This is a genomic window from Rhodococcus sp. UFZ-B548, assembly GCF_903819475.1.
In the GTDB taxonomy this organism is placed as follows: Bacteria; Actinomycetota; Actinomycetes; order Mycobacteriales; family Mycobacteriaceae; genus Rhodococcus_F; species Rhodococcus_F erythropolis.
Map to the genome: position 1 here is coordinate 56,864 of NZ_CAIJDS010000018.1, position 56,462 is coordinate 113,325.

Genomic DNA, 56,462 nt, shown 5'->3' on the forward strand with positions numbered 1-56,462 from the left:
TGCCCGCGAGACTCTCAGCTTTGGCTGCGATGTCCTCGAGATCCTTTGCCATGAATTTCCGGTCACTCGCGCGCCCAATCGACCGAATACCGCTGTGAAGATCTTCGAGATACGTGAAGTGGATTCGGATTCCCCGGAGAAGTACATCTCGAGGATCGTGCCCGTGGCGTCAGGCTTCAGAGTGAACCCGCTCGTGTAGTTCATGCCGTGGGAGTTGGCTTTGAGGGTGTCGTGAAAATCCCGTTTCTAGGCGGTCGCGCGCTTTGCGGCTTCACTCAACGTCGGTGTGATCTGGCCGAGGACCCAAGGCGTGCTCAGGACGTTGACGTTGCTCAGTCCGCCGATGACGCGGGTGTCGCTGAGGAATGCGGTGGATCCGCGTTTGACCGCGTCGAGTCCACCGACTGCGGGTATGCCGGACGGATCACCGGAGCCGTCGGTGAAGCCGACGATCACGTCGGCGTCGATGTCGGCGATGTTCTCGTAGGAGATCGTCTTGAAGAACGATCCACCTGCATTGTCCGCGGCGAGCTTCTCGACGCCCGGCGCGTTGACGAATCCGAGTTCCGTCAGCACCTGGACCCGCGGGTCGGTGGGCAGATAGACGTTGATGTTGCTCGAATCGGTATCGAAGTTGACCACTGCCAATGTCTTTCCGGCGAACTCCGGGTGGGCTGCGGCGGTATCGGCGAGAGTCGCGTCGAGGCCGTCGACGAGCTTCTCGGCCTCTTCGCTCTTGCCGACTGCCTTGCCGACGATGCGGGTCTGGTCCTGCCAGGACGTCTGCCACGCTGCGCCGGGATAAGCGGCCGTCGGTGCGATCTTGCTCAGTTGGTTGTAGACGGATTCCTCGAAGCCCTCGTACGGCGCCAGGATGACGTCGGGGGTCAACGACGCGATGGACTCGATCGGCGGTTCTCCGCTGGCCGGCATGTCGAAGAGCGTTGTCTTGTCCGCGTCGAAGTAGTCCTGGGCCCAGGGCATGACGCCGTTGTCGTCCGCACCGTAGGTGTACTTGGGCTGTCCGACCGGAGTCAGATCGAGTGCGTACAGGATGTCCTGCGCGTTCCATCCGAGGGTGACGAGGCGCTCGGGCTTCGAGTCGATGGTCGTGGTGCCGAAGGTGTTCTCGATGCTGACGGGGAATCCGTCCGTACCTTGGGATGTCGTGGATGTGCCTGAATCCGAGGAGCACGAGACAAGTGCGGTGACCGCGATTGCAGCCGCACCGAGGGCAGTGAAGCCCCGAACAGATGTTTTCATGAAGGGCAGCCTAACCTACTGAATTTCGGCAGCCAAACGAAACCGATCGTGCCGTTTATGCAGGTGGGAGTCGGATCTCGACCGCGCTTCTCAGGGCGCCGTTTCGGTGGGCGATACTTTCCTCGTGCGATCACAGCAGAAGATTCTCGGCGCCGCCCTCGGGCTGATCGAAGGTGGCGGATTCGAGGCTGTGAACATTGCCGCAGTTGCCACCGCGGCCGGTGTCTCGCGCCAGACGGTGTACTCGATTTTCGGTACACGTGAAGAGGTCGTCTCCCAGGCGATGGGCGGTCTCGCTGTCGAGGTTCTCGGGGAGATCACGGCACAGGTGGAGTCGGTTGACACGGCGTGCGACTACGTCGTCGAATTCATCGTTGCCGCGCGAACTGCCGTGCGTGCTCACCCGGTGCTCGCGACTCTGCTCCTCGCCGAGCGGGGAAACCCTGTCTTCGATCTCGAAATGATGAGTCGAGCAATACCTTTCGCTGGTCAGATGCTCGCCCCTATGGTCGAACGTGGCCTCGCCACGGAGGCGGAGTTGGATGAGATAGTGGAAATTGCCGTGCGACTGGGGCTTTCGGTTGTTGCATTCGACAGTGACCTCGTCCATTCCGAAGACTCCTTGCGGGCCTTTCTCTCGAGGTGGCTCGGGCCCGCAATCCGGTCGACCTCGTAGTTCCTCGCCTGCTCCGCCAAAACCTTGACACTCGAGCGTCAGAGTGTCTAGTTTTGGCGTGCCCGGAATTCTCTGGCGACATTCTTCGAGGGAGCACCAGTCATGTCCGGAGTGAAACGTAGATCGTTCTTGGCCGGTACGGCCGCCGTGGGAGTCGCGATGATGGCGCCACGCACTGCCAAGGCTGCAACAGGGATTCCGCTGACACGTGAAGTGCACCGTGTCGTGGTTATCGGTTCGGGGTTCGGCGGAGGGGTGACGGCACTTCGCTTGGCCGAGGCCGGGGTTCCGGTCACCCTGCTGGAGAGAGGGATTCGGTGGCAGACCGGGCCGAATGCCGAAACTTTTCCGCATCCCGCCAGTCCGGACAAGCGTATTCTCTGGCATCAGTCCAACCCGACTCTGTTCGGCAGGCCGGCGATCTTCGAGCCATACGCGGGTTTGTTGGAGACGGTGACCGGTGAGAACATGACCGCGATCTGCGCAGCCGGGGTGGGCGGCGGATCGCTTGTGTACCAAGGGATGACGCTGCAACCGGAAGAAGCGGTCTTCAACACGCACTTTCCGGAGGAACTCGATTACGCACGAATGGACCGCGTCCATTACCCGCGGGTGGCGCGAATGCTGCAAGTGGAAACTGCACCCGACGAACTGATTTCCAGCCCGAACTACGAGGCGGCACGTGTATTCGCGCGTAACGCAACGCGTTCCGGTCTACCCGTGTCGAAGATTCCGATGCCGATCGACTGGAACTACGCGTTGGCCGAACTGAGGGGTGAGATGAAGCCGTCGTACACCAACGGTGACGGCGCGCTCGGTGTCAACAACGGGGGCAAGCATTCGGTGGATGTCACCTACATTGCGGCAGCGGAAGCGACCGGATTGGTGAATGTGGAGACTCTGCACCAGGTCACCGATGTCGAGCGGGCGGCCGACGGACGGTGGCGTGTGTACGTGGACCGGACCGACATTTCCGGCAAGATTCTCGAGAACAAGATTTTGACGACGGATGCGCTCGTGATGGCTGCCGGCAGCATGAACACCACCAAACTCCTGGTCCGCGCCGCAGCAAAGGGGCGGATCACGGATCTGCCCGACGAACTCGGCGCGGGGTGGGGGACCAATGCCGACCGGATCTACATCTGGTCGGATCTCGCGGAGAATTTCGGTGCGACGCAGGGCGGTCCGGTCGTCTACGGCAGCCGGAACTGGGACGACCCGCATAACGCGTTCACCGTCATTCAGGCGTCGTTCCCGCCGGTGGCGTTCGACGCTCACAGCACGGTGATGGTCGGATTCGGGGTCAGCAGCGACCGAGGTCGGTTCGTGTACGACTCAGCGCGAGGCGAGGCGGTGCTCCGTTGGCCGAGGGATGGCGACTCTGCGATCCAGCAAGGCCACATCGGACCTGCGGCCCAGCAGATCGCGGCAGGAGGACTGCTCACCGACACCAACGCGTTACTGCCGTCCACCTGGCATCCCCTCGGCGGTGCCTGCATGAACTCGGTGTGCGATCTTGATGGTCGGGTTCTGGGCCAGCGGGGGTTGTACGTGCTCGACGGCGCTCTGCTGCCGGGCAACTCCGCTGCGTGCAATCCGTCGATGACTATCGCCGCCGTCGCGGAGCGTGCGCTCGAGAATATCGTGAAAGACGATGTGGGAAAACTATTCTGAACCTGCGCAAACGCCACGGACGGCGTACCCGAAGGCGCGCCGTCCGTGACGGGTCGATCGACTGACTCAGACGCTGGCAACACCAGGCGCGAGGAAGCGCTTGCCGTTGACAGCCTCGGAGGTACCGGTCCGGTCCAGGTACGGCGTGATGCCGCCGTTCCAGAATCCGAACCCGCCGCCGAGCAGCAGGCAGAGGTCGATGTCCTCGGCTGCCGCTACGACGCCCTCGTCGAGCATGATCTGAATTTCCTCGGCAAACGCACGACGTGTGCGCTCGAGGACCTCTTCCGAAGTGGACACCTTGTCACCCTGCGGCCACAGTGCGGCGACCTCGGGATCGACGGCCTGACCGTTCTCGCCCCAGGTCCACACGCCGGGCTTGCGAGCCTCGACGAGTGCTTCGAGTCCAGGTGAGCTCTTGAACCGGTCCGGGTAGGACTCCTGCAGGGTCTCACCGGTGTGCAGAGCCACTGCGGGTCCGACGAGGGCCAGCAAGGTGAACGGCGACATGGGCATGCCGAGTTCGGCGATGGCATTGTCCGCGACGTCGAAGGGGGTGCCTTCGTCGACGGCGGACATGACCTCACCCAAGGTGCGGGTGACGAGGCGGTTGAAGACGAAGCCTGCCTTGTCGCCGCAGAGGACGGCGGACTTCTTCAGCGACTTCGCGGTGGCGAAAGCCGTTGCGAGAGTGGCCTCGTCGGTCTTGCTGCCCTTGATGATCTCGAGGAGGGGAAGAACGGCAACCGGGTTGAAGAAGTGGAAGCCGACCACACGCTCGGGATGCTCGAGGCCGGACGCCATCTCCGTGATGGAGAGTGAAGACGTGTTGGTGGCGAGGATGGTTTCGGGAGCGATGAACTGCTCGAGTTCCGCGAAGACCTTCTTCTTGACGTCCATGTTCTCGAAGACGGCTTCGATGACGAAGTCGGTCTTGGCGAACGCGGCCTTGTCGAGGGAACCGGAGACGAGCGCCTTGAGGCGGTTCGCAGCGTCGGGGGACAGGCGCCCCTTGCCCTGGAGCTTCTCGATTTCGGTGTGGACGTAACCGACACCCTTGTCGATGCGCTCCTGGTCGATGTCGGTCAGGATGACCGGCACCTTGAGCTGGCGGACGAAGAGCAGCGCGAGCTGGCTGGCCATGAGACCGGCACCGACGATGCCGACGCCGCTGACCTTGCGGGCGAGCGAGCGGTCGGGTGCTCCGGCGGGGCGCTTGGCGCGCTTGTTCACCAGATCGAAGGCGTACAGACCTGCACGGAGTTCGTCGGTCAGGAGGAGGTCGGCAAGAGCCTCGTCCTCGGCCGCGAAGCCCTTGTCGAGCGAAGCGGCATCGGTGATGTCGGTACTGCGAGCCAGTTCGAGCAGCTCGACGGCCTTGACGGCGCCGGGAGCGTTGCCCTTGGTCTTGCCGTCGACGATCGCCTTCGCACGAGCGATCGCGTCGTCCCAGCCCTGGCCACGATCGATCTCGGGGCGAGCGGGGGTCACTGTGCCGGCGAGGACCTGCGACGCCCAGGCGAGGGACTGCTCGATGAAGTCGGCAGAATCGAGAACGACGTCGACGACGCCGAGTTCGAGTGCCTTCTTGGGGGAGAGCACCTTGTTCTGGTTCAGCGAGTTCTCGATCACCACGGTGACGGCGTTCGACGGGCCGACGAGGTTGGGGAGCAACTGCGTTCCGCCCCAACCGGGGACCAGACCGAGGAATGCTTCCGGAAGACCCAGTGCGCCCGCATTGGCGGCAACCGTGCGGTAGTGGCTGTGCAGGCCGACCTCGAGGCCGCCGCCCAGAGCGACACCGTTGATGAAGGCGAACGTGGGAACGGACGACTCACGCAGGCGTCGGAACACCTTGTGACCCAAGCGGCCCAGCTCGAGTCCCTGCTCGCGAGAGGTGATCGCGGGAACACCCTTGAGGTCCGCGCCGGCGGCGAAGATGAACGGCTTGCCGGTGACGGCGATGGCAACCGGGTTGGCTGCAAAGGCTTCGTCGAGGGCGGCGTCGAATGCTGCGAGTCCGCCGGGACCGAATGACGACGGCTTGGTGTGGTCGAAGCCGTTGTCGAGGGTGATCAGTGCAAACGGGCCCTCGATGCCGGGGACCGAGATGATCTTCGTGTAGGCGTTCGTCACGACCTCGTCGGCGAATGCTGTTGCAATATCAGACATTTAGTTAACCCCTGCCTGGTAGTCAGCGTGGTTCGGGTTCTCCCAGATGACGGTGCCGCCCATGCCGAGGCCGATGCACATGGTGGTCAAGCCGTAGCGCACGTCGGGACGCGTCGCGAACTGGCGGGAGAGCTGCGTCATCAGGCGAACGCCCGAGGAAGCGAGGGGGTGGCCACACGCGATGGCGCCGCCCCACTGGTTGACGCGCGGGTCGTCGTCGGCGATTCCGTAGTGCTCGAGGAACGCGAGGACCTGAACGGCGAACGCCTCGTTGATCTCGAAGAGTCCGATGTCCTCGATCTTCAGGCCGGTGCGTGCCAGGAGCTTCTCGGTGGCGGGAACCGGGCCGATACCCATGACGGCGGGGTCGACGCCCTGGTAGGCGAAGCCCACCATGCGCATGCCGACCGGCAGGCCGAGCTCGGCTGCGGTGTCCTCACCGGCGAGCAGTGCTGCGGTGGCGCCGTCGTTGAGTCCGGCGGCGTTACCGGCGGTGATGCGTCCGGCCGGGCGGAACGGCGTCTTGAGCTTCGCGAGATCTTCGACGGTGGTTCCGGGGCGCGGCGGCTCGTCTTCGGTGGCCAGACCCCAGCCCGCGGAACTGCGGGTGGCGACGGGGACCAAAGTGTCGGCGATGAAGCCGGCCTTCTTGGCAGCGTCGTACTTGTTCTGGCTGTTGACGGCGTAGGCGTCCGTGCGGTCCTTGGTGATGGTCGGGAACCGGTCGTGCAGGTTCTCGGCGGTGTTACCCATCACGAGGGCGCTCGGGTCGACCAGGCGGTCGGCGAGGAAGCGCGGGTTGGGGTCTGCGCCCTCACCCATCGGGTGGTGGCCCATGTGCTCGACGCCACCGGCGATCACGACGTCGTACTGGCCGAAGCCGATGCCCGACGCGGTGGTGGTGACGGCGGTCATCGCGCCGGCGCACATGCGGTCGATGGCGAATCCGGGAACGGTTTCGGGGAGACCGGCGAGGATCGCAGCGGTGCGGCCGATGGTCAGGCCCTGGTCACCGGTCTGCGTGGTGGCTGCGACAGCCACTTCGTCGATCCGTGCGGGATCGAGCTGCGGGTTACGGCGAAGCAGCTCACGAATCGCCTTGACGACGAGATCGTCTGCGCGCGTGTCGGCGTACATGCCTTTCGGGCCGGCCTTGCCGAACGGGGTGCGAATGCCGTCGACGAAGACGACGTTGCGTTGGTTGTTTGTGGATGGAGCCACGCGAATTCCTCCTGATGGAGCTGCCCACCACTCCGAAGTGCGGTGAGACGTTGGTTCGGCGATCACGGCCAGGCGTCCGGCCTCGTATCGAGCGTACTACTGCCCATTACTGACCGGTAACTTAACGTGCCGAATTGCTCCAACCTCACACCGGGGTCAGGTCAGGATTCAGGCTCTTCTACTTCGGGCTCGGCCGGGACCACGGAGTTCAGTGCCTCGGCGAGGACGGGAACCGTCAAAGTGCGTTGCCAGCCACGTGCGCCACCGGAAGTGAGCTTGGTCTCGATTGCGGTCTCGACCTCGGCGATGTCGGAGTCGGGTTCCAACTTCCAGTCCCAGCACAGGCGCCTGACCAGGTCGGGTTGGAGCAGATTCTCCACGGGCACCGACACTTCCTTGCTCAGGTCCGACAGTGCGGCCCGAGCCGCCGTCAGTCGGTCGGCCGCCGCCGGGTCCTGGCGAGCCCAGCGGCCGGCGGCAGGGGGTCCGACGATCGGCGGGGTCTTCGGCGGAAGCTCGCTGTCCGGGAGCCTGCGCGCAGCTTCCAGTGCGTCCATCCAGACACGCGAATACCGGCGTTGACGTGGTCCGCCGAACACGGGAAGCGAACGGAGCGCATCCAGCGACTGAGGATCTTTGAGGGCGGCATCGATGATGGCGGAGTCAGGGAGAACCCGGCTCGGCGACACGTCGCGCTTGCGTGCGAGATCCTCACGCGCCTGCCACAGCGCCCGTACTGCCGCCAACTGCCGAGTGGTCTTGAGCGAGGTGATGTGCGATGTACGACGCCAACGGTCGGGCTTGGGCTTGGGCGGGCCGGCCAGACGGATGTACTCGAACTCCTCCTTCGCCCACTCGAGCTTGCCCTGGGATTCGAGTTCGGCTTCCATGGCGTCGCGCAGTTCGAGAAGCACTTCGACGTCGAGGGCGGCGTAGTTCAACCAGGCGTCCGGCAGCGGACGTGTCGACCAGTCCGCGGCCCCGTGACCCTTGCGAAGTTCCACCCGCAGGGTTCGTTCCACTATCGCGGCGAGTCCGACTCGTTCGAACCCGGCCAGTCGACCGGCCAGTTCGGTGTCGAACAGCTCGGCCGGTGTCAGGCCCAGTTCGGCGAGGCCGGGGAGATCCTGATCGGCCGAGTGCAGCACCCATTGCAACGGATTGATCGCCTCGGCCAACGGCTGCAGGTCCTGCGCTGTCGGGATCGGGTCGAGCAGGAACGATCCCGCTCCTTCGCGTCGGAGCTGGATCAGGTACGCCCGTGCCGAATAACGGAATCCGGATGCTCGCTCGGCGTCCACGGCGAGCGGGCCGTGGCCGGAGGCCAGCGCGGCCGCGGCGTCGGCGACACCGGCGGCAGTGGTGATGACGTCCGGAACTCCGTCACGCGGAACGAGCAGCGGAACTACGTCGGAGGTGGGCTCGGTTGCATCATCGGTGACTTCGGACATGGTCACTGACTCTACGTCGCAGTCGGGGCCGGGGTTGTCACCTCAGCGTCGAACAGTTCGTCGAGTGCGGCTCCGAAACCTTGCGCGAGCTGGTCCAATTCGGGCGCCAGATCGGAGCAACTGACGATGCCGACGTCGAGTTTTCCGTCGAGTGACATCACCGTCACGTTGAGTCCTGCCCCGTGAAAGATCGGGCCGAGCGGGAACATTCCCTTGATCTGGGCGCCGAGGAAGTAGAGCGGGACCGGCGGCCCGGGCACGTTCGAGACGACCAGGTTGGACACGACGGGGTGACGCTCGGCGAGTTTGAGCGACGAGTACACCCGCATGGCGGCGCCGAACACCGCCGGCGATGCGAACTGGGACCAGTCCTGGAGCATGTTCGCGCCCAGAGCCTCGTTGTGGTTCTTCGAGGTGGCGTTGTAATCGCTGATCGCGTGCAGACGCTCGACCGGATCGCCGATCTGGGTGCCCAGCTGCGTGAACATGCCCGAGATCTGGTTTGTGCCCGGCCGATCGGATTTACCGTGGACCGATACGGGGACCATCGCGACGAGTGAGTCCTCCGGCAGTTCGTCGCGGTCCTCGAGGTAGGTACGCAAAGCACCCGCGCACAGCGCGAGAACCACATCGTTGACCTTCACGCCGTGACGGTCTTTGACGGCTTTGACCTTCGCGAGATCGAGCTGGCTGAAGGCGACGTTGCGGTGGCCGGTGATCGCGCCGTTGAACGAGGTCCGCGGCGCGGTGAACGGAGCAGGCATCGCTTCACCCTTGCGTGCACGCGTCACCCACTTGGGGAGCATCGCGATTCCGCCGGGGACCAGACGGGCAATTCTTGCGGGTCGGGCGATGACGGCCATGAGTCCGCCGATCGCGATGTCCAGCGTTCCCGCGTCGCCCGCACCCTGTGCGGTGGGATCCACGAGCGCCGGTGAATCCGGTTCGAGACTGCACAGCTGAGCGAGGATGTTCGCGCCGGTGACGCCGTCGGCAGCGCTGTGATGAATCTTCGACATGACGGCGATCTGTCCGTCGGCAAGTCCCTCGATGACCCACATCTCCCACAGTGGGCGGGAACGATCCAGCGGTTGGCTCGCGATGTGTCCGGCGAGTTCTGCCAGTTCCGCGTGTGTGCCCGGAGCAGGTACCGCGGTCCGGTGGCAGTGCCGCTCGATGTCGAAATCGTGATCGTCGACCCATACCGGGTAGTCGAGATTGAGGCGGGAATCTTTGAGTTTGCGCCGGAAGGTCGGCATCGTGGCCATCCGCGAGTCCAACTCGCGAAGCAGCTTCCGGTAGTCGTAACCGCCCGGAATGGTCGAGGGGTCGAGCAGTACGAGTCCACAAACGTGCAATAGCTGGGTCGGTGTTTCCAAGTAGAGGAAGGTCGCGTCGAGTCCGCTGAGACGTTGCATGACTCATTTTAGAACAGGTTCTAGTATTTTTCCGGGGGAATGCGTAAACGAGTAGTGGAGTTAGTCGCCCTGCCGCGACAGCGTGGTTATCCCGGCAGGCGGAAGTCCTGCCGCGTACGCGAGAACTTCACAGAAAGCCTCGACGTGGTGAGCCAATTCCGATGACGTTGCAGTCCAGGATGCTCGTAACTCGAGTTGGTGGGCTCGCGGCGGGCCCGCGATGTCGCCGTATCGCACGGAAGTTGTGGCTGTGACCGTACCGCCCAGGGCCACAAAAGGTTCCGGTCCGGCTTCGAGTGCGTCCACCAGCCAACTCCAGGCTACTTCGGGAAGTAGTGGATCCGCGGCGACGGCTTCGTCGAGGTCGGCCTGTATGTAGGCCACCAACCGCATGGTGCCGTTCCACGCCTCGTCGCCGTCCGGATCGAACAACAGGATCAGGCGGCCGAAAGCGTCGCCTTCGGACTGCTCGGCCACGACGTCGGAGTCCGGGTGCAGAACCTCGGCTCCCACTGCGTGGCTGTACGGAGCGAGACGCTGCGGCGGACGGATGGGACCGACCTCTATCTCGGGCCGAACCCGCGCAGCGGTCATCGCCTCCACGGCGGCACGGAACTCGGCCGGGTCGGCTGTCGATCCGGATGTCGTCACAGGTCAGGACGTTAGTCGGGGATAAGGGCGGGTAGGTGGAGGCGCGCCGACCGAGTGTGGTTCGGGTGTGTGGCCGCTCACGAACCGCTCGGGTGTCCGATCCCGAGTGTGGGACATGGCAGCATTGAGTCGATCGAAGACACACGTTGGCGGAGAGCGCGAGGACTGATGAGCGGGTTGGACAACATGAATTCAGGCATGACCGGGTCGGCGGAATACAGCGCTCGGCGAGTTTTGCCCGACGCACCGTTGCTCGCCGCGGCGACCGGACGCACTCCGAGTCGACGGCCGGTGTGGTTCATGCGCCAGGCCGGACGTTCGTTGCCGGAGTATCGCGAGATCCGCGCGGGGATCGGCATGTTGGAGTCGTGTTTCGATCCGGCGCTGGTCTGTGAGATCACGATGCAGCCGGTGCGCCGTCACGACGTGGACGCGGCAATCCTGTTCTCGGACATCGTTGTTCCGCTCAAGGCTGCGGGAATCGATCTCGACATCGTTGCCGGCGTCGGACCGGTGGTTGCCAATCCGATTCGCTCCATCGCCGACGTCGCAGCCCTCCCGCGGTTGGTCCCCGAAGAGGTCGGGGCGATCGCGCAGGCCGTTCGACTTCTCACTACCGAGTTGGGCTCGACTCCGCTGATCGGCTTTGCCGGAGCGCCGTTCACCTTGGCGTCGTATCTGGTCGAGGGTGGTCCGAGCCGGAACCACGAGAAGACCAAGGCGCTCATGCACTCCGATCCGAAGACCTGGCACGCGTTGCTCGGAAGCCTGGCAGACACCACGATCTGCTTCCTGCAGACGCAGCTCAAGGCGGGTGTCGACGCGGTTCAGCTGTTCGACTCGTGGGCCGGCGCGCTCTCGCTGGCCGATTACCGGGAATTTGTTCTCCCGCATTCCGAACGGGTGTTTGCCGAGGTTGCCGCTGCCGGCGTTCCGCGCATCCACTTCGGTGTCGGAACCGGTGAACTTCTCGGCGCGATGGGGGAGGCAGGTGCCGACGTCGTGGGTGTCGACTGGCGGATTCCGCTCGACGTCGCGGCCGGTCGTGTCGGTCCGGGCAAGGCGCTGCAAGGCAATCTCGATCCCGCTGTACTGTTCGCGGGCCCCGAGGTGATCGATCGTGAGGTGCGCCGGATCGCCGCCGAAGGTGACCGCGCGATCGAGGCCGGTGCCATCGGCCACATCTTCAACCTCGGCCATGGAGTTCTTCCTGACACCGATCCCACGGCGATCACCTCGGCGGTGGAGCTGGTGCACTCGCTGTGACAACCACTCGGCCGTCGGTCGCGGTGATCGGAGGCGGAATCTCCGGTCTGGTTGCCGCGTACCGGCTTCGGCGCAGTCTGGGCTCCGTTGCCGACATCACGGTCGTCGACGACTCTCCGCGACTGGGCGGGAAGCTGCGAACGATTGATCTGGGTGGTGGCCCGATCGACATCGGCGCCGAGGCGTTCATCGCCCGTCGTCCCGAAGTCCCTGCGCTTCTCGCCGAGCTGGGACTGACCGATCAGATCGTTTATCCCGCGGGGTTGAGCCCGTTGATCTGGTCCCAGGGCTCACTGAATCGACTTCCTGCCGGAACCCTGATGGGAATCCCGGCATCGTCCGAGTCGGTGAGAGATCTAGTCGACGAGCAGACGCTGTCGCGCATAGCTGCCGAACCAGGCGCTCCGTTCGAGTGGACCCGCGGTTCCGATTGCAGTGTTGCCGAACTGGTTTCACAGCGATTCGGTGATCAGGTGGTCAGCCGATCGGTGGATCCGCTTCTCGGCGGGGTGTACTCGGGCCTGGCAGAGACCATCGGAGTGCGTGCAGCTTTGCCGACACTCGCTGCGGCGCTCGATGCGGGCGCTCAGAGCCTCACGGATGCAGTTGCAGCCGCAGTGCCGACACCTACACCCGGACCAGTGTTCGGAGCGCTCAGGGACGGTTACGGCATCTTGCTCGATGCGCTGCGGCAGGCCGCCGACGCGACGTTCGTCCGCGGCGAGGCTTCCGGGTTACGCAGGGACGGGAAAGGTTGGAACGTCGATCCGCTCGGCAGCGTCGACGCGGTGATTCTGGCCGTTCCGGCGCCGCGCGCAGCGGTGCTGTTGGCCGGTGTCGATGCGGATATTGCGCGTATCGCGTCGCGGATCGAACTGGCGTCGTCCGCGGTGGTGGCGCTCCGCTTGCCCGGTCAGGTCGACCTTCCGCAGAATTCGGGGATCCTGGTTGCCACCGACGCCGACCTGACCGCCAAGGCGTTCACGCTGTCGAGCCGAAAGTGGACGCACCTCGCTGATCGCGGCGAGCATCTCGTTCGGGTGTCGTTCGGTCGATTCGGCGCATCGGAGATCGTCGACCGGCCGGATGGTGAACTGATCGAACTTGCGCGCGCCGATCTCGAGACCGTGACCGGAATCACCGAGGAGTCAGGAGCGAGCTTCGTACAGCGGTGGCACGGCGGTCTTCCCCAGTACTCCCCAGGTCACACGGAAATCGTGGCTGAAATCGAGTCCGGGATGACGCAGTTCGACGGCCTCGAAGTAGCCGGGTCGTGGCTGCACGGCGTCGGGGTTCCGGCGTGTGTCGCAGTCGGCACGACGGCGGCTACACGGATATTCGAGCGAGTGGCACGATAGACCCATGGCACGCCTTGATTTCGACAAACTGAACTCTGAAATCCGTTACCTCATGTTCTCCGTGTTCCAGGTGGAACCCGGTGTGCTGGGCGATGATCGGGAAGCTGCGGTCAAGGACGCCCGCTTGTTCTTCGAGGGTCTCGAAGACAAGGGCGTCGTGGTTCGCGGCATCTACGACGTCGCCGGCTTGCGCGCCGACGCGGACTTCATGATCTGGACCCACGCGGCCAGCATCGAGGAACTGCAGGCCGCGTACGCGGATTTCCGCCGCACCACCGTCCTCGGACAGGCCAGTGCTCCCATCTGGAGCAACTCGGCGGTGCACCGCCCCGCGGAGTTCAACAAGAGCCACGTGCCCTCGTTCATCGCGGGTGAGGATCCGGGCGACTACATCTGCGTTTACCCGTTCGTCCGCTCGTACGAGTGGTACCTGCTCCCCGACGAGGAGCGTCGCAAGATGCTCGCCGATCACGGTATGGCTGCTCGTTCGTACAAGGACGTTCGCGCCAACACGGTCCCGGCCTTCGCTCTGGGGGACTACGAGTGGATTCTCGCGTTCGAAGCGCCTGAGCTCATCCGTATCGTCGATCTGATGCGCGATCTGCGTGCCACCGAAGCTCGCTTGCACGTTCGCGAAGAGGTGCCGTTCTTCACCGGGCCGCGCGTGGACATCGAGAAGCTGGTCCTTTCCCTACCCTGATCTACTTCGAAAGTAGTTTCTGTGACAACTGCACCGAACCGGCGTCGTCAACACATGTCCCATTGGGGAATGTTCACCGCCGAATCGGTCGCCGGCGAGGTGACCGCCGTGCATCCGTACGAGGGTGATTCGAATCCCTCGCCGATGCTCGGGAACCTCGCCGGTTCGGTGCGCAGTCGGGCTCGCGTTTCGGGCCCGGCGGTGCGCCGCGGTTGGCTCGAGAACGGGCCTGGTCCCAGCGACCGACGTGGAGCGGACGAGTTCGTCTCGGTCTCGTGGGACGAACTGACCGAACTCCTCTCCCGCGAGTTGCGTCGCGTGGTCGACACGCACGGGAACAACGCGATCTTCGGTGGCTCGTACGGCTGGGCCAGCGCCGGTCGATTCCATCACGCGCAGAGCCAAGTTCACCGATTTCTGAATCAGCTGGGTGGATACACCAAGTCGGTCCACAGCTACTCGCTCGGTGCCACCGGTGTCATCATGCCGCGTGTGGTCGGAACACACTGGAAGTTGTTCGCGCGCTCCACGTCGTGGGACGTCATCGCCAAGCACTCCGATCTTCTCGTCTCGTTCGGGGGAGTACCGATCAAGAACACCGGCGTCAATGCCGGTGGTACGAGCGATCATCCGACGCGCGGGGCGCTCGACGCATTTCGTGCCCGCGGCGGAAAGATCGTCTCCTTCAGTCCGTTGCGCGACGACGTCGATGGCGACTGCGAGTGGATCGCACCCATTCCGGGAACCGACGTGGCAATCATGCTTGCCCTGGCGTTTGTCCTGGCGTCGGAGGACCTGCACGATCGCGATTTCCTGAACCGCTTCTGCGTCGGCTACGAACGCTTCGAGGATTACCTGCTCGGACGTGCCGACGGTGTACCGAAGGATCCGCGCTGGGCGCAGAAGATCTCCGGGGTGCCGGCGGAGTTCATCACCGACCTGGCTCGGAGAATGGCGTCCGGCCGGACGCTGGTGACCGTCACGTGGTCGTTGCAACGCATCAAACACGGTGAACAGGCGCCGTGGATGGGCGTGACACTCGCCGCGATGCTCGGCCAATTCGGGCTTGCGGGTGGCGGTTTCGGCCACGGCTACGGTTCGATGAACGAGCCGGGTCTGGCTCCGGTGCCGTATCCGTTGCCGACCTTCTCGCAAGGTGTGAATCCGGTGCCCGATTTCATTCCGGTGGCCGCGATCTCCGATCTCTTGCTCTCGCCCGGCGAGGAGTTCGACTACGACGGCAGGCGCCTGACCTATCCGGATATTCGGTTGGTCTACTGGGCCGGTGGCAATCCGTTTCACCACCACCAGGATCTCCCGAGGCTGCGACGGGCATTTGCGCGTCCGGACACGATCGTCGTTCACGATCCCTACTGGACGCCGATGGCCCGCAACGCCGACATCGTTGTCCCGTCGACAACGTCGCTCGAACGAAATGACCTGAGCTGCACACGAAATGATCCACTTCTGGTCGCGATGCAGCAAGTAGTTCCACCTTTCGCGAACTCGCGAGACGACTACGACACGTTTGCCGCTCTGGCTTCTGCGCTCGGATTCGGGGAGCAGTTCACCGAGGGGAGATCCTCACAGGAGTGGATCGAGCATCTCTACGGTCAATGGCGGCCGTTCGTCGATGCAGACGGCGGCAACACACCGACGTTCGAGGATTTCTGGTCGGATGGGCACTACCGGATGCGAACCGAAGACAACCTCGTGCTCTTCGGTGACTTCCGCGAGGACCCCGAGAAGTATCCGCTCTCGACTCCGAGTGGGAAGATCGAGATCTTCTCCGAGACCATCGAGTCTTTCGGCTACGACGACTGCGCCGGCCATCCGCGCTGGTACGAGCCCGACGAGTGGCTGGGTGGACCACGGGCCACGCAATTCCCGCTTCACTTGATCGCCAACCAGCCCAAGACGCGGCTGCACAGCCAACTCGATCACGGCGCTGCGAGCCAGGCATCGAAGATTCAGGGACGCGAGCCGATTCGTATGCACCCCGATGCAGCGGCCCAGCGCGGCGTGTCGGCTGGGGACGTGGTGCGCGTATTCAACGATCGCGGGGCGTGCCTGGCTGGTGTGATCGTCGATTCGGATTTGCGGAGCGACGTCGTCCAGTTGTCGACCGGGGCGTGGTACGACCCGCTCGATCCTGCCGATCCCGATTCGCTGTGTGTTCACGGAAATCCCAACGTTCTGACGCCGGACGTCGGCACGTCTTCGCTTTCGCACGGGTGCACCGGCCAGCACGTTCTGGTGCAGATCGAGAAATTCGAAGGTGTTCTGCCGCCGGTCAAGGCGTTCGATCCGCCCGTGCTTCGTTCGCGCTGACGGAACCGATCGGCCACCTCCCGCGTCGAACCTCGTGAGCGCCTGAATCAGGTGTCACGATCTATCGGAGGTGGGGGCCATCGTGAGTGGGGCGGATGTTGGTTCGATGAGGGGACAGGTCGAAGTTCTTCGGGCTCAGATCGATTCGATGCAGGTTGATCTGTTGGAGCGAACGCGATCGCTGGCGGATATGCAGGAGAAGATCGCACGAGCAACGGCGAGCGCGCGCTCGAGTGATGGCAGTGTGGAAGTCGTCGTAGACGCTTCGGGGGCGACCGTGGGAGTCACCCTCTCCGGGAGCGCTTACGGCAAGCATTCGCCGGTAGCGTTGGGAAATCTGATCCTGGCCACGGCCACATCTGCGGCGGAGGACATGCGCCGACAGATTGCCGAGATGTCGAGGCCGTTCACCGAAGCGGCCAGGATCGATTTGCCCGACCTCGTTCCCGGTGTGCTCGGATTGCGTGAGATTCTCGCGCCTCGTCCGGCGTCGGTGCCGGTCGGCGGCGACGAGCACTGGGACCGCACCGTTCTGAGGAGCTCCGGCAATGTCTGAACTGGACGTGGACGTGGCCGCGATGGGAAGTGCTGCACCAGCATTCGAGGTGGTCGCTGCCGATCTCGACGAGGCACGGAGTGCTCTGGAAACAGTGGCCGGCGCCGAAGAGGGGTGCTGGGGCGCTGACCAGTTCGGAACCGCATTCTCGGACGCGTATGTTCCCGGTGCGGAGTCAGCAGTCGGCGGGATGACACTGGTCGCGGGCGCGCTCCGCGAATTGACTGCCACGCTGATCGAGATCGCCGATCGTTTCGAATCGATCGACACCTCGCTTGCCGACGACATGGCGGGTGGGCTCTGATGGGACTCGAGATTCCAGGCTGGTTACAGGCGGTTGCGTCGGTTGCGGTGGGCAGTGACTGGCCGCAAGGAGACGAAACGGCACTGTGGAGGTTGGGTGATGCCTGGTCAGGCGCGGCTGATCGGATCGAGGCTTCGGCCGCTGCCGGTGGTTACGGATTGCAAACAGTACTGGCATCGATCGACGGTCGAGCCGGCGACTCGTTGTCTCGGTATTGGTCGGAGGCCGGGGGAGTTGCGGAGGTCTTCGAGCGGTTGTCCTCTGCCGCGGCCGAACTGGGTCAGTCATGCACCGATACCGGCACGGACATCGAGTACACCAAACTGTCGATCCTCGCGGCGCTGGGCGCACTGGCGCTCGAGATTGCCGCCATGGTGGCGGCCGCTGTCCCGACACTGGGTGCGAGTACCGCCGGAATCGTGGCGGCGGAGGTGGCAACAACACTCACGGTCCGAATGCTGTTGCAGCAATTGTTGATACGAGTGATCGAGGCTGCAGCAGTGGAAGCTGCCGCTGCCGTCTTCTCCGGCCTCGCCATTCAACTCGGGCAGATGACGATGGATCATCGCCAGTCGATCGACGGTGGCAAGGTCGTGACCGAGGGGCGCGACGGTTTCATCAAGGGACTTGCGAACGGAGGGTTGAAGACGACGCCGGATCGTGTCGGCCCCGACCCGAACCCGCTCCCGACCGGTTCGAGATTGCAGCAGATCGCGCGGGGGGCTTTCGACGATGCGGTATCGGGAGCGTCCGCTGCGATCGTGACGAAGGAAGTCACGGGCGGCGATGCCTCGTTGACGGACATCACGTCCGGCGCGATCGGTGGTGGGATCGGGTCAGTCAAGGACGGTCTTGTCGCTCGAAACGAGGACCTGAACGCGGCTGGTCTGAGCCCGACTGCGCTGAACTGGGACTTCTGAGTTGAAGTCTCGAATCGTGGGCTACCAGTGACACGGGGTAGCCCACGACCTGGCTACTGAGCGGGCTTGAGAACCAGCGAGATCGAGTTGATGCAGTACCGCTGATCGGTCGGCGTCGGGTATCCCTCGCCCTCGAAGACGTGACCGAGGTGGCTGTGGCACTTCTTGCAGATGACCTCGACACGGCGCATCCCGAGTGAGCTGTCTTCCTTCAGGATCACGGCATCCGAATCCGCCGGATCGAAGAAGGACGGCCACCCGCAGTGCGATTCGAACTTCTCGGTGCTGCGGAACAGTTCGGCTCCGCACGCACGGCAGGAGTAAACGCCTTCCGTGGTGGTGTCGGTGTACTCGCCGACGAAGGGGCGTTCGGTGCCGGCTTGGCGCAGGACGGCGAACTCCTCCGGCGTCAGCTTTTCGCGCCACTCGCTCTCGGTGTACGTGACCTCAGGTGTGCTGTCGATGCCATCGTGTGAAGAACTCATGCCTCCACGCTAATGCTTTGTCGCCGTTTCGGCTTCGTCGGCAGGTGAGACGGTATCGAGTGGGGGATCGAGGAGGTAGGCGGGATCGATTCCGCGATCCAAGCGGCCCTCGCGACGCGCGACCAGATACCGGTATCCGAGGACACAGAAGATCACGATCAGCAGAAGGCTCCAGCCGAGGGTGCTCTTGGTGTATTCGGCTGCCCGGCCGAAGGTCGGCCAGCGGTTCGACCACCAGCTGTCGAACGTCATGAAGCCGTAGACGGCGAGCCACGCCGGCCAGTTCCGCATGACCGAGTTCTTGAGCACCACGGACATCAACAGCGGCAACAGCATCATCGAGTAGTACATCTGGCCGAGCGATGGCAGCAGGAACGACGCGGTCATGATCACACCGGTCGCGGTGGTGAGGAAGAAGAGTTCGTCGTTGCGGTAATAGCGGTAAAGAAGCCACAGAGAGACGACGACCATGGCGGCCAACACGACGCGCAACAGCAGGATCAACCATTCGGGCAGACCGAAGTAAGCGCCGTTTCCGACAATCGAACTGTTGAAGTAGTCACGAGATTCGAGCAGGTACGGCACGGTGCGGCGGACGAAGTCCATCGGATCCGACGCAAGCGGCCATGCCACGACCGTGAGAATGAACGGGATGCCCAGGGCGGTGACGAGCACCTTCCACTGACCGCGAACGAGCGGCAGCAGGAGCAGTGGCGCGAGAGTGGGTTTCACTGCGATGGTGAGACCGATCGCGGCGCCGGCCCACAGATCCTTCTTGCGCATCAGCAGCAGGAGGAAGGCAACTTCGCCGAGCAGTACGAGGCCGTTGATGTTGGTGAACACCAACGTGTTGGTGACCGTCTCCGACATGAAAGCGCCGAGCACCAGAATCGGCGCCGCGATGGAACTGATCGTCAGGTCGAACAAGCGCAACAGCAGGTAGAGAGCCACGAGAATGGCGACGGCATTGACACCGATGAACAGCCACCGCGAGCGCTCGGGATCGAGGATCGCCAGGGGTGCCATCAACAAGGAACCCGATGGTGGGTACAGATAATGGGGGTCTACGGAGTTGAAATCTGCGGTGTAGACGTCGCGCCCGTTCCAGAACGCCAGCGCGGCGTTGTAGACCGGTCGGAAGTCATCGGTGACGGCGCCGTTGACTGCTGTGACGATGACACGATTGAGCACGGTCATCACGGCGATCGGCCACAAAACGAAGTTGACGACTTGTTGGGTTGTCCGCCCGGTACGCGGCTCGAGCTGTCGAAGGAACACTTCGGCACGGTACACCGGAGCAGGGTGTGATCGGGGGATGCACCCCTTTTCGGTCGTGGTGGACAAGCGCCCGAGTCAGGCCGGGCACACGCTTCCGTTGCTGGGCAGGGAGGCATCGGTGAGGTATGCCCTCATCGCCTGCTGCGCGCAGGTGGATTGTGCCGCGGGGTGACCCGCACCCTGCCAGTCCAGGGTTGCGAAGCGCGACCCCGCGTTGGTCACGACGCCGGTGACGGTCGAGAGTCCGGAGTTCCCGACGGCCGGGTCGCCCTGACCGCTCAGCACGAGGACGGCGGGCTTCAACTGATTCGGCAGGGGAGAGTTGGCGGTCGACGGCCAGCTGGCGCATGCGAGCAAACCGAGCGCGGCTTCTCGACCGAATACCGGATAGTTGGTGCCCCAGGTGTCCGCCAGTTCGCGGACGCGCCCGATCCCCGGCCACTGCATGCCGTCGGTGCATCGTCCGATGAACTGGCCGTCACCGTCCACCTCGTTCTCTGCCCGGGCGGCGCGCTCTCGAATCGGCGAAGCGTTGCCGGTACCGAGCGCGGACAGAGCGTCTGAGAGCGAGCGGGTTTCTTGCTCACGGTTGGTTCCGGCAGTCCACAGGCTCGCCGAAATCGCGTTCGACACCGCAGCGGCGGACAGCGGCTGGAATTCATCGGCCCGAGCGCGCTCCATCAAGTCCGTGACCGCTTTCTTCGGATCAGGTCCGAGCGAGCACCCCAGCGCCACACATCGCTGAGCGAATGCGGTCAACGCCGCTTCCTCGCCCTGCACGCGGCTCTCTGCCTCGGTGGCAGCGTCCGTGGCCACCGGAGCGGGAGAATCGAGGATCAACCTCGCGAGGTTGTCGGGGTGGGCTGCCGCGTAGCTCAGCGCGATGTCCGAGCCGGACCCTGCCGACCACAGAGCGATGGTCTCGACGCCCCACCGCGTACGTAGAGCGTCGATGTCCTCGGCCGCGGAGTCCGCGCCGAACTTCAGTTCTTGAGGATCGAGATAGTCGGTACAGGCGATGGTTGCATCGTGACCGAGAGCGGCGACCGCGTCGGCGGCGTCGCCGGTGGAGTCCGCGTCGAACTGGCCCAGATCGTGAAGGCCGCGCCGAATCTCCGGCGTCATGCAGTCGATTGCGGTGGACCTGTCGATTCCGCGTCGATCCAGGGCAACGACGGGGTGGTCCGCGAGCACCGTCGTCAAGCCGGACGTAGCGAGCATGGCCAGAGAGTTTCCCGACGAACGGTCGGTGCCGGATGTGAACACGATCGGATACGCGTTGGCAGGCGTCGAGGACGTCCGAGCGCGGGTCAAGCCGGCAGTGAAGTTGCCGTCGATGGCGCCGGTCACGTCGATGGGGGCACTGAATTCCGCGCATTCGAGGATGACGCCGGCGCTCGACGCTGCGAGAGCCTGGTCGGCGAGTGACGTGCCGGTGCAGTCTCGCCACGGTATGTCGTCGGTCGGGACGCCGGGGTCAACCGGCGGCGCATCGGGTGACGGTCCCTCGCTCTGGGCAGGGCTGCCGTCGGTGCGGCCTTCGACCGCGACGGCGGGCCGAAGCGACGGCCCGGCGCCGCACGCACAACACGTCGCGAGGACGACGGCCATCAAAGCAACTCTGCGCATGCCGACCAGAGTGCCAGGTTCACCGACGTGGCTGCTGACGAACCCATCGAGTGAGGATCGTGCCGTCCGAATCGCCGAGAATGTGAGCGGGATGCATCGACGTGGGCATTGCATTGGGGGAGAGCGAGATTCGGCCGACTTTGCTCCCCACCAGTTGAGGTGAAGTGGTGATGCAGAGTTCGTCGACGGCATTGTCCTCGATCAACTGCCCGAAAAGGGACGGCCCTCCCTCACACAGCACGCGACGGAGCTTGCGAGCCGACAAGGCCCTGTCGATGTCGCCGCTGCTGACATTCGGTGAGTCCGTCACCTCCACCTGCGCTCCGGCCGACCTCAGCGCTGAAATCGCTGCGCTGTCCGCGGCGCTACCGACAACAAGAATCGGCGGAATTTCGGTATCTCGCAGGAGCCGGCTTTCAGGGTCGATCGACGCGTGCGCCGAGACGACGAGGATCTGTGGGACCGGAGCGAGGCCGCCCGCCTTTCGTCGCGCCCGGGCTGCGTCCGAGATCTGCACACCCCCGTAGTTCTCGGATCGCGCTGTGCCTGCGCCGACCACGACGACGTCACAAAGTTCGCGCAAGATCCCGAATACCGACTTGTCCGCAGGTGTGCCCAGTCCATGGCTCACTCCGTCGACGGAGACGCACCCGTCGATGCTGGAAACGAAGTTCACGCGCATCCAGGGTTGGGAGAGGTTCTCCGGATAGGCGTACAAGCCGCGGAGTTCGTCTTCGTGGCCTGGTGTGAAGTAGGTCGCAATATCCATACGGTGCACATGAGAGATCACATCACGTAGATACCCTTGACGGATGCATGAACGTCTTGTCGATCGCAGCCCGGTGGTACCCGCCGATCAACTGGTAGCTCAAATGGTGCCTCCCGCAATGTTCGACGAGGTGAGTTTTGCCTCCTACATTCCTGATCCGAAGGAACCGAGCCAGGCAGCTGCTGTCGCCAAGGCCGAGGAATTCTCCAAGCGCGTAACCAAGATCCGTAGTGGTGGACGCCGCGGACTGTTCGGCAAGAAGACCCAGGCGACCGGCGCCGGCCTGTACCTCGACGGCGGGTTCGGTGTCGGTAAGACTCACTTGCTGGCGTCGATCTTCCACAGCGTTCCGTCGCCGAAGGCTTTCGGAACCTTCGTCGAGCTGACACACGTCGTCGGCGCTCTCGGCTTCAACAAAGCGGTCGAAGCGCTCGCCGACCACAGCGTTCTCTGCATCGACGAGTTCGAGCTCGACGATCCGGGCGACACCATGCTCGTCTCTCGCCTCCTTTCGGAGCTTTCCGCGCGCGGCGTGTCTATCGTCGCGACGTCGAACACGCTTCCCGGCCAGCTCGGTGAGGGTCGCTTCGCGGCTCAGGACTTCCTGCGTGAGATCAAGAAGCTCGGCTCGATCTTCGAGACGATTCGCGTCGACGGCCCCGACTACCGTCACCGCGATCTCCCGCCCGCACCGGAGCCCATCTCCTCGGAGGAATTGGTCTCTCGGGCCGAGGCGATCGACGGCGCCACGCTCGACAACTTCGACGAGCTGTGCAAGCACCTCAGCACACTGCATCCGTCGCGCTACAACAAGTTGGTCGAGGGGGTGAAGGCGGTCTTCATCGACGGCGTTCACCCGGCCACGGATCAGTCTGTTGCACTGCGCATCGTGGTTCTCGCCGACCGCTTGTACGACGCGAGCATCCCGGTCACCGTTTCCGGCGCACGCCTCGACGAGATCTTCACCCCCGAGATGCTTGCCGGTGGGTACAAGAAGAAGTACCTGCGCGCGACCTCGCGTCTGCTCGCACTTTCTCGTTTCGAGGTCGCGGCCGGCTGATCAGCAGGCCTGTCAGCTGACGGGGCGCTCCATCACGAAATCGTGGTGGAGTTGTGCCCCCACGAGAAAAGTCTTCGTGCCGACCTGGGTGAAGCCGTGTTTGGCGTAGAACTTCTGGGCGCGCAGATTTTCCTGATTGACACCCAGCCAGATCCCGGCACTTCCGCTGCGTCGTGCATGGTCGACAACCGCGTCCATCAGGGATGCTGCCGCGCCGGTTCCGTGGTTTCCCGGAAGCACGTACAACTTGCTCAGTTCCGTCGTCGGGCGAAGTGTCACAGCAGCTTTGACGTCCGGGTCGGCGGGCTCGTCGTCGACGAGCATCGCGTAGCCGACGATCGAGCCGTCGCGAATGACCTTGAGAACGGTTCGTGTCGGGTCCGTCAGATACTCGGAGAACTTGTCGACGGATAGGACGTTGTCGATGAAGGCACTGATGTCGTCGTCGGATGCGTCCGGTGGACAAGCCAGCGGAAACGTCACCGCTGCCACGTCGGCGATTGCTTCGGAATCCCAGATTCCGGCCCGGTCAACGGTGATCGTCACGTCAGTTTCTACCTCTCGCGCGCATGATTCGGTTGATCAAGTACACCACCTTCGTCGAGCGTGATGCTCAAGCGGCGTTCTCGGCGACCGGCGTCGTGGCTCGTTTCGGTGCGAACGCGGGAGCAAGAACTATCAAGATCGCGCAGAACGCCAGCGGAATCAGGAACCCGATTCGAAGGTCACTGAAGGCAGCGACCGCGCCGACGATGCCGCCGCCGACCACCGTGCCGACGTAGTTGAAGAGGTTGATGCGTGCGATCACCGCGTCGACCTGATCCGGGGGAGCCATCCGTCCGGCGGCGCTGAAGCAAATCGGGGCGATTACCGGTACGCCGAGGCCGACGATCAGGAAGCCGGCGATGGCAACGGCGGGAGATTGTGCGAGGACAACGATCGTCATGCCGACCACGCCGATGAGAGAGCCGATCCGCACGACGGTGGTCTCACCGAACTTGCCGACCCAGTAGTCGCCGGTCAGTCGTGCGACCAATGCCGCGATTTGGTACGCCGCCACGGAAAGGGCGGCCGTCCCGGCGTCGGCGAGCAGTTCGTCCTTGACGTACAGTGTCGACCAGTTTCCGACGCTGAAGTCGACCGCATAGAACAATGCCATCGCGACGCCGAGCAGGACGAAGGCGCGGGTGGGTACGGTGAATTTCGCGGTGCTCGTGATGTTTGCATCGGCAACCGGAGACTCGGCGCGATCGAGCAGTTGCGGGCCGAAGGCCAGAAGCATCAGTCCGACAACAACTCCCGCGATCACCTGCGTTATGCGGATCGAGATGTCGAGGCTTGCGGTAGCAGAGATGAACAGAGCGCCGACAATCGCTCCGACGCTCCAGGAAGCATGGAACGAGGAGAGGATGAAGCGGCCCTTGGCGTGTTGGATCGAGACTGCCTGCATGTTGGCGGCGGCGTCGACCATGCCGAGTCCGATGCCGTAGATCGCCAGGAAGACGAAGAACATCGCCGCGTTGGGCGCGATTCCGGTTGCCCCGCCGAAGACTGCGATGAGGGCGAGTCCGGTTCGCAGAGTCATCTTGCTCGACGTTCTCACGGCCAGAATCTCGGCGAGCACGCTGCCGAGCCCGGCGATGACGGACACGGTGACAACCGCAACCACAACCAGTGTCTCGCTCAGCTCGAACAATTCCTTGTACTGCGGCAGCTGCGTCAGAATGGCGGCGAGCAGAAATCCTTGAAGTCCGAAGGCCACCGAAGTGGCGATCCGAGCCCTCGTCAGGGTGCGGGTGTTATCCGTCATCAAGCAGGGCCTTTGTCTCGTTCGTTCGGTTAGGCCGAACGGTACTGGATCTTGATACTGGTCGAGTGTCCAACAAACCTGCGTGTTTTGCACGGTTCTTTGATTAACTGACCGACATGACTCGGCAGCCGACACCAGAATTTCCGTCTTCCTTCGTCTGGGGAACCGCCACCGCGGCCTACCAAATCGAAGGAGCTGTGGCCGAAGACGGTCGCGGACCGTCGATTTGGGACGAGTTCTGTGACCGCCCCGGTGTAGTCGTCGGGGGCGACACCGGAGCGGTTGCTGCCGATCATTATCACCGCTGGGAATCGGATATCGAGTTGATGAAAGACCTCGGGCTCGACGCTTATCGGCTGTCCCTGTCGTGGTCGCGAATTCTGCCCACCGGATCGGGGGCTGTGAATGCGAAAGGGCTCGACTTCTACGACCGCCTGATCGATCGACTGTGTTCGGTGGGAATTACTCCTGCCGTCACTCTCTTTCACTGGGATCTGCCCCTCGCACTGCAAGAGCAGGGCGGCTGGATGAACCGAGACACGTCGTACCGGCTGGGGGAGTACGCCCAGGTCGTCGGCGAACGGTTGTCCGATCGTGTCGGAATGTGGATGCCGCTCAACGAACCGGTAGTGCATACGCTCTACGGTCATGCCCTGGGAGTTCATGCCCCCGGCCTGGCCTTGGGGTTCGAGGCTTTCCAAGCCGCACATCACCAGCTGCTCGGGCACGGCCTCGCTGTCGAAGCGCTTCGGGCAACCGGATGCACGAACATCGGAATCGCCTCGAACCATGCACCGGTGCGTGCCGCCTCGGATTCCCCGGAAGACGTGATGGCTGCCGACATCTACGACCACGTCGTCAATTGGATGTTCGCCGACCCGATATTGGTCGGTAAGTACCCCGCCGACGAATTCGCTCAGCTGCTCAGCGGTCCCGTCGACGAGGACTTGAAAATCATCGGGGCGCCGCTGGACTGGTACGGGATCAACTACTACGAGCCGACGATGATTGCCGCTCCGGTGGAAGGCCAGGGGACCGAAGGTGTGCTCGAGGTCGACCTACCGCCGGGCCTGCCCTTTGCGCCTGTCGCGATTACCGGTTATCCCACAACCGATTTCGGATGGCCGATCGTTCCCGAAGGGCTGGGTGAGATCCTGCGGACGTTCCGAGCTCGGTTCGGTGACGCACTGCCGCCGATCTACATCACGGAAAGCGGATGTTCATTCCACGACGCTCCGGATGCCGCAGGCGTCGTCGCGGACGAAGCACGAATCGACTACCACGACGCGCACCTTCGCGCCCTCCGATCGGCCATGGACGACGGTGTCGACGTCCGTGGCTATTTTGTGTGGTCACTCCTCGACAACTTCGAATGGGCTGCGGGATACAAAGAGCGATTCGGCCTGGTACACGTCGATTTCGACACCCAGAAGCGCACACCGAAGACCTCGTTCGAGTGGTATCGCGCCCTGATCGCCGAGCATAAATCGGCTCAGGTCTGACCTGTGTGGAGGCGGTCTGGGTTGCATTCTCGAACCGGGCCGCCTAGCCTCGTCTCTCATGAAGCGAATTCTCGTAGTAAGCCGCCGTAGCGGGGTCTGAATCGGACCGACCCCTCGCTGCGGGTCGTCTTGCTACCAGTTGGTCCTCCACTTCATTCCAGGAAGACCACGATCATGACTTACAACTTCGCCTTCGCTTCTGATTCTTCTTCTACCGCTGCTGATCCTTTCGCGACGCGTCACGGAAAATCTCTGCCAGCCGGCCTGCGTGCCGAATGCTCAGCGATGTCTTGGACCGAGTTCGAGTCCACGTATGCGGCTATGAGCGGCCCGATCCGTTTGGGCGCGTGGTCCTCCGAGAAGATTGCGCCGGGTCGTTGGACTTTCGAAGCGACTCTCGGTCTGGGGGAGCGCATCCAGAAGGCTTCCGCCACCTCGACTGGCGCGATCTCGGCCATGACGTCGATGCTGCACGACGCGGGAATCTCGCTCGAGATCCTGTCTTTCCATCAGCACCAGATCGGCCACCGCACGGCGACGTTCATCTTTACCGAGTGCGACGGCCGTCGGAGCTGGGCGATGGGGATTGCGGAGTCGTCGACTGAGTCCTCGCTGCGCGCGATGACTTCGGCAGCGAACCGCTTCTCTCACTGATCAGTTACAACAATCTGATCCGCTACATCAACCGCAGTACTGACGTGGATTCCCGAGAGGGCTTGCGTCTGTACTGCGGTTGATGTGTTCGGCGCTCGAACGCAAAAAGCCGGAACCCTGAGGTTCCGGCTTCTTGCAATTTCAAATGGTGCGCGATACTGGGATTGAACCAGTGACCTCTTCCGTGTCAGGGAAGCGCTCTCCCGCTGAGCTAATCGCGCGGGTTCTGGAGAAAAATGGAGCGGACGACGGGATTCGAACCCGCGACCCCAACCTTGGCAAGGTTGTGCGCTACCAGCTGCGCCACGTCCGCATGAGCAATGAACTCCGTTACCGGAACTCAGTACTTTTCTAACTTATCAGACCTGCAAGCAGGTCTTGACCGTCAGGCCCGAGGGCCTGACGTGGTGCGCGATACTGGGATTGAACCAGTGACCTCTTCCGTGTCAGGGAAGCGCTCTCCCGCTGAGCTAATCGCGCGAGGTGGAGACGGGAATCGAACCCGTGTGCACGGCTTTGCAGGCCGTTGCCTCACCACTCGGCCACTCCACCGTAAAAGGTTGAGTCACACCTCTCGAGCGGACGACGGGATTCGAACCCGCGACCCCAACCTTGGCAAGGTTGTGCGCTACCAGCTGCGCCACGTCCGCATCGCACCGTGTTGCTTGGGGAGCTGCTCGCTCTCCTCGGTGCGTTGGAAACATTAGCCGACCGTGTCGGATACACACAAATCACCAGCTCAGTGGCGTGTTCGGAGTCGAATTGGCCCGTCGCGCGCGTTGCAACTGTCCGTCTTGGCGATGAATACGGTCTGAAATCAGCTCGAATTCGTAGATTTCGGGGTCGCCTGGAGCAAAACGAATGCCAACCTGGTGATTCGTATTCATCGCGCAGCCGTGTTAATGTTCCAACTCGTTCGAGCGCATGCGTTCGAATGACTTACGGTCCCGTGGCTCAGTGGGAGAGCGTCCGCTTCACACGCGGAAGGTCGCTGGTTCGATCCCAGCCGGGACCACAGAAAAGCACTGAAGGCGTTCCCGATCATCGGGGACGCCTTCAGTCGTTTGAGAGCACAGTCGTTTGAGAGCACAGCTGTTCGAGGGCACGGTTGTTTCGGCATGCAGACCGTCGTCGCAGGTCGCCGGCCGACGATTTCGGTAGCCTGGTCGAAGAGACATTTCGCGACCGAAAAGGTGACCGACTTGAGTACCGAAAAGGTCGATTCTCCCGTCGACGATTCAGACCTGTCCGTCTTCCAAGACGCAGAGTCCCGCTGGGAGCGGTGGCGCGCTGGAATCGCCGCGCGGCCCACCCTCAATCTTGCGTACCGCATCGGTGTGGGAGTCGTGGGCACGATCGTGTTCGCAGCAGGCATCGTGGCTATTCCGTACCCCGGGCCCGGTTGGCTCATCGTCTTCGCCGGCCTCGGCATACTGGCGTCGGAGTTCGCGTGGGCACATCGACTCCTTCATTTCGCGAAGGCTCGATACGACAGGTTCATGGAATGGTTCGGCAAGCAGTCGCTGTTCGTCAAGGGGTTGGGCGTTCTGTTCACCACAGTGATCGTCCTGGCGACTTTGTGGGTGCTCGGCACCTTCGGCCTGATCGGGACATGGGTGGGCCTGGACTACTCGTGGCTCGAGTCGCCACTGTGAGCTGAACGCGGCCCGGTTTCCTTCACTCGGTTGTCTCACCATGTCGGTAGGGCCGATAACATGATCGTGCGCGTGCTCGCAGTGGGTACGACGCCTGTCTAACTTGTCGCAATACCTTTAGGAGCACATCGCCGTGACCAGTCCCGCGCCAGAGCACTCAGCCGCCCCACTTCGGGTGCCCGCGGGGACGACCGCCGGGACTGCAGTGCGCGAAGCCGGATACCCCACGAAGGGGCCCGACGTGATCGTCGTTGTCCGCGATGGCGAGGGAACGCTCAAGGATCTGTCGTGGACACCTGAGGTCGATGTCGACGTCGAGCCGGTGGCAGCATCCACCGAGGACGGCCGCAGCGTCATCCGGCACTCCGCGGCCCACGTCCTCGCGCAGGCGGTCCAGAAGGAATTCCCCGACGCGAAGCTCGGCATCGGTCCGCCGATCAAGGACGGCTTCTACTACGACTTCGCAGTGGATCGTCCGTTCACTCCGGAGGATCTGGCCAAGCTCGAAAAGCGTATGAAGCAGATCATCAAGGGATCGCAGCGTTTCTCGCGTCGAGTGGTCGATTCGATCGAGGACGCTCGGGTCGAGTTGGCCGACGAGCCCTTCAAGCTCGAACTGATCGACGACAAGTCCGGTATCGACGATCCCGAGATCATGGAGGTGGGCGGCAACGAGCTGACCATCTACGACAATCTCGATCCGCGCACTGGCGACAAGATCTGGTCCGATCTGTGCCGCGGCCCGCATATTCCGACCACCAAGCACATTCCGGCCTTCAAGTTGACCCGAAGCTCCGCCGCCTACTGGCGTGGCAACCAGGACAACGCCGATCTTCAGCGTGTCTACGGCACCGCGTGGGAGTCCACCGAGGCTCAGGACGAGTACCTCGAACTGCTCGCCGAGGCCGAGCGTCGTGATCACCGCAAGCTCGGTACCGAACTGGACCTCTTCAGCTTCCCCGACGAGCTCGGTTCGGGTCTGCCGGTGTTCCACCCCAAGGGCGGCATCATCCGCACCGAGATGGAGAACTACTCGCGCAGCCGCCACATCGAGGCGGGCTACGAGTTCGTCAACACTCCGCACATCACCAAGGGACATCTGTACGAGGTTTCCGGTCACCTCGACTGGTACCGCGACGGAATGTTCCCGGCGATGCACGTCGACGAGGAACTGAACGAGGACGGCACCGTGCGCAAGCCGGGCCAGGACTACTACCTCAAGCCGATGAACTGCCCGATGCACAACCTGATCTTCCGTGCTCGCGGACGCTCCTACCGTGAATTGCCGTTGCGGCTCTTCGAATTCGGCTCGGTCTACCGCTACGAGAAGTCCGGCGTCATCCACGGCCTGACCCGCGTGCGCGGCATGACCCAGGACGACGCTCACATCTACTGCACCCGTGAGCAGATGCGCGACGAGCTGACCACCACGCTGCAGTTCGTGCTGAACCTGCTCAAGGACTACGGCCTCGACGACTTCTACCTCGAGCTGTCCACCAAGAACCCGGACAAATTCGTCGGTAGCGACGACGTCTGGGAAGAGGCAACTGCAACCCTCGCCGAGGTCGGTGAAGCTTCCGGCCTGACGCTAGTGCCGGATCCGGGCGGAGCCGCCTTCTACGGTCCCAAGATTTCCGTTCAGGTCAAGGACGCCCTCGGCCGCACCTGGCAGATGTCGACCATCCAGCTCGACTTCAACCTGCCCGAGCGGTTCGAGCTCGAATACACCGGCAACGACGGCGTCAAGACTCGTCCGGTCATGATCCACCGCGCGCTGTTCGGCTCGATCGAGCGGTTCTTCGGTGTCCTGACCGAGCACTACGCGGGCGCGTTCCCGGCGTGGCTGGCGCCGGTGCAGGTCGTCGGAATCCCGGTGGCCGAGGCCTTCGCCGATCATCTGTTCGACGTCACGAAGAAGCTCAAGGCAGCCGGTGTTCGCGCCGAGGTCGATTTCAGTGATGACCGGATGCAGAAGAAGATCCGTAACCACACCACGCAAAAGGTCCCGTTCATGCTCCTCGCGGGCGAGCGTGACGTGGAAGCCGGCGCGGTCAGCTTCCGTTTCCGTGACGGCACCCAGATCAACGGAATTCCCGTCGACGACGCCGTCCGGATCATCACCGAGTGGATCGGCCGCCGCGAGAATGCCTCGCCGACAGCCGAACTGGTGCAGCCAAGCGTGGCGCAGTGAGCGCCCCCGGCGACGATGGTCCGGGTTCGCTGATCGACCACGGCGTCGGCGATCCTGATCATTTGCAGCGTATTTGGTCGCCACATCGGATGTCGTACATCACCGAGGCGCCCAACACCCCGGGTACGACGGGTGAACCGTTCATCGACATTCCGAAAATGTCGGACGAGGAAGGGTTGATCGTCGCCCGCGGTGAACACGTCTACGCGGTCTTGAACCTGTACCCGTACAACCCGGGTCACCTGATGGTGGTGCCGTACCGCAAGGTCGCGGCCCTCGAAGACCTCACGCCGGAGGAGAGCGCCGAGTTGATGGCGTTCACCCAGCGTGCGTTGCGGGTGATCAAGAGCGTGTCGAATCCGCACGGATTCAACGTCGGTCTGAATCTCGGTGCTGCCGCGGGCGGTTCGCTGTCCGAGCACCTTCACCAACACGTAGTGCCACGTTGGGGCGGCGACGCCAACTTCATCACCGTGCTCGGTGGGGTCAAGGTGATGCCGCAATTGCTGCGGGAGACCAGGGGACTACTCGCCGGTGCCTGGCAACAATAGGTTGATGCATCCGGCTTCATGGCAGGATGCATTGCTGCAACGAGTTCCGAACCGGAACTCACGACGGGGAGGGTTCCTGCGGTGTTGAGCTTCTTCGGGCGCGCATCGGTGTCCAAGGTGACGGCACCTATGGGGAAGGCGCTGGTCAAGACCGGTCTGACGCCGGACTCGGTGACGGTGATCGGCACGGTGGCAAGCGTCGCCGGTGCGGTGACGCTGTTTCCGTCCGGACATCTGTTCTGGGGAACCTTGTTCATCTGGTTCTTCGTCATGTTCGACATGCTCGACGGCGCAATGGCTCGTGCTCGCGGCGGCGGAACGCGGTACGGGGCGGTACTGGACGCGACCTGCGACCGCGTGGCCGACGGCGCGATTTTTGCCGGCCTGGCCTGGTGGGCGGTCTACCACGAGAACAGCAAGTGGCTGCTCGTCGCGACGCTCATCTGCCTCGTCACCTCGCAGGTCATCTCGTACGCGAAGGCGCGCGCAGAGGCGAGCGGGCTGACTGCGGACGGCGGGTGGATCGAGCGCCCGGACCGACTGATCATCGTGTTGGTCGGATCTGGCCTGACAGGTATGGGTCTACCGTGGGCGATTCACATCGCGATGTGGGTACTTGCCGCCGGAAGTATCGTGACGGTCTTCCAACGAGTGCTCGCGGTGCGCAATTCGCCTGGCGCCCGGGAACTTCTGCCGATCGCCCCGGCGGCATCGACGGTCGAAGGCGCGCCGAACACCGACGGCGAGCCTAAAACGGACGGCGAGGCAGAGAAATGAGCTTTGCCGAGCGTGCAACCGATCTGGGATACGCCGCGGGTTGGCGTCTGGTACGAAGCCTGCCGGAATCGGTGGCGGTCAAGCTGTTCGACGCCGGAGCGGATTTCGCGGTACGCAAGGGCGGACCCGAACAACTCAGGAAGAACCTCGCGAGAGTTCTGGGCACGACGCCGGAGGAAGTTCCGGATCAGTTGATCAAGGATTCGATGCGCTCGTACGCCCGGTACTGGCGTGAGGCGTTCCGTCTACCGTCGATGGACCTGGTTGCGACAGGTAAGGCGTTGCATGCGCTGGTCGAGGGCCAGGAACATCTGGAAAAAGCAATGGCAGCAGGTCATGGCGCGGTATTGGCGCTGCCGCACAGTGGCAACTGGGACATGGCCGGCGTGTGGTGTGTTCAGCAATGGGGTGGGTTGACCTCCGTTGCCGAGCGGCTCAAGCCCGAATCCCTGTACGAACGGTTCGTCGACTATCGCGAGAGTCTCGGCTTCGAGATCTTCCCGCTCAGCGGCGGGGAGCATCCACCGTTCGTCGAACTGTCCAAGCATCTGCGTGAGAACAAGATCGTGTGCCTGTTGGGGGAGCGCGATCTGGCGAAGAAGGGTGTGCCCGTCACCTTCTTCGGAGAACCCACTCGCATGCCCGCCGGCCCGGCGAAGCTCGCGATCGATACCGGCGCGCCGCTACTTCCGGTCCACTGCTGGTTCACTCCCGACGGTTGGGGTTTCAAGATCGACCCGCCGATCGACGTATCCGGCGGAGTCGGCCCGGCCACGCAGGCACTTGCCGACCGTTTCGCGGTCAACATCGCAGCGCACCCCGCTGACTGGCACATGCTTCAGCCGCTGTGGCGCTCCGACCTCTCCGAATCGCGGCTCGCCCGCATGGAGGGTGAATGAAGATCGGCATGATCTGCCCGTACTCCTTCGACGTCCCCGGTGGCGTGCAGGCGCACGTGGTGGATCTGGCCGAGGTGCTGATCGAACGTGGTCACAAAGTGAGTGTGCTTGCGCCGTCGTCCGATGACGACGAGTTGCCGGATTTTGTGGTTTCCGCAGGTAAAGCCGTCGCGATTCCCTACAACGGTTCTGTTGCGCGGTTGTCTTTCGGCCCGACGGCGAACAACCGCCTCCGCAAGTTCATCGCGGAAGGTGACTTCGACGTTCTACATATCCACGAACCCAATGCGCCGAGTCTGTCCATGCTCGCGTTGCGTATCGCGGAAGGCCCGATCGTCGCCACCTTCCACACGTCGACTACGAAGTCGTTGGTGCTGAGCACTTTTCAGGGTGTCTTGGCTCCGTATCTCGAGAAGATCAGTGGCCGGATCGCAGTCTCGGAGTTGGCGCGTCGGTGGCAGGTCGAGTCCCTCGGATCCGACGCGGTCGAAATTCCCAACGGCGTCGATGTCGCAGCGTTTGCCGAGGCCGATCTGTTGCCCGGCTACCCGCGCGAAGGTGGAACCATTCTGTTCCTCGGTCGCTACGACGAACCGCGCAAGGGGATGGCCGTCCTCCTCGGCGCACTGCCGGAGTTGGTCGAGCGTCACCCGGATCTCGAAGTGATCGTGGTCGGACGCGGCGACGAGGAGAAACTCCGCAAAGAGGCGGGCAAGTACTTCAAGCATCTCCGCCTGCTCGGGCAGGTCAGCGATGAGGAGAAAGCGTCGGCGCTTCGCAGTGCGGACGTCTACTGTGCGCCCAATCTCGGCGGTGAGAGCTTCGGGATCGTGCTGGTCGAGGCCATGGCGGCTGGCACTGCCGTCGTGGCCAGTGAGTTGGACGCTTTCCGCCGTGTTCTTCGCGACGGTCAGGCCGGCTTGCTGGTCCCCATCGGGAACTCCGATGCCTTGGCCGAGGCAATCGATTCCGTTCTCGGTGACCCGGATCGACGACGCGCGCTGGTCAACACCGCGACAAGTGTTGTTGCCGAATACGACTGGCCGGTGGTGGCCGAACAGATCCTGCGTGTCTACGAGACCGTCACGGTTGGCGGCACCGGCGTACGCGTGGTGGGGTCATGACCTTCTCCGCTCTGACGATCTTCATTCTCGGGCTCGTCGCTGCCGTCGTCCTGGTCGTCGGACTGTGGGCGTACGGGACGGCGAACCGACTCGATCGACTGCATGTGCGTTCGGATCAGTCGTGGTTGGCGCTCGATGCGGCTCTGTCCCGTCGTGCCGCGGTTGTCCGCGCGGCGGCTGTGGACATGAGCGCCGACGACGCCCGCAGATTCGTCACCTTGGCGGACGCCGCCGAACGGGCGGATCGTCAGGATCGCGAGCTTGCCGAGAACCGGCTGTCCAATGCTCTCGCTGCCTACGGCACGACGTCGCTGCGACCTCAACTGGTGGCCGAGTTGGCCGATGCCGAGGCGCGCGTGCTGATCGCCCGGCGGTTCCACAACGACGCGGTGCGAGACACTCTCGCGTTGCGTACCCGACGACTTGTTCGATGGCTACATCTCGGCGGAACGGCGCCACTGCCTCAATACTTCGAGATCTCTGAGCGCACGACCGCGGCGGCGGTGCCCGAGGGAATCACCGTGGATACGTCACGGACCTCTGCCCGCGTGGTGATGCTGGACGAGGAAGATCGGGTGCTGCTGTTGCGCGGGCACGATCCCAAGATCCCGAACACTTACTTCTGGTTCACCGTCGGCGGCGGGCTCGAACGCGGCGAACATCTGCGAGCGGCCGCGGTTCGTGAGATCGAGGAGGAAACGGGGTTCAAGGTAGCGCCGGAGAATCTGCGAGGTCCGCTTTGGCGTCGGGTGGCGATCTTCCCGTTCGACGGTGAGCTGATCCGTTCGGAAGAGCTGTTCTTCGCTACGCGCACTCACGGCTTCGAGCCGGTCTTCCAAGGCCACACGGAATTGGAACAGCGTGCCATCACCGGCCATCGCTGGTGCAGCGCCGACGAGATCCGCCGACTGGCCAAGTCCGGTGAGCCCGTCTACCCGTTGGATCTGGCAAACCTCCTGGTCGAGGCCGCGACGATTGCGGACGGCTCCGAGGATCCGGAAGTGCGTTCCATCCGCTGATCGTTCGGTCGTTCAGTGCTCGCGGGCAGTTTAAGGCCAGCAATGGCAAATTGGATACGGAATCGAAGGCCGGTTAGTCCTAGAGTTCTGGCCAGAGGCCTCCGCGCGAATGAACTCGTGTGTTCGCCGTGCCTCGTTTCTTTCGTCACGCCACTACTGCAGGAGTTTGCTGTGAGCACCCCCGACTCTGCCCCCACCACCGCCATCGGCACCGCCCGCGTCAAGCGCGGCATGGCTGAAATGCTCAAGGGCGGTGTGATCATGGACGTGGTCACCGCTGAGCAGGCCAAGATCGCCGAAGACGCAGGCGCCGTCGCCGTCATGGCACTCGAGCGGGTCCCCGCAGACATTCGCGCACAGGGCGGCGTCTCGCGCATGAGCGACCCGGACATGATCGACAGCATCATCTCCACCGTCAGCATCCCCGTCATGGCCAAGGCACGCATCGGTCACTTCGTCGAAGCGCAGATCCTGCAGAGCCTCGGCGTCGACTACATCGACGAGTCCGAGGTCCTGACCCCGGCCGACTACGCCAACCACATCGACAAGTGGAAGTTCACCGCTCCCTTCGTCTGTGGCGCCACCAACCTCGGCGAAGCGCTCCGTCGCATCAACGAAGGCGCGGCCATGATCCGCTCGAAGGGTGAAGCAGGCACCGGAGACGTCTCCAACGCCACCACCCATATGCGCACCATCCGCGGCGAGATCCGCCGGTTGACCTCGCTGAGCGAGGACGAACTGTACGTAGCCGCCAAGGAACTGCAGGCCCCGTACGAACTGGTCGTCGAGGTCGCCAAGGCCGGCAAGCTGCCTGTCACCATGTTCACCGCCGGCGGCATCGCCACCCCGGCAGACGCTGCGATGATGATGCAGCTCGGCGCCGAGGGCGTCTTCGTCGGATCAGGTATCTTCAAGTCCGGCAACCCGAAGCAGCGCGCCGAGGCCATCGTCAAGGCCACCACGTTCTACGACGACCCGGACGTGCTCGCCAAGGTCTCGCGCGGGCTCGGCGAGGCAATGGTCGGCATCAACGTCGACGACCTGCCCGTCGGACACCGCCTCGCAGAGCGCGGTTGGTGACAGCAGGTTCGACGACCGGGCTCAGTGCCTGAAAGTCTTCACACAAGAAGGGCGGCGGTTGCATTGGCAACCGCCGCCCTTCGGGGTGTGGCGGACCGTCAGATGCTGTCCGATACCTCGAACACGAACTCGACCTCGACGGCACTGTTTCGGGGGAGTTCGGCCACGCCGATCGCAGAGCGGGCGTGCTGTCCAGCGGTACCGAAGATCTCGGCCAGCAGGTCGGACGCACCGTTGATCACCTGGGGTTGCTGCGAGAATCCGGATCCCGAAGCAACAAATCCAACGACCTTGACGACCCGAACGATGCGGTCGAGACCGACCAAGGCATCAACGGCCGCGAGTCCGTTGAGAGTGCACAACCGCGCCGCCTGGGCGGCGTCTTCGACGGAGACGCCCTCGCCCAACTTGCCGATGCACGTCGTAGTGCCGTCGACGAGCGGCAATTGCCCCGACGTGTAGACGTATGACCCCGTCTGAACGGCGGGAAGGTATGAGCCTGCGGGGGTGGCAACAGGCGGGAGGGGCAGGTCGAGTGCGGCGAGTCGTGCGGTCCAGGTACTTGCGTCGTTCATCGGTTCCTCAATGGGTTCTTTTGTCCGGGAATGGTGTTCGAGTCTGTCATCGTCGATGACCGCAAGTCCAAGTCGTATTTGCGCCCACCCCATCACTTTTGGTGATATTGGCCGTGGATTTTCGGTCGTTCGGGATTGTTCGGACTGATTCCTGGAAATCATAGATATCGAACGTATATTCGAATAGTGTTGAGGAATGTTCGATGACGGAGCAGGAAGCTCGGGTACCGCAGCGCAGCTGCCTGGTGCCGAATCCGACTGCGCCCTCATCGATCTCATCGCCGATCTGCATGCGCGCGAATCGATGCTCGTGGAACGAAAACTGGCTGCCATTGCCGAGTTTTTCGAGCGTCGCAGCGCTGACCACACTGATAACGGTGCTTGGTCGTCTACCGCTCACGAACTGGCTGAGGCCGAGCTCGGCGCGGCATTGACCATGGGCCGTGCCGCAGCGGGAAAGTTGATCGGTCTCGGCTTTTCTCTCAAGACTCGGCTCCATCGCACGCGTGCCGCCATGGCGCGCGGAGAAGTGGATCTGTATCGAGTCGGATTGATCGACTCCGCTACGGCTAACGTCGCCGACGATTTGATCGACGAGGTGGAACGGCAACTCCTCGAAAAGATCTCGGCGCCACCGATGCCTGGCGGTACCGGCTTGACCGGTCGCCGATTGACAGCGGCTATCGACCGGATCGTCGCCGTGGTGGATCCCGAGGGGATACGCGAACGTCGACGCCGCGCCCTGGCTGATCGGTTCGTGGGTGTGAGCGCTGCCGAGGACGGAATGGCGCGGATATTGGGGAGTATTCCGGCGGAGGAAGCACGGGCTTTCGACCGTCGGTTGCGGGAGTTGGCAATGTCGGTGTGTCGACACGATTCCCGTAAGTACGAGCAACGACGAGCTGACGCATTGGGAGCGTTGGTATCCGGGTCGACGATTCTGCCGTGCGATTGCGGCCTGGACGAGTGCCCACAAGATCGAAGCGGGATTGTGGTGGTGCGTCGGCCGTTGGTTCACGTGGTCATGCTGGAATCAACGCTTCAGGGCGGTGACGGACCAGGTGCAGACGAACCCGCTCACCTTGACGGTTATGGAGTGATCAGTGCAGAGCATGCGCGTGACATCGCCGCGGGTGCGCTGATTCGGAAGGTGAAGGTACCAGCCGATGCCGCGCTCGAGTCTTCCGGTGAGGGCGAGCCAGTACCTCCACCCGTTGTTCCTTCGGCGTCGGTCTACCGCCCCGGCGCTGTCCTCGACACCTGGGTGCGGGTGATCGCAGGAAGCTGCCAGTGGTTGCACTGCGATGTCGCTGCATGGAATTCAGATCTTGATCACACGGAGCCCTTTGATCATCGCGATCCCAATCGTGGTGGAAAGACCGTGGCGTCGAATCTGAGTGCGTATTGTCGAAACCATCACCGCCTCAAGCATTCCGGTCAGTGGTTGCACATCTCGAACCCGGACCGGAGTGTCATGCTGACCTCGCCGACCGGACATTGCTACCGAACCAGGCCGTCAGGTCTGCTGGCGGGAATGCTCGAGCCTGTACTGCCCGAGGGTGGTCGGCGTCGGCGCACACGTCTGGAGAACAAGGCCTCTCGTGTGCGGGGTGAGCGCCGGCGTCAGCGGATACGGATGCACCGGCGGATGAAGAAGGCACAGAGGAGGACCTTCGACGGCGGAGACGATCCACCGCCGTTCTGAGTCGATGCGCCCCGTCGCTCAGTGTTTTCGGATGCCCACTTTGGTGGCCGGGGGTGCGTCAGGCATTGTGTGAAGGTCGGTAGACGTCGGTACACGGGAAGATGTGGAGCATCGATGGCGAGGATCGAAGAAATTCTGGAGTTGGAACGCCTCGAGCGTGACATCTTTCGAGGAATCATCGCGGAGACCACCCTGACCCGCACTTTCGGCGGCCAGGTCGCCGGCCAGGCATTGGTGTCGGCGGTACGCACGGTCGATCCGGCCTATTCAGTTCATTCGTTGCACGGATACTTCCTGCGTCCGGGCAATCCGATGGAGCCGACGGTCTTTCTGGTCGATCGTGTTCGGGACGGTCGATCGTTCGCGACCCGCTTGGTCACCGGAATTCAAGACGGGCAAGCCATTTTCACGATGTCGGCATCCTTCCACGTCCAAGACGAAGGCATCGAGCACCAGGACGAGATGCCACCGGTCCCTGACCCCGAGACCTTGGCCATCGCCCAGGATTCGGAAGATCCCGAGACTGCGTGGTTGGCTCGCGAGTGGTCCGATTGGGACCTCCGGATGGTGCCGAAGGCCGACATCAACAAACGTCCAGGCGCTGCCGCACAGCAGCAAGTATGGTTCCGTTCCCGCGAGGCTCTCCCGGACGACCCGGTATTTCACGTGTGCACGCTTGCGTACATGAGCGACATGACGCTGCTCGGATCTTCCCGAGGCCCTCACATGGACGTCGCCATGCAAAGCGCCTCGCTCGATCACGCCATGTGGTTCCTGCGGCCGTTCCGGGCCGACGAGTGGCTGTTGTACGACCAGACGTCGCCGTCAGCGGGCTTCGGTCGCGCATTGACGCAGGGACGGATCTTCGACAGCCGAGGAAACATGGTTGCTGCAGTCGTCCAGGAAGGCCTGACCAGGCTGTATCGCCCGAAGTGAGGTCGGCCGAATTGAGGTCGCCTGAAGTGAGATCAATCGCAGTGAGACCTTCAGGGGCGAGACCGCACCGCAGGCCGGGCCGGATGGTCGTACCTGACCTCGAAATCGACCTCCTCGGACACCTCTGATCGGTGTTCGAGGAGTGCGTCGACGGTCCACAGATCCGCCTCCGGAGTGTGCCGCCGCATGGCAGGTTCGCTCATGTCCAGGCGGACGCTGACGTCGAACTCCAGCCCACGCCCGAGCAACATCGGACCGGCGATCACGATGACCGCGCGCTCATGGACGGGGACGCGGGTCGAGCGAGCCGATCGATCGGTGGGTTCGTCCCAGAGTTTCGGCAAGAACGCTCGTTTGGTGCGGGCGGCGGTGATCACTTCACGATCGAGTGCCGGATAGTCGAACCAGATGGTGCGGTAACTCAGCGCATCCTCGTGACCGAACTCGTATCGCAGCGAAGCCGGCCGCACGTAGTCGTGCAGTGACACAACAGCACTCGGCCTGCTGTGCGACTCGACGGCGGACCCGACCAGTTCCGCGAGCCGAGACGGCTGCGCACAATCAGGTCCGTCGATCGCTACAACCGCCACCGACGGAAATGATCCGGTCAGCGTTGCGATCTGCTCGGCCAGGGCGAGGGGAGTGGACGGGATGAATGTGCTCACGCCCACCATGGTGCCGTGCCCGCTCGCCGAGGCGATATTGTGAACCGTCATCGCGCCCACCGCGGCGGTCTATTTCCGGAGGACTCATGGTTGGTATCGAGGAGATCCTCGCGCTCGAACACCTGGAGAAGGACATCTTCCGTGGTGCGGTCCATCCCACCGCACTTCAACGGACGTTCGGCGGGCAGGTTGCCGGGCAGTCGTTGGTTTCTGCCGTGAGTACCGTCGACGAGAGCTACCACGTGCACTCGTTGCACGGATACTTCCTGCGCCCGGGCAACCCGAAGATTCCGACGGTCTACCTGGTGGACCGCATCCGCGACGGGCGCTCGTTCTGCACCCGCCGGGTGAACGCAGTCCAGGACGGCAAGACGATCTTCACGATGTCGGCCTCGTTCCACGTCGAGGACGAAGGTATCGAGCATCAGGATCGGATGCCTTCCGTTCCGGCGCCGGAGGACTTGCAGGACGCGCAGACCGTTCCCAAGTTGGCGGAATCGCAGTTCTACCAAGAGTGGAAGAACTGGGACATCAGAATTGTGCCGGCCGAGCAGAGTGCGTCAGCGCCGGATCTCGCCGCACAACAGCGCGTGTGGATGCGCTACCGCGAGCCTCTGCCGGATCGTCCGCTGCTGCACATCTGCACGCTTGCGTACCTCAGTGACATGACCCTGCTCGGAACTTCGAAAGTCCCGCACCGCGGCGTGAAGACGCAGACTGCTTCACTCGATCACGCGATGTGGTTCCTGCGTCCGCTCCGGGCCGACGAGTGGTTGCTCTACGACCAGACATCGCCGTCGGCAGGTTTCGGTCGCGCGCTCACTCAGGGGCGTATCTACGATCGCGATGGCAACATGGTGGCAGCGGTGGTTCAGGAGGGTTTGACGCGTCTGGAACGCGAACCCGACAGCCGTGAGAACAAGACAGGAACTGTGTGATGACGCGTCCGTTGATCGGTGTACTCGCCCTCCAGGGTGATGTTCGCGAGCACCTTGCTGCACTTGATGATTCGGGTGCGGATGCCGTGGGTGTCCGACGGCCGGAGGAGCTGGACAAGGTAGACGGAATCGTGATTCCGGGTGGCGAATCCACCACCATGAGCCGGCTTCTGCAGGTGTTCGAACTGTTGGATCCGCTGCGTGAGCGTCTTCGCGGCGGTCTGCCGGCCTACGGTTCGTGTGCCGGCATGATTCTGCTGGCGAGCGAGGTACTCGACACCCGGCCGGACGCCGAGCATCTCGGCGCCATCGACATGACGGTGCGCCGCAACGCTTTCGGTAGACAGGTCGATTCTTTCGAGTCCGACCTGGAGTTCGAGGGCATCATCGGAGATCCCATCCGCGCCGTCTTCATCCGCGCGCCGTGGGTGGAGCGAGTTGGACCGGGCGTTGAGGTCCTTGCACAGGTTCCCGCCGCCGCGGGGGAGGCCGCGGGCCGGATCGTTGCGGTTCGGCAGGGCTCGGTGATCGCCACTTCTTTCCATCCCGAGGTAACCGGTGACCGTCGAGTGCACGAGATGTTCGTCGATCTGGTTCGCGGATAACTGGAGTAGTCAGCCTCGGCCGAACCTACAGCTCCAGTTCGCGGGCAAGGATCGCCGCCTGGACGCGTGAGGTGAGGTGCAACTTCGACAGAACTCGCGACACATGCGACTTCACCGTCGGAGCACCGACACCGAGTTCACGCGACAGTTCGGCATTGGACATACCCGTCCCCAACAGCGCGAGCACCTCGCGTTCACGATCGGTGAGCTCGCTCAATCCCAGCGGTTCGGTGGGTTTGGGTGCACGCTGAACGAATTCGCCGATCAGTGCACGCGCCGCGCGAGGAGCGAGCACTGCATCTCCGGCCGCGACGTTGCGGATAGCGCTGGTCAGTTCGTCCGCGGTCGCAGTCTTGAGCAGGAATCCCGACGCGCCGGCGCGCAGGGCCGCGAAGACGTATTCGTCGAGGTCGAAGGTGGTCAACACCAGAACCCGGCTGCGGGTCGTCCCGATGATCTGACGCGTCGCCTCGATGCCGTCGGTGCCTGGCATCCGGACGTCCATGAGTACGACGTCGGGTTGATGCGTGCGGGTGACGGTGATCGCCGACGCTCCGTCACCGGCTTCTGCAACGACATCGATGTCGTCGTGCTGCCGCAGGATCATCGCCAGGCCGGAGCGGATCGCGGCGTGGTCGTCGACCAGGGCGACGGTGATCACCGATCCGTTCCGTTCGGTGCGGGGACCGGTAGCTGCGCGCATACCGTCCATTGTCCGTCGACCGGAAGTGCGTCGAGTGAACCGCCCAGCAGTTCGGCGCGGTGACGCATGTTTGCAAGTCCGCGCGTTCCTGCCCGCGGATGGGATGGGTCGGGACCGACGGGGTTTCGGATCTCGACCTGTAATGCATTGTGCTGGAAGGAGATCGACATCGAGATCGGCGCGCCAGGCGCATGCTTGAGTGCGTTGGTCAAGGCTTCCTGGGTGATCCGATACGCCGTGTGATCGACCACGCTCGGCAGGTCGGCAGCATCGACGTCGATCGCAACGTGCACAGTGCCGCCGGCTGCCCGAACTGCGTCCAGGACGACGGGCAACTCGGTCAGCCGCGGGGGAGAGGAACGCGGGTCCGGGGTCTCGTCGTCCCCGGCGTGGAGCAGTTCGATCATCGACCGCATCTCGGAAAGGCCCGCGAGACTGCTCGATCTGATCGCCCCGATCATCTCCCGCAAGCCGTCGTCTGGTTCGCCCCGTTCACCGGAGAGAGCTGTGGTGGACAGTGCCGCCTCCGAATGGATTGCGATGGCGGAGAGGTGGCTTGCGATGACGTCGTGCAGATCGCGCGCCATGGTTGCTCGTTCGTGAGCGACTGCGGCCTCGCGGTCTAGAGCGGCGAGTGCTTCGTGGACTCTGGAACGCTCGCGTTCGGCCTCGGTCAGTTCGACTTGTCGACGGATGACCAGTGCCCACCACACCGGCGTACCGAAGAACAGTGCCGTCACCACGCCTGCCCCAGCCGCAGCGCGGACGTCCTGGGTGGACAGGTAGACGAGTGCGGTGAGCGCGGCAACCGTCACCGCGGTCAGAGAACACACCACTCGGCCCAGCCGCGCCGTCCCGTACAGAACTGCGGCGTAGGTGAGATCCGAGAGGACCAGCCACATCGGCAGAGTGGGTCCCAGGGCAGCGTCGACCGCGACGATGACGGCCCCCGCCGCCAAAGCTGTTGCCGGACGCACCCGCCGGAACGAGTCGATCGCACACAGCAGAGCCAGCATCCCGATCCGAACCCCGGCGGGAACGTCGGCGACACCTCCGACATCGGTCCACATTTGGTACAGGCCGACCAGGTAGAGGAGTACCCCGATCGCGAACAGGCCGAAGGCGATGAGCGGATCGTTCCACTTGCCGACACTCCGACTTCTGGTCACCACAGACTTATCAGAGCACATCGGGGCGCCTGACTTGTCATACCAAATGATGAGGTCGGCGTTGTTCCGATGGCTGATGTGCGGATTCGATAGAGAAGACAGGCTCGACGTATGAAAATTCGCTTCGAGTTGATGATCGGCATTCTCTTGGTCGTCGGTGGCGGCTGTCTGTGGCTGTTCGCGCGTGACGCCGAGTTCTTCTGGTTTCGCGGCGGACCGCTCGGCGTGATCCTCGCGATCATCGGTGCCTTCGACATCGTGAATGCAGTCCGAACGAGGGAGACAGCGATACCCGAGCGCCGAAACGACTGACGTGGAACTCGTCCTGCTCACCACGCTGGGCGGGCTCGCCCTGCTGGACAGTACGAGCATCGGAACTTTGGTCGTCCCGGTCTGGATGTTGTTGATGCCGGGACGACCGCAGGTTCGCAGGCTGCTGACGTATCTGGTGGTCATCACGACGTTCTATTTTGTTGTCGGGGTGGCAGTCTGGACGACGGTACGGGCAGGTATGCCTGTCGTCGCCCCGCTGCTCGAAACCCCCGCCGCCCGCGGTGCGCAGTTGATACTCGGTATCGCGTTGTTCGCGTGGAGCTTTCGATTCGATTCCGAGAAGAGGCGCACATCCGGTCAAGCCGATCGAACCCATGTTTGGCGAGAGCGGGTGCTCGGCTCGGCCAGTTCCGCGAGAAGTGTTGTACTTCTGGCAATTGCTGCCGGGACCGCCGAATTGGTGACGATGCTGCCCTACTTGGCGGCGATCGCGATGATCACCGCTGCTGGGCTGTCCGCAGTCACATCTGCGTCGATACTTGCCGGATACTGCCTGATCATGGCCACTCCGGCAGTGCTTCTGTTGTGCGGGCGGATCGTGGCCGGCGACCGACTGGACAAGCCGCTGAGCGGGGTGGACTCGTTCATCTCACGCCACGGCGACAGCGCGATGGGTTGGGTGTTCGGCATTGCCGGCTTCTACCTCGCCGGCAATGCCGCTGCCGTGTTGTTCGTGAATTGACGTTGTTCGTGAATCAACCAGCCTGAACCAACGAATTGATCAGCTTCACACCGTCTTCCGGGTGATCGACGGTTACGGCGAACAGTCGTCCGTTCTCGAGAGTGACCACGATGGCCTCACCCGAGCGGAGAGTGACGGCTGTTCCGCGCGGTGTCATTCGGTAACCCCATCCACCCCATTCGGCCGGACGTATCGCGTCGACTGATGCGGACTTCACCTTCGAGATGGGGATCTTCTTCCATCGAACGCCCCAGGAACTGATGCCGACACCGTGACGGTCGACGCGCACGGTGACCGACGCGAATGCTGTGACGGCGAGTGTGGACACACCCAGGATCACGGCAACCCACCAATCCGAGTACGCGGCAGTCGCGATCACGAGAACTACGAGGCCGGCGGTAACGATCCACGGCCAGACGCTGCGGACCTGCCCGACCCACACTGCACGTTCGGAGGCCGTCAGCGGAGTGTCGAGCGTCGGGGTTGGCAGTGGCGACTCCGGGCCGCTTCGTTGCTGGTCAGGCAGCGCGTATGCCAGAACTCCTACGAGTACCGCCGCGATCGGCGCAAGAATCCACCAGCCGATACGCGCGTCTTCCGGCGACCCGGCGTCGATCGTCAAGGCGACGCTCAGAATCCAGATCGTCGCCAGTGTCGCACTCGAGATCGAGGTTACGGCGAGAAACAAGGGCGCGTTGTCGCTCGAACGGGCTGCGACGGCACAGGCGCAAACGACAGCCACCAGTGAAATCACCAGTGCGATGGCGAAAAACGTCGTCGTGGTGCTGAACCCGTCCGGGGTCGATCCGGACCAATGGCTCGCGACGGTCTCGGGTAGGCGGTCACCCCACGCGAAGCGTGCGAGAACCAGAATCAGGGTCGGGATCAGAGTCAGCGAAGCTGCTGTCCAGAGTCGGATCTTGCTGGTCGTCATTGTGTGCTGGTCTCCTTGATGAGGTCGAGCATGTGCGCAGTGTCGAGTCCGAGATTGCGGGCCTGCCGTACGAACTCGCGCGCAGATTCGTTGAGAGCTGTTCTTCCCGAGTCGAATTCGGCGCGAATGACGGCGCCACGTCCGCGTCGGAGGTCGATCAGGCCTTCGTCGCGGAGTGTTGCGTACGCACGAAGAACCGTGTGGAGATTGACGTCGATCGACTCGGCGAGAGCGCGAGCGGACGGCAGGCGGTCACCTGGTCCGATCTCACCGCGGATGACCGAGCCACGAACCCCGGCTGCAATCTGCTCCGCTAGTGGAGTTGTGGAGGCGTGATCTATTCGGACCAACATGTTTGCATTCTATGCAAACAATGCGTGGTTTGACTAATTCGTGTCGGGGGATGCAGCGCGTTGTGACGTGGGACGGGTAACATCGGCAGAGCTGAAAGACGCGCATTCGGCGTGCGCAACGCAGCAGGAAAGGGGCTTGAATCGCATGAGCGGCCACTCAAAATGGGCCACCACCAAGCACAAGAAGGCTGTGATCGACGCACGTCGTGGCAAATCCTTCGCGAAGCTGATCAAGAACATCGAGGTGGCGGCACGAACCGGCGGTGGCGATCCCACGGGCAACCCCACCTTGTACGACGCCATCCAGAAGGCGAAGAAGACGTCTGTTCCCAATGACAACATCGAGCGTGCGCGCAAGCGCGGCGCCGGTGAAGAAGCGGGCGGCGCAGACTGGCAGACCATCATGTACGAGGGCTACGGACCCAACGGCGTCGCCGTTCTGATCGAGTGCCTCACCGACAACCGCAACCGCGCAGCCGGTGAAGTTCGCACCGCGATGACCCGTAACGGTGGCAACCTCGCTGACCCGGGTTCCGTCTCCTACCTGTTTGCTCGCAAGGGCGTCGTCACGCTCGAGAAGAACGGCCAGTCGGAGGACGACGTCCTGATGGCTGTGCTCGACGCCGGTGCCGAGGAAGTCACCGATCTCGGTGAAACCTTCGAAATCGTCAGTGAGCCACAGGATCTGGTTGCCGTCCGTTCGGCACTTCAGGAAGCCGGCATCGACTACGACTCCGCTGAAGCCGATTTTCGCGCTTCCGTCGAGGTTCCCTTGGATGTCGACGGCGCACGCAAGATCTTCAAGCTCGTCGACGCGCTCGAAGACTCTGACGACGTGCAGAACGTCTACACCAACATCGATCTGTCCGACGAAGTTCTCGCGGCTCTCGAAGACTGATTGCTTTTCAACTCAACCCGGCCCTGACGTCCGCGTCTCGGCCGGGTTGCGTGTTGATGCGGGGCAGTACGCCCGCGCACCGCTAAGCTATCGAACAGCTGTTCGGTATGGAGAGGTGTGACAAAGTGCGCGTGCTCGGAGTGGACCCAGGCTTGACTCGCTGCGGGTTGGGTGTGGTCGACGGGAGCAACGGCAGGAAAGTGCGCCCCATTGCCGTCGACGTGGTGCGGACCCCGCCCGAGATGGACCTCGGGTCTCGGCTACTGCGGATCTCCGATGCGGCGGAACTGTGGATCGAGCAGTACAAGCCGGAGGTCGTCGCGATCGAGCGTGTGTTCGCGCAGCACAACGTCAGCACCGCGATGGGCACGGCGCAAGCAGGCGGAGTTGTCGCGCTCGCTGCCGCCAGACGCGGTATCCCGGTGTGTTTCCACACGCCCAGCGAGGTGAAGGCCGCCGTTACCGGCAGCGGTAACGCCGACAAGGCGCAGGTCACCGCGATGGTGACGCGAATCCTGAACTTGAAGACGGCGCCGAAACCGGCTGACGCCGCTGACGCTCTGGCGCTCGCGATCTGTCACTGCTGGCGAGCACCGATGATCGAGCGAATGGCCCGCGCCGAGGCGATGGCCGCTGAACAAATGCGTAAGTATCAGGCAAAATTGGCCGAGATGAAGAAGGCAGGTTCACGATGATCGCGTCGGTACGCGGCGAGGTACTCGATATTGCGCTCGACCACGCGGTCATCGAAGCGTCAGGTGTCGGCTATCGGGTCAACGCCACCCCGGTGACTCTCGGTGCACTGCATCGGGGAAGCGAAGCGCGACTGTTCACGACGATGATCGTTCGCGAAGACTCGATGACGCTCTACGGTTTTTCCGATACCGAGTCGAAGGACCTGTTCAGCCTCCTGCAGACGGTTTCCGGAGTCGGACCGCGCCTGGCGATGGCAACTCTTGCAGTTCTCGAACCGGATGCATTGCGGCGGGCGCTCTCGGAAGGCAACCTGACGGCGTTGACGAGGGTCCCCGGTATCGGAAAACGCGGCGCTGAGCGCATGGTCGTCGAACTGCGCGACAAGGTCGACGCCGTCGCGACGACGGCCGGCGCGGCTTCCGGTGTCGTCGTCGGCAGTTCGATCCGTGATCAGATCGTCGAGGCTCTCGAAGGTCTGGGCTTCCCGATCAAGCAGGCCGAGCAGGCCACGGATTCGGTCCTGGCGGAATCGCCCGAGGCCACTACGTCGGTAGCGCTGCGTTCTGCTCTGTCGCTGCTCGGTAAGACTCGATGAACTTCGACCCGATCGACGATTTCGACGACGAGTCGCAGGTCTCTGCCGAATTGGTGGCGGGAGACGGCGATGTCGAAGCGAGTTTGCGTCCCAAGAGTCTCGACGACTTCATCGGGCAACCCCGTGTTCGCGAACAACTGCAGCTCGTGCTCACCGGAGCAAAACTTCGCGGCAGCACACCTGATCACATCCTGATGTCCGGTCCCCCCGGACTCGGCAAGACGTCGATGGCGATGATCATCGCGGGGGAGTTGGGCTCTTCTCTGCGGTTGACGTCCGGACCGGCGCTCGAACGCGCCGGAGACCTGGCCGCGATGCTGAGCAACCTCGTCGAAGGTGACGTGCTGTTCATCGACGAGATTCACCGAATCGCTCGTCCGGCCGAGGAGATGTTGTACCTGGCGATGGAAGACTTCCGTGTCGACGTCGTCGTCGGTAAGGGGCCGGGTGCCACGTCGATTCCTCTGGAGGTTGCACCGTTCACGCTGGTCGGTGCGACTACACGGTCAGGTGCGTTGACCGGTCCGTTGCGCGACCGCTTCGGGTTCACCGCTCACATGGATTTCTACGAACCCGAAGAGCTGCAACAGATTCTGATGCGTTCGGCCGGAATTCTGGGTGTCAATCTCGAAGTTGACGCCGGCGCCGAAATTGCACGACGCTCGCGAGGGACGCCGCGTATCGCGAACCGATTGCTGCGCCGGGTTCGTGACTTCGCCGAGGTTCGCGCCGACGGAATCGTCACGATGGACGTCGCTCAGGCGGCCTTGGCTGTTTACGACGTGGACCAGTTGGGCTTGGACCGTCTCGACCGATCCGTACTGAGTGCGTTGGTGCGGTCGTTCGGCGGCGGGCCAGTCGGCGTGTCGACGCTTGCGGTGGCCGTCGGCGAGGAACCGTCGACGGTGGAAGAAGTGTGCGAGCCGTTCCTGGTTCGGGCCGGGATGATCGCCCGGACGCCGCGAGGACGCGTGGCTACCGCCGCTGCCTGGACTCAACTCGGAATGACACCGCCGCCGGATGCCGCAGCGGGCGGTATCGAGGTTCGTGTCAACGAACCGCAGGCCACGTTGTTCGATCCGAACGGAGAGTGAATTTCGACTGGAAAGGCCTACTTGAACGGCCGATCTGTCAGGAATCCTCAGCAACTAATGGCACACTGGTGTATTGCGTAGGTCCATCCGGGACCATCGCGGCGTAAAACGTGCAACACAACCGAGGTTGATCAACACATGTCGAGTTTGCTTTTCCCACTCTTGATCCTCGCACTGCTGGTGCCCATGTTCCTGGGCATGCGCAAGCAGAAGAAGGCTTTGGCTGCCACTTCCGAGATGCAGGACTCGCTGCAGGTCGGCGATCGAGTGCAGACCACGGCCGGGCTCTATGCCACGATTGCTTCTCTGGACGACGACACCGTGGACCTTGAGATCGCCGACGGTGTCATCACCACCTGGTCGCGTCTGGTCATCCGTGAGCGCGTTGTCGAGACGACCGAAACCGACGAGTACGACGACGACTCGGTTTCCGAGATCGAAGAATCAGCTGCTGACACCGAAATTCGGCTCACCAAGGAGTCCTGACTTCGTCGACCTGGCACGTGTTCTAGAGTTGTGAACTCGGACACACGTCCAGATCGGTTGGTCTGTAGTAGTTCTTTCATCGGAGTAGTTCTTTCACCAGCAGCTCAGTTCATCCCGTTGATCAATCGTTGCAGTTCGAACGCCGCAGCTCGGGTGGTCGTCGACCGCCCGAGCCCTGCATTTACTGAAGCTCTGCACCTACTGAGGAGACTTAAAGATCGTGGCACCTTCCACCGGAACGGTGCATCCGGTCCGCTACCTGGCCCTTTTCGGGGTTCTGGTGGTGGCACTGTATGCCCTGGTGTTCTTCACTGGAGACAAGTCGGCCACGCCGAAACTCGGCATCGACCTGCAGGGTGGAACGCGCGTCACGTTGACCGCTCGTACCCCGGACGGCAGCGCTCCCAGTCAGGACAGTCTCAAGCAGGCTCAGGAAATCATCGAGACCCGCGTCAACGGTCTCGGCGTTTCCGGCTCCGAGGTCGTCGTCGACGGTGACAATCTCGTCATCACCGTTCCCGGCGACGACAGTGCGCAGGCTCGCTCGCTCGGCCAGACCGCCCGTCTGTACATCCGCCCGGTGACGGGTTCGATCGATGTCGCCACCCGTGACGCGAATCGGACAGCTACCCCTGAGGCGCCGGCGGCCGAAACTCCGGCCACTGATGCTCCGGCTCCCGAGGTACCGGCCGACGGGACCCAGACGCCGCAGAACCGCCCGTTCCTGGCTCAGGACCCGACCACTCCGGAGGCAACCCCGGCGCCGGAGACGACAACACTGGCTCCCCCCGCGGACGCATCGAGTGACGGCACCGACGAAGGCGACGCAGCAGCAGCGGAAATCGCCGCAGCGCGCGCCCTCCGACAGAGCAGCGATCCGACAGTGCAGCAGCAAGCAGTGGCGAACCTCGACTGCTCCGTCGCGGATCCGCTCCGTGGAAACGACGACCCGACTCTTCCGCTGGTCGCGTGCTCGCAAGACGGACTGAACATCTATCTTCTCGGTCCTTCGATCATCGACGGCCAGGAGATTGCCGACGCGTCTTCGGTCTTCAACTCGCAGCAGTCGCGCCACGAGATCAGCCTCTCGTTCAAGACGACCGGCAGCAACACCTGGGCCGAGTTCACCTCAGCCAACATCGGCAAGCAGGCAGCGTTCACGCTCGACTCGAAGGTCGTCAGCGCCCCCACGATTCAAGGTGCAACGCCTGCGGGTAGCGCGACCTCGATCACGGGCAGTTTCACTGCGGAGAGCGCCAAAGAACTTGCCAACACTCTGAAGTACGGTTCGCTTCCGCTCTCGTTCGCAGCCTCCGAGGCCGAGACGGTCTCGGCAACGCTCGGCCTGGCCTCACTTCAGGCGGCATTGATTGCCGGCGCGGTCGGTCTCGTTCTCGTTCTGCTGTACTGCCTCGTCTACTACCGGATGCTCGGCGTCCTGACGGCGTTGTCGCTGATCCTCTCCGGAGTCATGGTCTACGCGATCATGGTTCTGCTCGGTAGATACATCGGCTTCACACTCGACTTGGCCGGCATGGCTGGTCTGATCATCGGTATCGGTATGACCGCCGACTCGTTCGTCGTGTTCTTCGAACGCATCAAGGACGAAATGCGTGAGGGCCGTAGCTTCCGCTCCGCGGTGCCACGCGGTTGGGCGCGAGCGCGCCGAACAATTCTGTCCGGCAACGCGGTGAGCTTCATCGCCGCTGCAGTTCTGTACGTGCTGGCGGTCGGACAGGTGCGAGGCTTCGCCTTCACCTTGGGTCTGACCACCATTCTCGACGTGATTGTCGTGTTCCTCGTGACGTGGCCACTGGTCAGCATGGCGTCCCGTTCGGCGTTCTGGTCCAAGCCCAGCGTCAACGGTCTCGGCGCAGTGCAAGAGGTTGCCCGCGAACGTAAGGTTGCCGCCGCTGCGTCGGCTAAGGAGACACGAGCATGAGCGAGTCCAACAACTCCCCGGTGGGGTCCAACAACAGTTCCTCGGTCGAGTCCGCCGATGCCGCAGCCCGGTCGGAGATCACCGACTCCGGCGTCGATCAGGGCGCGATGCCCAAGCACAGTTGGCTCTCGCGGCTGTACACGGGAACGGGTGCGTTCGAGGTCGTCGGCAGGCGTCGTTTCTACTACGGACTGACCGGCGCTCTGGTCGCCATTGCGCTGCTCAGCATCATCCTGCGCGGCTTCACCTTCGGTATCGATTTCGAGGGCGGATCGCGCATTCAGTTCCCGGCCGAGGGTGGAGTCGAGACGTCGGAGGTGGAAACCGTCTACTCCGACACACTCGGGTTCGAGCCGGTCAGCGTGCAGACGGTCGGCTCGGGTGCCAGCGCCACCGTGCAGATTCGGTCGGAGACGTTGAACGCGACGCAGATCAACGATCTGCAGTCGGCGCTCTTCGACGAGTTCCAGCCCAAGGACAAGAACGGGAACCCGTCGGCGCAGGCCATCAGTTTTGCGGACGTGAGTGAAACCTGGGGCGGCCAGATCACCAAGAAGGCGCTGATCGCGCTGATTGTGTTCCTGGTGATCGTGAGTATCTACATCGCTATCCGCTTCGAGCGGGACATGGCGGTAGCCGCGATTGTCGCGTTGTTCTTCGACATCATCGTCACTGCCGGCGTCTACTCGCTCGTCGGTTTCGAGGTGACGCCCGCGACGGTGATCGGTTTGCTCACCATTCTCGGTTTCTCGCTGTACGACACAGTGGTGGTGTTCGACAAGGTCGAAGAGAACACACGCGGTGTTCTGCATCTGACGCGCCGGACGTATGGCGAGCAAGCCAACCTCGCGGTGAATCAGACCTTGATGCGATCGATCAACACGACCGTCATCAGTGTGCTCCCGGTGATCGCTCTGATGGTTGTCGCGGTCTGGATGCTCGGCGTCGGCACGCTCAAGGACCTTGCGCTGGTTCAGCTCGTCGGCATCATCGTGGGTGCGTACTCCTCGATCTTCTTTGCGACGCCGCTCCTGGTGTCGATGAAGGAACGCTGGGGACCCGTTGCCGCGCACACTCGTAAGGTGCTCTCGCGCCGGGCTACTCTGGCCGAGAAGGGTACGCAGACGGTTGCCGTCGGCGCACCAGTTGCACGCCGTGCGCCGGTTGCTCCGCAGCCGGGTGTGCGGCCGACCGGAAAGCGAAACAAGAAGGGGCACTGAACATGCTCCCAAGAACACGCACACTGGTTCGATCGATGACGTTCGTTGCAGCCACCGCCGTGGCTGCCGGTTCGTTGGCGGCCTGCTCGGAAAGCGCCGAGCAGGTTCCGTCCATCGGATATGCCATCGACAACTCCATCTCCACGTACAACGCCAACACGACAGCTGGATCGGTGTCCGGGGCGATGGCCGCGTTCGGCCGGGTGCTTCCCGGCTTCACGTTCACCGGCCCGGCCGGAGCACCTGTGTCGGACACCGACATCGGAACGGCGTCGGAGTTGCCCGGTGACGTGCTCACGGTCTCGTACAAGCTCAATCCGGCGTCGGTGTACTCCGACGGGATTCCGATGTCCTGTGACGATCTGGTCCTCACCTGGGCGGCGTCGAGTGGCAAGTTCACCAAAGACGTCGATGGTGCGGTGAAGCCCATGTTCGACACGGCGAACAATCTCGGTTACGCGGACATCGACCGGATCGACTGCCAGAGCGGGTCGAAGGACGCGACTGTCTTCTTCAAGCCCGGGCGATCGTTCACCGATTGGCGGTCGTTGTTCGGTGCGACTGCATTGATGCCTTCACACATCGTGACGCAGCGCGCCGGAGTCGGCGACGTGGTGAGCGCGGTGAATGCCGGTGACACCGAAGCGTTGTCGAAGATCGCCGACTTCTGGAACACCGGGTGGAACCTGACTCCAGGTCAGGTGGACACCTCCGTACTGCCTTCCGCTGGTCCGTATCGAATCGACTCGTACAGCGCCGACGACGGCCTGGTGCTGGTCGCGAACGAGCGGTGGTGGGGCAACAAGCCCGCGACCGATCGCATCGTCGTCTGGCCACGTGGTGTGAATCTGACCGAGGATCTCGACAAGAACTCGATCGAGGTCGTCGACGTCGCTTCCGGGTCGGCCGGCGAGCTCGGTACTCCGTCCGGGTTCGACGTCCAACAGATTCCGTCGCGGTCGATCGAGCAGTTCGTTCTCGCGACGTCTGGTTCGCTGGGCGACGAAGCCGCCCGTCGAGCGTTCGCGCACTGTGTTCCGCGGACAACTCTGTTCGAGAAGTTCGGGCAGACGGATAACGCGCCGCAGGCTGGTCTGGGTTCCGGCGTGGTCGATTCGCGACTGATGGCGCCGGATTCACTCGTGTACAGCGACGCCGCTGCGGTCGACGGTGACCGGTACGCCAATGCCGACGTCGATGCCGCGAAGACGTCGTTGTCGGAAGCCGATCTCGACCAGTTGACCGTCCGGGTCGGGTACCTCGCACCTGACCCGGTGCGGGCGCAGATCGTCTCTGAAGCGAAAGCCGCGTGTGCTCCGGCGGGAATTACGATCGAGGACGCGAGTACCGACAGCTTCGATCCTGCGAGTCTGCAGTCCGGGGGAGTCGACGCTGTGCTTTCCGGCATGGCAGGCAAAGTCGGGGCAGGCGGAACAGCGAGCATGATCGACGCGCGCGGAGCGTTGCGATCGGGCAACGGCGCAAACCTCGGTACGTACGGAAATGCACGGATCGATCAGATCATCGATCAGTTGAACGTGGATGCGAGCACCAGTGCGCAATTGGGACTCTCGGTGGAGGCGGAGAACATCCTGTGGACCCAGGTGCCTACGATTCCACTGTTCAATCAACTACGAACTGTCGCTGTAGCTCCAGGCATGTCGGCGGTGTTGGTCAATCCGACTCGGGCCGCTACCGGCTGGAACATGGACAGATGGGTATTACGCAGATGAGCGTCTCGAATGGTGTTGCCTTGCACACGCCTGAAGAATTGATCGCAATCCACCGGGCTGCCGGAGACGCCGTTGTTCGGCTGACCCGTTGGGCGGACAACTTTCCCGGGCCCGGGGTTCGGTTCGCCGATCTGACTCCGGTGTTCGCCGACGCCGAGGGGTTCGGGGCCGTGCTCGACGCCCTTGTCGCCTGTGCTCCGGACGCCGACACGATTGCCGCCGTCGATGCTCGCGGGTTCCTGCTCGGTGCCGGCGCGGCTGCGAAGATGGGTGCTGGGGTGGTGGCCGTGCGGAAGGTCGGCAAACTGCCGCCGCCGGTACTCTCTCGTTCGTACAGCCTCGAGTACGGATCTTCGACGCTCGAGATTCCTGCAAACGGCTTCGATCTCACCGGGCGGAATGTTCTGGTGATCGACGACGTTCTGGCTACCGGAGGGACACTCGAGGCGGCTGTACAGTTGGTTGAGTTGGGTGGAGCGAACGTCGTCGGCGTCGCAGTGGTGCTCGAGATCGAGGAACTGCGCGGTCGAGATCGCTTCTTGAAGTACCCACTGACATCCCTGGTGAAGGTCTGAGTATTAAAGTTGTCTCCTGGGGGTCGAGTTAGACCTCCAGGGCAATTACCCGATGCAGGGCGGTTGCCTCAACCAACTCGGTGGTAGGAGGTGGCGACATGACGTCGAATCTTGATCGATCACAGAACTCGGGTGCAGTGTCGCAGGAGACGGGTGCAGATCCGGCTCCGGAGACGACACCATCGAAGTCCGCGGTGCCCGACGATTCGGGATCTGCGCAAACTGCCGGCAATCGGGGTGGGCAGAACCTGGCCGTGCCCGCTTCCGCCTCCCGTAGGGTGCGCGCTCGGCTTGCTCGGCGCATCACCGGTCAGCGCAACGCCACCATCCGCCCGGTGCTCGAGCCGTTGGTCAGCCTCCACCGTGAGCTGTATCCGAAGGCCGACCTCGCGCTGCTCCAGCGTGCGTACGACGTCGCCGAGGACAGACATTCGAGCCAGCGTCGCAAGTCCGGCGATCCGTACATCACGCATCCGTTGGCCGTCGCAAGCATTCTGGCCGAGTTGGGTATGGACACCACCACCCTCGTCGCAGCCCTGCTGCACGACACCGTCGAGGACACCGGGTACTCACTCGAAGAGTTGACCAAGGACTTCGGTGACGAGGTCGCTCACCTCGTCGACGGAGTCACCAAACTCGACAAGGTCGTTCTGGGCACCGCCGCCGAGGGCGAAACCATCCGCAAGATGATCATCGCGATGGCGCGGGACCCGCGCGTGCTCGTGATCAAGGTTGCGGATCGTCTGCACAACATGCGCACGATGCGATTCCTGCCGCCCGAAAAGCAAGCACGTAAGGCGCGAGAGACTCTCGAAGTCATTGCGCCACTTGCACATCGACTTGGAATGGCGACCGTCAAGTGGGAACTCGAGGATCTCTCGTTCGCTATCCTGCACCCGAAGAAGTATGACGAGATCGTTCGACTGGTCGCCGATCGCGCGCCTTCTCGTGACACCTATCTGGCCAAGGTTCGCGCCGAGATCAACTCGACTCTGTCCGCCTCGCGGATCAACGCCATCGTCGAAGGCCGGCCCAAGCATTACTGGTCGATCTATCAGAAGATGATCGTCAAGGGCCGCGATTTCGACGACATCCATGATCTGGTCGGCGTCCGCATCCTGTGTGAAGAAGTGCGTGACTGTTACGCCGCGGTCGGCGTTGTCCACTCACTGTGGCAGCCG

The 56,462-nt window shown here is 63.2% G+C and carries 54 protein-coding genes and 6 tRNA genes (1 of these 60 cut by a window edge); 37 read left to right on the top strand and 23 right to left on the bottom strand.

The genetic code is table 11. The annotated features are described in order from the left end of the window. Positions 1 to 246: 246 nt before the first annotated feature. Positions 247 to 1,263, bottom strand: coding sequence for an iron-siderophore ABC transporter substrate-binding protein (locus H7C86_RS17130; protein ID WP_020969505.1), 1,017 nt, complete (start codon positions 1,261 to 1,263; stop codon positions 247 to 249). A 124-nt stretch (positions 1,264 to 1,387) separates the two neighbouring features. Here H7C86_RS17130 and H7C86_RS17135 point away from each other — a divergent pair, with 124 nt between their 5' ends. Further along, the gene (locus H7C86_RS17135; RefSeq protein WP_080910864.1) at positions 1,388 to 1,939 is read left to right on the top strand and encodes a TetR/AcrR family transcriptional regulator; all 552 of its coding nucleotides are present in this window, start codon (positions 1,388 to 1,390) and stop codon (positions 1,937 to 1,939) included. 102 nt (positions 1,940 to 2,041) lie between these two features. Further along, positions 2,042 to 3,613, top strand: a complete 1,572-nt coding sequence (locus tag H7C86_RS17140; protein WP_182261904.1) for a GMC oxidoreductase — start codon at positions 2,042 to 2,044, stop codon at positions 3,611 to 3,613. A 66-nt stretch (positions 3,614 to 3,679) separates the two neighbouring features. Here H7C86_RS17140 and H7C86_RS17145 read toward each other — a convergent pair whose 3' ends face one another. From H7C86_RS17145 to H7C86_RS17165, 5 genes are all read right to left on the bottom strand, one after another. Beyond that, the gene (locus H7C86_RS17145; RefSeq protein ID WP_182261905.1) at positions 3,680 to 5,785 is read right to left on the bottom strand and encodes a 3-hydroxyacyl-CoA dehydrogenase NAD-binding domain-containing protein; all 2,106 of its coding nucleotides are present in this window, start codon (positions 5,783 to 5,785) and stop codon (positions 3,680 to 3,682) included. Then, entirely contained in the window at positions 5,786 to 7,006 is a 1,221-nt protein-coding gene (locus H7C86_RS17150) for a thiolase family protein (protein ID WP_003942598.1), read from the bottom strand. A 161-nt stretch (positions 7,007 to 7,167) separates the two neighbouring features. Next, positions 7,168 to 8,457, bottom strand: a complete 1,290-nt coding sequence (locus tag H7C86_RS17155; RefSeq protein WP_029255272.1) for a ribonuclease D — start codon at positions 8,455 to 8,457, stop codon at positions 7,168 to 7,170. 11 nt (positions 8,458 to 8,468) lie between these two features. Then, entirely contained in the window at positions 8,469 to 9,875 is a 1,407-nt protein-coding gene (locus H7C86_RS17160; protein ID WP_019748265.1) for a wax ester/triacylglycerol synthase family O-acyltransferase, read from the bottom strand. Positions 9,876 to 9,935: 60 nt separating this feature from the next. Further along, the gene (locus tag H7C86_RS17165; protein WP_019748266.1) at positions 9,936 to 10,526 is read right to left on the bottom strand and encodes a DUF3000 domain-containing protein; all 591 of its coding nucleotides are present in this window, start codon (positions 10,524 to 10,526) and stop codon (positions 9,936 to 9,938) included. Positions 10,527 to 10,694: 168 nt separating this feature from the next. On the opposite strand from H7C86_RS17165, the gene hemE reads away from it, so the two are divergent. From hemE to H7C86_RS17200, 7 genes are all read left to right on the top strand, one after another. Beyond that, positions 10,695 to 11,792, top strand: coding sequence for a uroporphyrinogen decarboxylase (gene hemE, locus H7C86_RS17170; protein WP_021334677.1), 1,098 nt, complete (start codon positions 10,695 to 10,697; stop codon positions 11,790 to 11,792). After that, positions 11,789 to 13,150: a protoporphyrinogen oxidase gene (locus H7C86_RS17175; RefSeq protein ID WP_182261906.1), complete on the top strand. Its 1,362-nt coding sequence runs from the start codon at positions 11,789 to 11,791 to the stop codon at positions 13,148 to 13,150. The genes hemE and H7C86_RS17175 overlap by 4 nt, the downstream gene beginning before the upstream one ends. Before the next feature lie 4 nt (positions 13,151 to 13,154). After that, positions 13,155 to 13,850, top strand: coding sequence for a hydrogen peroxide-dependent heme synthase (hemQ, locus tag H7C86_RS17180; protein WP_019748269.1), 696 nt, complete (start codon positions 13,155 to 13,157; stop codon positions 13,848 to 13,850). 54 nt (positions 13,851 to 13,904) lie between these two features. After that, positions 13,905 to 16,181, top strand: a complete 2,277-nt coding sequence (locus H7C86_RS17185; protein ID WP_182261923.1) for a molybdopterin guanine dinucleotide-containing S/N-oxide reductase — start codon at positions 13,905 to 13,907, stop codon at positions 16,179 to 16,181. Positions 16,182 to 16,263: 82 nt separating this feature from the next. After that, entirely contained in the window at positions 16,264 to 16,737 is a 474-nt protein-coding gene (locus tag H7C86_RS17190; protein WP_223257840.1) for a YbaB/EbfC family nucleoid-associated protein, read from the top strand. Then, positions 16,730 to 17,041, top strand: coding sequence for a hypothetical protein (locus tag H7C86_RS17195; protein ID WP_029255275.1), 312 nt, complete (start codon positions 16,730 to 16,732; stop codon positions 17,039 to 17,041). The genes H7C86_RS17190 and H7C86_RS17195 overlap by 8 nt, the downstream gene beginning before the upstream one ends. Further along, positions 17,041 to 17,961, top strand: coding sequence for a hypothetical protein (locus H7C86_RS17200; RefSeq protein WP_019748273.1), 921 nt, complete (start codon positions 17,041 to 17,043; stop codon positions 17,959 to 17,961). Before H7C86_RS17195 ends, H7C86_RS17200 begins: the two co-directional genes overlap by 1 nt. Before the next feature lie 53 nt (positions 17,962 to 18,014). On the opposite strand, the gene msrB is transcribed toward H7C86_RS17200, so the two are convergent. Genes msrB through H7C86_RS17220 form a run of 4 tightly spaced genes read right to left on the bottom strand, consistent with a single transcriptional unit; the run spans position 18,015 to position 22,122 of the window. Next, positions 18,015 to 18,446, bottom strand: coding sequence for a peptide-methionine (R)-S-oxide reductase MsrB (gene msrB, locus H7C86_RS17205; protein WP_003942631.1), 432 nt, complete (start codon positions 18,444 to 18,446; stop codon positions 18,015 to 18,017). Positions 18,447 to 18,455: 9 nt separating this feature from the next. Next, positions 18,456 to 19,739 (bottom strand): glycosyltransferase family 87 protein, encoded by a 1,284-nt coding sequence (locus tag H7C86_RS17210; RefSeq protein ID WP_182261907.1) that lies wholly within the window; start codon positions 19,737 to 19,739, stop codon positions 18,456 to 18,458. 60 nt (positions 19,740 to 19,799) lie between these two features. Next, complete coding sequence (locus H7C86_RS17215; RefSeq protein WP_019748275.1) at positions 19,800 to 21,353, bottom strand: alpha/beta hydrolase; 1,554 nt, start codon at positions 21,351 to 21,353, stop codon at positions 19,800 to 19,802. 19 nt (positions 21,354 to 21,372) lie between these two features. Continuing rightward, positions 21,373 to 22,122 carry a pyrimidine reductase family protein gene (locus H7C86_RS17220; RefSeq protein WP_182261908.1) on the bottom strand — a complete coding sequence of 250 codons (750 nt, stop codon included), beginning with the start codon at positions 22,120 to 22,122 and terminating at the stop codon, positions 21,373 to 21,375. Positions 22,123 to 22,165: 43 nt separating this feature from the next. Here H7C86_RS17220 and zapE point away from each other — a divergent pair, with 43 nt between their 5' ends. After that, entirely contained in the window at positions 22,166 to 23,182 is a 1,017-nt protein-coding gene (zapE, locus tag H7C86_RS17225) for a cell division protein ZapE (RefSeq protein WP_019748277.1), read from the top strand. A 12-nt stretch (positions 23,183 to 23,194) separates the two neighbouring features. On the opposite strand, the gene H7C86_RS17230 is transcribed toward zapE, so the two are convergent. Both H7C86_RS17230 and H7C86_RS17235 read right to left on the bottom strand, forming a co-directional pair. Beyond that, complete coding sequence (locus H7C86_RS17230) at positions 23,195 to 23,728, bottom strand: N-acetyltransferase (RefSeq protein WP_003942603.1); 534 nt, start codon at positions 23,726 to 23,728, stop codon at positions 23,195 to 23,197. Positions 23,729 to 23,795: 67 nt separating this feature from the next. After that, entirely contained in the window at positions 23,796 to 24,992 is a 1,197-nt protein-coding gene (locus H7C86_RS17235) for an MFS transporter (protein ID WP_182261909.1), read from the bottom strand. A gap of 116 nt (positions 24,993 to 25,108) precedes the next feature. Between H7C86_RS17235 and H7C86_RS17240 the strand changes: the two genes are divergently transcribed. Both H7C86_RS17240 and H7C86_RS17245 read left to right on the top strand, forming a co-directional pair. Beyond that, complete coding sequence (locus tag H7C86_RS17240) at positions 25,109 to 26,494, top strand: GH1 family beta-glucosidase (RefSeq protein WP_060938508.1); 1,386 nt, start codon at positions 25,109 to 25,111, stop codon at positions 26,492 to 26,494. Between the two features lie 174 nt (positions 26,495 to 26,668). Further along, complete coding sequence (locus H7C86_RS17245; RefSeq protein ID WP_182261910.1) at positions 26,669 to 27,148, top strand: alpha-isopropylmalate synthase regulatory domain-containing protein; 480 nt, start codon at positions 26,669 to 26,671, stop codon at positions 27,146 to 27,148. Positions 27,149 to 27,294: 146 nt separating this feature from the next. On the opposite strand, the gene H7C86_RS17250 is transcribed toward H7C86_RS17245, so the two are convergent. From H7C86_RS17250 to H7C86_RS17270, 5 genes are all read right to left on the bottom strand, one after another. Further along, positions 27,295 to 27,369 (bottom strand) — tRNA-Val (locus H7C86_RS17250). A 16-nt stretch (positions 27,370 to 27,385) separates the two neighbouring features. Continuing rightward, a tRNA-Gly gene (locus tag H7C86_RS17255) sits at positions 27,386 to 27,461 on the bottom strand. A gap of 92 nt (positions 27,462 to 27,553) precedes the next feature. Beyond that, positions 27,554 to 27,628, bottom strand: a tRNA-Val gene (locus H7C86_RS17260). 1 nt (position 27,629) lies between these two features. Continuing rightward, positions 27,630 to 27,700 (bottom strand) — tRNA-Cys (locus H7C86_RS17265). 25 nt (positions 27,701 to 27,725) lie between these two features. Next, a tRNA-Gly gene (locus H7C86_RS17270) sits at positions 27,726 to 27,798 on the bottom strand. 293 nt (positions 27,799 to 28,091) lie between these two features. Between H7C86_RS17270 and H7C86_RS17275 the strand changes: the two genes are divergently transcribed. From H7C86_RS17275 to pdxS, 9 genes are all read left to right on the top strand, one after another. Further along, positions 28,092 to 28,163 (top strand) — tRNA-Val (locus H7C86_RS17275). A gap of 187 nt (positions 28,164 to 28,350) precedes the next feature. After that, entirely contained in the window at positions 28,351 to 28,803 is a 453-nt protein-coding gene (locus H7C86_RS17280) for a TIGR02611 family protein (protein WP_029255280.1), read from the top strand. A 133-nt stretch (positions 28,804 to 28,936) separates the two neighbouring features. After that, complete coding sequence (thrS, locus tag H7C86_RS17285) at positions 28,937 to 30,994, top strand: threonine--tRNA ligase (protein ID WP_007732914.1); 2,058 nt, start codon at positions 28,937 to 28,939, stop codon at positions 30,992 to 30,994. Continuing rightward, on the top strand, positions 30,991 to 31,545 hold the full coding sequence (locus tag H7C86_RS17290; RefSeq protein WP_019748284.1) for an HIT domain-containing protein: 555 nt from the start codon (positions 30,991 to 30,993) through the stop codon (positions 31,543 to 31,545). The genes thrS and H7C86_RS17290 overlap by 4 nt, the downstream gene beginning before the upstream one ends. A gap of 81 nt (positions 31,546 to 31,626) precedes the next feature. Beyond that, a complete protein-coding gene (gene pgsA, locus H7C86_RS17295) occupies positions 31,627 to 32,322 on the top strand; it encodes a phosphatidylinositol phosphate synthase (RefSeq protein WP_042951804.1) in 696 nt (231 codons plus the stop codon). After that, on the top strand, positions 32,319 to 33,221 hold the full coding sequence (locus H7C86_RS17300; protein WP_007732919.1) for a phosphatidylinositol mannoside acyltransferase: 903 nt from the start codon (positions 32,319 to 32,321) through the stop codon (positions 33,219 to 33,221). Before pgsA ends, H7C86_RS17300 begins: the two co-directional genes overlap by 4 nt. Then, complete coding sequence (locus tag H7C86_RS17305; protein WP_003943332.1) at positions 33,218 to 34,345, top strand: glycosyltransferase family 4 protein; 1,128 nt, start codon at positions 33,218 to 33,220, stop codon at positions 34,343 to 34,345. Before H7C86_RS17300 ends, H7C86_RS17305 begins: the two co-directional genes overlap by 4 nt. Then, a complete protein-coding gene (locus H7C86_RS17310) occupies positions 34,342 to 35,364 on the top strand; it encodes an NUDIX domain-containing protein (RefSeq protein WP_042951805.1) in 1,023 nt (340 codons plus the stop codon). The genes H7C86_RS17305 and H7C86_RS17310 overlap by 4 nt, the downstream gene beginning before the upstream one ends. A gap of 171 nt (positions 35,365 to 35,535) precedes the next feature. Beyond that, entirely contained in the window at positions 35,536 to 36,444 is a 909-nt protein-coding gene (gene pdxS, locus H7C86_RS17315) for a pyridoxal 5'-phosphate synthase lyase subunit PdxS (protein ID WP_003943338.1), read from the top strand. 98 nt (positions 36,445 to 36,542) lie between these two features. On the opposite strand, the gene H7C86_RS17320 is transcribed toward pdxS, so the two are convergent. Next, positions 36,543 to 37,019: a RidA family protein gene (locus H7C86_RS17320; RefSeq protein WP_070386655.1), complete on the bottom strand. Its 477-nt coding sequence runs from the start codon at positions 37,017 to 37,019 to the stop codon at positions 36,543 to 36,545. A gap of 196 nt (positions 37,020 to 37,215) precedes the next feature. Here H7C86_RS17320 and H7C86_RS17325 point away from each other — a divergent pair, with 196 nt between their 5' ends. Together H7C86_RS17325 and H7C86_RS17330 are read left to right on the top strand one after the other, a co-directional pair. Beyond that, a complete protein-coding gene (locus tag H7C86_RS17325) occupies positions 37,216 to 38,724 on the top strand; it encodes an HNH endonuclease signature motif containing protein (RefSeq protein WP_070386651.1) in 1,509 nt (502 codons plus the stop codon). A 114-nt stretch (positions 38,725 to 38,838) separates the two neighbouring features. Next, positions 38,839 to 39,660 (top strand): acyl-CoA thioesterase II, encoded by an 822-nt coding sequence (locus tag H7C86_RS17330; protein ID WP_019748291.1) that lies wholly within the window; start codon positions 38,839 to 38,841, stop codon positions 39,658 to 39,660. Between the two features lie 50 nt (positions 39,661 to 39,710). On the opposite strand, the gene H7C86_RS17335 is transcribed toward H7C86_RS17330, so the two are convergent. Then, positions 39,711 to 40,376, bottom strand: a complete 666-nt coding sequence (locus H7C86_RS17335; protein ID WP_256279814.1) for a hypothetical protein — start codon at positions 40,374 to 40,376, stop codon at positions 39,711 to 39,713. A 35-nt stretch (positions 40,377 to 40,411) separates the two neighbouring features. Here H7C86_RS17335 and tesB point away from each other — a divergent pair, with 35 nt between their 5' ends. Together tesB and pdxT are read left to right on the top strand one after the other, a co-directional pair. Further along, positions 40,412 to 41,263, top strand: coding sequence for an acyl-CoA thioesterase II (gene tesB, locus H7C86_RS17340; protein ID WP_182261911.1), 852 nt, complete (start codon positions 40,412 to 40,414; stop codon positions 41,261 to 41,263). Next, entirely contained in the window at positions 41,263 to 41,868 is a 606-nt protein-coding gene (gene pdxT / locus H7C86_RS17345; RefSeq protein WP_003943308.1) for a pyridoxal 5'-phosphate synthase glutaminase subunit PdxT, read from the top strand. The genes tesB and pdxT overlap by 1 nt, the downstream gene beginning before the upstream one ends. 25 nt (positions 41,869 to 41,893) lie before the next feature. Here the strand turns inward: pdxT and H7C86_RS17350 are convergent, their stop codons facing one another. Together H7C86_RS17350 and H7C86_RS17355 are read right to left on the bottom strand one after the other, a co-directional pair. Further along, the gene (locus H7C86_RS17350) at positions 41,894 to 42,571 is read right to left on the bottom strand and encodes a response regulator transcription factor (RefSeq protein WP_021344155.1); all 678 of its coding nucleotides are present in this window, start codon (positions 42,569 to 42,571) and stop codon (positions 41,894 to 41,896) included. Beyond that, entirely contained in the window at positions 42,526 to 43,740 is a 1,215-nt protein-coding gene (locus H7C86_RS17355) for a sensor histidine kinase (RefSeq protein ID WP_259349231.1), read from the bottom strand. Before H7C86_RS17355 ends, H7C86_RS17350 begins: the two co-directional genes overlap by 46 nt. Positions 43,741 to 43,851: 111 nt before the next feature. Here H7C86_RS17355 and H7C86_RS17360 point away from each other — a divergent pair, with 111 nt between their 5' ends. Both H7C86_RS17360 and H7C86_RS17365 read left to right on the top strand, forming a co-directional pair. Then, positions 43,852 to 44,052 carry a hypothetical protein gene (locus tag H7C86_RS17360; protein WP_003943331.1) on the top strand — a complete coding sequence of 67 codons (201 nt, stop codon included), beginning with the start codon at positions 43,852 to 43,854 and terminating at the stop codon, positions 44,050 to 44,052. 1 nt (position 44,053) lies between these two features. Continuing rightward, complete coding sequence (locus tag H7C86_RS17365; RefSeq protein ID WP_182261913.1) at positions 44,054 to 44,755, top strand: GAP family protein; 702 nt, start codon at positions 44,054 to 44,056, stop codon at positions 44,753 to 44,755. A 13-nt stretch (positions 44,756 to 44,768) separates the two neighbouring features. On the opposite strand, the gene H7C86_RS17370 is transcribed toward H7C86_RS17365, so the two are convergent. After that, entirely contained in the window at positions 44,769 to 45,689 is a 921-nt protein-coding gene (locus H7C86_RS17370) for a hypothetical protein (protein ID WP_182261914.1), read from the bottom strand. Then, entirely contained in the window at positions 45,686 to 46,042 is a 357-nt protein-coding gene (locus tag H7C86_RS17375; protein WP_003943322.1) for a GntR family transcriptional regulator, read from the bottom strand. The genes H7C86_RS17370 and H7C86_RS17375 overlap by 4 nt, the downstream gene beginning before the upstream one ends. 145 nt (positions 46,043 to 46,187) lie before the next feature. Here H7C86_RS17375 and H7C86_RS17380 point away from each other — a divergent pair, with 145 nt between their 5' ends. From H7C86_RS17380 to H7C86_RS17425, 10 genes are all read left to right on the top strand, one after another. Then, on the top strand, positions 46,188 to 46,940 hold the full coding sequence (locus tag H7C86_RS17380) for a YebC/PmpR family DNA-binding transcriptional regulator (protein ID WP_007732951.1): 753 nt from the start codon (positions 46,188 to 46,190) through the stop codon (positions 46,938 to 46,940). A 125-nt stretch (positions 46,941 to 47,065) separates the two neighbouring features. Then, the gene (gene ruvC, locus H7C86_RS17385) at positions 47,066 to 47,635 is read left to right on the top strand and encodes a crossover junction endodeoxyribonuclease RuvC (RefSeq protein ID WP_020907638.1); all 570 of its coding nucleotides are present in this window, start codon (positions 47,066 to 47,068) and stop codon (positions 47,633 to 47,635) included. After that, positions 47,632 to 48,231: a Holliday junction branch migration protein RuvA gene (gene ruvA / locus H7C86_RS17390; RefSeq protein WP_007732953.1), complete on the top strand. Its 600-nt coding sequence runs from the start codon at positions 47,632 to 47,634 to the stop codon at positions 48,229 to 48,231. The genes ruvC and ruvA overlap by 4 nt, the downstream gene beginning before the upstream one ends. Continuing rightward, entirely contained in the window at positions 48,228 to 49,325 is a 1,098-nt protein-coding gene (gene ruvB, locus H7C86_RS17395; protein WP_019748300.1) for a Holliday junction branch migration DNA helicase RuvB, read from the top strand. Before ruvA ends, ruvB begins: the two co-directional genes overlap by 4 nt. Before the next feature lie 138 nt (positions 49,326 to 49,463). Further along, a complete protein-coding gene (yajC, locus tag H7C86_RS17400; RefSeq protein WP_019748301.1) occupies positions 49,464 to 49,811 on the top strand; it encodes a preprotein translocase subunit YajC in 348 nt (115 codons plus the stop codon). 220 nt (positions 49,812 to 50,031) lie between these two features. Continuing rightward, positions 50,032 to 51,753 carry a protein translocase subunit SecD gene (gene secD, locus H7C86_RS17405; RefSeq protein WP_182261915.1) on the top strand — a complete coding sequence of 574 codons (1,722 nt, stop codon included), beginning with the start codon at positions 50,032 to 50,034 and terminating at the stop codon, positions 51,751 to 51,753. Then, positions 51,750 to 52,973, top strand: a complete 1,224-nt coding sequence (secF, locus tag H7C86_RS17410; RefSeq protein WP_182261916.1) for a protein translocase subunit SecF — start codon at positions 51,750 to 51,752, stop codon at positions 52,971 to 52,973. Before secD ends, secF begins: the two co-directional genes overlap by 4 nt. Positions 52,974 to 52,975: 2 nt before the next feature. Next, entirely contained in the window at positions 52,976 to 54,706 is a 1,731-nt protein-coding gene (locus H7C86_RS17415; RefSeq protein WP_042951810.1) for an ABC transporter substrate-binding protein, read from the top strand. Then, a complete protein-coding gene (locus H7C86_RS17420; RefSeq protein WP_019748305.1) occupies positions 54,703 to 55,281 on the top strand; it encodes an adenine phosphoribosyltransferase in 579 nt (192 codons plus the stop codon). Before H7C86_RS17415 ends, H7C86_RS17420 begins: the two co-directional genes overlap by 4 nt. 98 nt (positions 55,282 to 55,379) lie before the next feature. Continuing rightward, positions 55,380 to 56,462: the 5' end (the start) of a bifunctional (p)ppGpp synthetase/guanosine-3',5'-bis(diphosphate) 3'-pyrophosphohydrolase gene (locus H7C86_RS17425; protein ID WP_182261917.1), read on the top strand. Its footprint extends 1,329 nt past the window's final position; only the first 1,083 of its 2,412 coding nucleotides appear in the window; the start codon lies at positions 55,380 to 55,382; its stop codon lies off the right edge, out of view.

Excerpts from the sequence above, each read along its gene's own strand:
- H7C86_RS17415 (WP_042951810.1), top strand. The coding sequence starts at position 52,976 with ATGCTCCCAAGAACACGCACACTGGTTCGATCGATGACGTTCGTTGCA.
- H7C86_RS17145 (WP_182261905.1), bottom strand. The coding sequence starts at position 5,785 with ATGTCTGATATTGCAACAGCATTCGCCGACGAGGTCGTGACGAACGCC.
- H7C86_RS17320 (WP_070386655.1), bottom strand. The coding sequence starts at position 37,019 with ATGAACGACGCAAGTACCTGGACCGCACGACTCGCCGCACTCGACCTG.
- H7C86_RS17240 (WP_060938508.1), top strand. The coding sequence starts at position 25,109 with ATGACTCGGCAGCCGACACCAGAATTTCCGTCTTCCTTCGTCTGGGGA.
- H7C86_RS17335 (WP_256279814.1), bottom strand. The coding sequence starts at position 40,376 with ATGACGGTTCACAATATCGCCTCGGCGAGCGGGCACGGCACCATGGTG.
- H7C86_RS17185 (WP_182261923.1), top strand. The coding sequence starts at position 13,905 with ATGTCCCATTGGGGAATGTTCACCGCCGAATCGGTCGCCGGCGAGGTG.
- tesB (WP_182261911.1), top strand. The coding sequence starts at position 40,412 with ATGGTTGGTATCGAGGAGATCCTCGCGCTCGAACACCTGGAGAAGGAC.
- H7C86_RS17130 (WP_020969505.1), bottom strand. The coding sequence starts at position 1,263 with ATGAAAACATCTGTTCGGGGCTTCACTGCCCTCGGTGCGGCTGCAATC.
- yajC (WP_019748301.1), top strand. The coding sequence starts at position 49,464 with ATGTCGAGTTTGCTTTTCCCACTCTTGATCCTCGCACTGCTGGTGCCC.
- H7C86_RS17350 (WP_021344155.1), bottom strand. The coding sequence starts at position 42,571 with ATGCGCGCAGCTACCGGTCCCCGCACCGAACGGAACGGATCGGTGATC.
- H7C86_RS17155 (WP_029255272.1), bottom strand. The coding sequence starts at position 8,457 with ATGTCCGAAGTCACCGATGATGCAACCGAGCCCACCTCCGACGTAGTT.
- H7C86_RS17235 (WP_182261909.1), bottom strand. The coding sequence starts at position 24,992 with ATGACGGATAACACCCGCACCCTGACGAGGGCTCGGATCGCCACTTCG.
- H7C86_RS17220 (WP_182261908.1), bottom strand. The coding sequence starts at position 22,122 with ATGGATATTGCGACCTACTTCACACCAGGCCACGAAGACGAACTCCGC.
- H7C86_RS17370 (WP_182261914.1), bottom strand. The coding sequence starts at position 45,689 with ATGACGACCAGCAAGATCCGACTCTGGACAGCAGCTTCGCTGACTCTG.
- H7C86_RS17360 (WP_003943331.1), top strand. The coding sequence starts at position 43,852 with ATGAAAATTCGCTTCGAGTTGATGATCGGCATTCTCTTGGTCGTCGGT.
- zapE (WP_019748277.1), top strand. The coding sequence starts at position 22,166 with ATGCATGAACGTCTTGTCGATCGCAGCCCGGTGGTACCCGCCGATCAA.
- H7C86_RS17160 (WP_019748265.1), bottom strand. The coding sequence starts at position 9,875 with ATGCAACGTCTCAGCGGACTCGACGCGACCTTCCTCTACTTGGAAACA.
- H7C86_RS17200 (WP_019748273.1), top strand. The coding sequence starts at position 17,041 with ATGGGACTCGAGATTCCAGGCTGGTTACAGGCGGTTGCGTCGGTTGCG.
- ruvA (WP_007732953.1), top strand. The coding sequence starts at position 47,632 with ATGATCGCGTCGGTACGCGGCGAGGTACTCGATATTGCGCTCGACCAC.
- H7C86_RS17140 (WP_182261904.1), top strand. The coding sequence starts at position 2,042 with ATGTCCGGAGTGAAACGTAGATCGTTCTTGGCCGGTACGGCCGCCGTG.
- pdxT (WP_003943308.1), top strand. The coding sequence starts at position 41,263 with ATGACGCGTCCGTTGATCGGTGTACTCGCCCTCCAGGGTGATGTTCGC.
- H7C86_RS17245 (WP_182261910.1), top strand. The coding sequence starts at position 26,669 with ATGACTTACAACTTCGCCTTCGCTTCTGATTCTTCTTCTACCGCTGCT.
- H7C86_RS17300 (WP_007732919.1), top strand. The coding sequence starts at position 32,319 with ATGAGCTTTGCCGAGCGTGCAACCGATCTGGGATACGCCGCGGGTTGG.
- H7C86_RS17305 (WP_003943332.1), top strand. The coding sequence starts at position 33,218 with ATGAAGATCGGCATGATCTGCCCGTACTCCTTCGACGTCCCCGGTGGC.
- secF (WP_182261916.1), top strand. The coding sequence starts at position 51,750 with ATGAGCGAGTCCAACAACTCCCCGGTGGGGTCCAACAACAGTTCCTCG.
- H7C86_RS17420 (WP_019748305.1), top strand. The coding sequence starts at position 54,703 with ATGAGCGTCTCGAATGGTGTTGCCTTGCACACGCCTGAAGAATTGATC.
- hemE (WP_021334677.1), top strand. The coding sequence starts at position 10,695 with ATGAGCGGGTTGGACAACATGAATTCAGGCATGACCGGGTCGGCGGAA.
- H7C86_RS17195 (WP_029255275.1), top strand. The coding sequence starts at position 16,730 with ATGTCTGAACTGGACGTGGACGTGGCCGCGATGGGAAGTGCTGCACCA.
- H7C86_RS17310 (WP_042951805.1), top strand. The coding sequence starts at position 34,342 with ATGACCTTCTCCGCTCTGACGATCTTCATTCTCGGGCTCGTCGCTGCC.
- H7C86_RS17325 (WP_070386651.1), top strand. The coding sequence starts at position 37,216 with ATGTTCGATGACGGAGCAGGAAGCTCGGGTACCGCAGCGCAGCTGCCT.
- H7C86_RS17215 (WP_019748275.1), bottom strand. The coding sequence starts at position 21,353 with ATGCGCAGAGTTGCTTTGATGGCCGTCGTCCTCGCGACGTGTTGTGCG.
- H7C86_RS17375 (WP_003943322.1), bottom strand. The coding sequence starts at position 46,042 with ATGTTGGTCCGAATAGATCACGCCTCCACAACTCCACTAGCGGAGCAG.
- hemQ (WP_019748269.1), top strand. The coding sequence starts at position 13,155 with ATGGCACGCCTTGATTTCGACAAACTGAACTCTGAAATCCGTTACCTC.
- H7C86_RS17330 (WP_019748291.1), top strand. The coding sequence starts at position 38,839 with ATGGCGAGGATCGAAGAAATTCTGGAGTTGGAACGCCTCGAGCGTGAC.
- ruvB (WP_019748300.1), top strand. The coding sequence starts at position 48,228 with ATGAACTTCGACCCGATCGACGATTTCGACGACGAGTCGCAGGTCTCT.
- H7C86_RS17380 (WP_007732951.1), top strand. The coding sequence starts at position 46,188 with ATGAGCGGCCACTCAAAATGGGCCACCACCAAGCACAAGAAGGCTGTG.
- msrB (WP_003942631.1), bottom strand. The coding sequence starts at position 18,446 with ATGAGTTCTTCACACGATGGCATCGACAGCACACCTGAGGTCACGTAC.